Below are 57,671 nucleotides of genomic sequence, written 5' to 3'. Positions count from 1 at the left end.
GCGCACCGGGGCCATCGCTCCGGACCAGGCGGAAAGAAGGTCTGCCTCCGAGTAGAGACGCTCGGGGGCGATGACGATGTCGTCGGCCACGAAGTAGAATACGGCGTCGACACGGCTTGGATCGACGTCCTTCCAGCGGGCGTAGGCCAGCCGGTAAAGCGCGAGCTGGGTCTGCTTCAGCTCGAGATCAGCGTCGTTCTTGGGTGCCCGCCCGGTTTTCCAGTCGACGACCTGATACCCGGTCTCGGTGCGGTAGACGGCGTCGAGCTTGCAGACGAAGACCTGGCCGCCGAGCACGTGGTGAATTTCAATCTCGACGTCGACGGGCCGTCGCTCGGCCCACTCGGAACGTTCGAAGGTGGCCTGCAGTACCGCGAACTGCTCCCGCTCGGGCACGGCGAGGTCGCTGAGTGTGCCGGTACCCCCGTCGTCATCGCCGAAGTCCAGCTCGTTCAGGCCCGCATCGACGCGGTCTGTGCCGGTGGCGCCGCCGGCGCGCCGTTCGACCCAGGAGTGGAACAGGGTGCCGAGCCGGGTGGCCCGATAGGGGCGCTGCGGCATAGGCCGGCGCAGTTCGGCGGCGACAGCGGCCGGGTCGTCGACGTAGTCCTTGAAGCGAGAGGCCGGGATGCGGGTGGGAACGGGGGCAACCGCGCCGCCGGCCAGCCGCAGGGCACGTTCCTCGAGCAGCAGGGTGACCGCGTGGGACCAGCGGGTGGGGGCATCCGCTTCGCTGCCCCGCACCCGGGTCGCGGCGGCCTCGACCAGCGCCCGGCGGGTGCCGAGCGGGTCGAACGGCCACAGTTCGGTGCCATCGTCGGCGGAGTCGGGTTTGTCGGCCTCAGCGCTCGTGTCGGGCAGGTTCGGCAGGAGCCCGGCCGCGGCGAGTTCCACGAGGTAGCGGCTGGGCCGCCGAACGGTTAGTCCCGGGCCCCAGAACGAGCCGGTCAGCAGCAGTTCACGCTTGGCGCGGGTGGTGGCCACGTAAATGAGGCGACGTTCTTCGTCGTCGTGCCGCGTCGCCAATTCAGCTTTATAGGTCTGGTACGCGGTGTCGTAGTCGAGCTGGGTGTCGTGCCCGCCGACGTAGAGCTCGGGCAGCTCAGACCGGTCGCCGCGAAAACCGTAGGGCAGTTCGCCGAAGCGCAGCCAACCGCTGGTATCGCGGGAGGCCGCGGGCAGGCTCTTCTCTTCGAGGTTGGGAATGGCGACGAAGTCCCATTCGAGGCCCTTGGCGCCGTGGATAGTGAGCAACTGCACGGTGCCCTGTTCGGACAGTTCGGCGCGCGGGCCGAGGTCGTCTTGTAGCTCCGCGCGCTTGAGCCAGCGCAGAAAGCTGGCCAGGGTGCCCTGCTCGTCGCTGTCAAGGAAGGCGGCCACCGTGTCGTGGAAGGAATACAGGTTGGCGAGGCCGAGATCGTTGGCCTCATTCGCGGTCAGTTCGATGTCGAGCCGAAATTCCTGCTCGATCAGGCGCACGAAGTCAAGCAGCGGCAGGCCGGCACGAGACCGCAGCCAGGCCAGTTGCCGGCCGGCCGACTGCACACGGGCGCGTCCGAGCTCGCTGAACCCGGCGAATTGGCCGTGGGAGTCGGGTGCCGTGCCGAGAAAGTCGAGTGCATCGACGAGCGAGCTGCCCTCTTCACCTGCGACGGATGCCCGCAGCTTGCCCCGCAGGTCGGCCGAGATGGCCTTGTGCGCCCAGTCGTGCGCGGCCAGCCACCGGGCTACGTCGGCGAGCGCCTGCAGGTCGCGTGCGCCCACACGATATCGGGCGCCGCTGAGCAGGCGCACCAGTTCGCTGCCAGCGGCGGGGTCGTGCACGACGCGCAGCACGCTCACGACGTCGGTGACCTCCGGTGTGGAGAGCAACCCGCCGAGGCCGAGCACGTGGGCGCGCACGCCGTGTGCCCGCAGCACCTCGGCGAAGTAGTCCATCTCACGACGCGCACGAAACAGCATGGCGCCGGTGTGGTCACCGATCAACCGGGCGGCGAACCAGTCGGCGACGGCGCCGGCCTCCTCGGAAATGGTTTCCGCCATGAGCGCGTCGACAGCGCCGGCTCGGGTTTCGGCCGGGACTTTGAGCGTTTCGACCTGGATTCCGCCCGGTTTGGCGCGCAGCGCCTCGCTCAGCGGGGCGACGAGGGCGTTGGCGGCGTCGAGTACGCGGGCGGGGTTACGCCAGGTGAAGGACAGCGACATGGTCGGGACAGTTACTGCCGGGCTGAAATCGCGCGCAAAGCCGAGCAGGTTTGCGGAGCTGGCGCCGCGCCATCCGTAAATGGACTGGTGCGGATCGCCGACGGCCATCACCGGGTGGTTGCGAAACAGGGTGTGCAACAGTTCGGTCTGCAACACCGAAGTGTCCTGGTATTCGTCGAGGAGGACGACCCGGTACTGGTCGCGGTAGCGGCCAACGACCGCATCGACCTTCTGGCACACCTGCAGCGCCAGGGCAACCTGGTCGGAGAATTCGATCAGCCCGAGACGGCGTTTCTCGCTGCCGTAGTGGGCGGCGAGTTCGGCGAGTACCGGCAGCGGTGCGACCGCGGCCAGGGAATCAAGTACCGAGCCGTACGGGATCTTCTTGCGCGGGTTGCCGTAGGGCAGATCGGCCAGGTAGGTGAAACTCTCGGCCACGCCGGCGAGATCGTGCGGGGCTCCCGGCGCGCCGTTGTACCAGGCCGGTGGGTTCTCGGCGAGGGCTCGACTGAGCTGTAGCACGGCATCGGTGACGAGGTCGAGGCTCTTGCCGAACGGTACGAGGCGACCATCGCCGTGATCGATGACGACGCGCCGGGCGAGCAGCCAGGCGCTCGTTTCGCTCAGCAGCACCGACTCCGGTTCGCGGCCGAGCAGCAGGGCATTGTCGGTGAAGAGCCGGCTGGCGAAGGAGTTATAGGTGGAGACGCTCGGGGTGTTGAACAGGTCGGAGGACGCGGCGAACGTGCCGTCATCGGGTCCGGCCGTGATCGGCATGAGGCCGACCCGTTCGAGTTCGGAGATGCGTTTGTTGATGCGCTCCCCCAGTTCGCCGGCGGCCTTGCGGGTGAAGGTGAGGCCGAGAATCTGGTCAGGGCGGACGTGGTCGTTCGCGAGCAGCCAGAGCACCCGGTTGGCCATGGTCTCGGTTTTGCCGCTGCCGGCACCGGCGACCACCAGGGTGGGGGTGAGCGGCGCCTCGATGACCGCCTGCTGTTCCGCCGTGGGCGGCGGCAGTTCGAGCTGGACGGCAATGTCGAGGGCCGAGACCGTGGTACCCGTCGGATTCAGACTCATGAGCTGACCTGCTTGATGACGTGGATGCGGCAGAACCCGTGGGACCGCGGGTCGAGACAGTGCGAGGTGATCTCGGCGATGAAAGTGGCGCCGCCCATGCCAGCCGCGTCCGAACCGACCCGGGTACGAAAAGCATCGAGCTGCTCCGGGGTGAAGGCGGGCTGGGTGGGATTGCGATAGTTCTGCTTGACCGTGCCGGACGAGACGATGACCAGGCGGGCACCGGCCAGGGTCATGTCCCCGGGAACGCCCTCGATAACACCCTCCTGGAACGCAAGCTGGTAGGCGCCGAGTTGCGGATGCTCGGCGACGCCATCATCGCTCGTTGCGTCGCCCCTGCCGGTTTTCAGGTCGACGATCACGGCCCGGCCGTCGGCCTGGCGTTCGACCCGGTCGATAGTGCCCGACAGCACGGCGCCGCTCACTTCCAGCTGAAAGGTGCCCTCGGCGCTCAGTAGCTCACCCCCGCCGTGCTCAAAATCGAGCAGGTAGGAGGCGAGCCGATCGGTGAGCGCCCTGGCAGCGACCTTCTGCACGCGCGACTGCCAGTCGGCGTCGAAGTCGAGTTCGTTCCAGCGGGCCTCCACCGCCTGCCAGAGGGTGTCGGGCCGATGCTCGGTCGCGTCCTCCATGACTTTGTGGATGATCGTTCCGAGGTTCGCGGCGGTGTTCGAGCTGCCGCCGCTGACCTGGCCGATCAGCCAGTGCAGCGGGCAGGTTTCGAACGCCGCCATTCGCGACGGTGAGACGCGCACCGGCTGATCTCCAGCCTCCGGGTCGTTGAGCGGCCGTAAGGTGCTCGGATCGGTCAGTCCATACCACTGATCGGGCGCGGCGCCGGGCACGTTTTCGTGGGCCAGGCGGGCCAGCGTGGCCGCGGCATCCGCTGCCCGGGCGGCGGTCTCGGAATCGGCGCGGGCCGGCGAGCGGATGGCGCGGGTCAGGTCGCGGCGCAGGCGACCGGCCAGGCCGCGCAGCGACAGGGGGTAGCGGGCCAGATCGTCGACACCGCGCTCGGGGTCGGGCTGCGGCAGCAAGCGCAGGAACGCCGACGGCTCGTTTTCTTCATTGCTGACGGAGGTGATGAGCAGTTCGGTCGTGGCGCGGCTGGCGGCCTGGGCGAACATGCGCAGTTCGTCATGGAGCACCGCGGTACGGGCGTCGATGCCGATGGCGTGTTGCCCGGAGGCGATCAGGGCGAGGTCGCCGGCGCCGAGCAGGGAGCCACGAATGCGCAGGTCAGGCCAGACGTTGGCCTGCACGCCGGCGAGCACGACAATGTCGAAGTCGCGCCCGATGGTGCCGCTCGGGGTGGACACGGTGACGGCCGCACCGAGGGCGCGCGGGGCAAGGGTGTCTTCGGGTACGTCGGTGTCGACGAGGTGTTCGAGGAACAACACCGGCGGGGCCGACGGGGTGCGTTCGACGTACCGTTGCGCGGCCGAGAACAGGGCGACGACGGCGTCGAGGTTGTGGTTGGCCTCGTCGGCGACGATTCCGGTGCCGGTGGATTGTTCTTTCCATTCGCGGTCGAGACCGCTGCGCTGCCACAGGCCAAAGAGCAGCTCTTCGATGGTGGCGCCGGCCTCGTATTCGATCGCGGCCTGACGCAGGCTGGCACCAAAGCCGGCCGCGCGGCGGGCGGTGCGGTTGTCGATGGCGGCGAGCAGCTCGGGGTCGTGCAGGGCGGCGACGAGCAGTTCGTCCGCGCTGCGCGGGGTGGGGATGTCGTGGCCCAGCTCCTGTTGGCGGAGCGCGGCCCGCAGCCGGCGCAGGGTGATCGGGTCGAGCCCGCCAAACGGGCCGCGCAGCAACTCGATGGCCGCACCGGGGTCGAGCGCTTTGCGACCGAGGGTCACCTCGAGGGCCAGAATGAACGCCTTCACCGCGTACTCGTCGCGTAGTGCCGAGCTCGGGGTCGAGACCTGGGTCGGCACCTCGAGCGCGGCGAGCCCCTTGGAGATCGACGGCACGAGCGATCCGGTGCGCACGATCACGGCCATGCGTGACCACGGTGTTTCGTTGATCACGTGGCGTTCTCGCAGCAGCCGGGCGATCACCGCGAGCTGATCGGCCGGGCTGGTTGCGACAACGGTGCGCACGGACTGGTTACGCAGGCCATCGGCCACGCTGTCGGTGGCATCGTCGGTGGCATCGGCGGCGGCGGCATCGTTGGCGGCATCGGCGGCGGCATCGGCGGCGGCGGCATCCGAACCGACCGGTTCGACGCTGGTAGCTGCGCGCTGGGTTCCCGCCGCGGCCGCACCGATCCGGCTGGTGATCTCCTGAATAACCCGACGGATATCTGCCCCGTGCCGGTAGACGGTCTGCAGCACGATCGGCGCAGCCACGCGGGAATCGTCGGCGGCGAGGTACGAGCCGAGGCGACCAAGGGCATCCGGGTGCGCACCGTGGAATGAGCCGGTGCTGATGTCGGGGTCGCCGAGTGCGATGATCGCCACCCCGCGAGACCGAAACTGTGCCAGGAGGGTGAGGGTGGCCTGGGTGACTTCCTGAGCGTCGTCGAGCACGATCACGCGCAGACCGGCGAGCGAGCCGAGCGTTGCCACACCGGCCGGTCCGGCCGCCGCGCCGGCCACGATGGCGGCGGCGTAGCGGGCCAGTTCGGTGGAGTCGTACTGGCCGGGGCGAGCCTGGTCCTTGGCCTCCTCATAGCCGCGAATGAACTCGGCCGCGGCGATCCACTCCGGCCGACCGAGGCCGAAACGCTGCAGTTGGTCGGGGGTCACACCGTATTCCACGGCGCGCATCATGAGGTCGCGCAGTTCGGTGCGAAAACCGCGCAGGCGGCGTACGTCGGGGCCGAGAGTGGTCGGCCACGCCGGGCCGGCCTGTTCTCCATCATCGAGGTGGCCCTGAAGCAGCTCGGCGATGATCTGATCTTGTTCGCCACCGGTGAGCAGCGTCGGCGTCGGCCCGCCGTTCTGGGCGACAGCCGAACGCACAATCTGAAAGGCCACCGAGTTCGCGCTGCGAGCGAGCGGCCCGTTCGTCGGTACCGCGAGGCGCAGCGCGATCCGGTCGCGCAGGGCGGTAGCACCGGTACGGGTCGGCACGATCACCAGCACCTCGCTCGGTGAATAACCCCGGTTCAGCACCCGGTCGGCCACGAGTGCGACGAGCGTGGTCGTCTTGCCGGAGCCGGGCGCGCCGATCACCGCGGCACTCACCCCGTCGGCGAGGTCGAGAACGGCCTGCTGGGCGGCGTCGAGGCTGTGGTTAGTCACAATTCAACGGTATCGGGTTGCGCCGACAGTGAACTGGTCAGGGCACTGGTGTGTTCTGTCGTACTCTGGGCGCAAGGCTACGAAAGGCAGTTCGATGGATATTCGCATTGGTATTTTCAACTCTCCCCGGGAGATCGGTTTTGAGACTTCGCAGCCAGCGACCGAGATCGAGGAGACCGTTGCAGCGGCCCTCTCCGGCCAGACCGGTTATCTGAAGCTCAGCGACAGCAAGGGTCGCGTGTACATCGTTCCGACGGTGGGACTCGCCTACGTCGAACTCGGCAGCGAAGAATCGCGCCGCGTCGGTTTCGTCGCGTAACCAGCCATGGAGCTTCTGTTCGTCGCTCTGTTCGGGGCGGTCATTGGTCTCGCCGCGCGGTATTTTCTGCCCGGTCGAGCCACCCAGGGTTCGGTGCTGGTTCCGGCGATCGGAACGGTCGCGGCATCCGCGGTGTGGGTCGGATTGACCTGGCTCGGCTGGAATTGGGCCGGCGGGTGGATCTGGTGGGTGTCCCTCGGGGCGGCCGCCGCTTCAGGCGTAACGCTGAATCTCGTGATCAGTCGGCGACGTATTCACGCCGACCAGCGAATGCTGCAGGCACTGGCCAAAACCGGATCCCCCAACACCGCGTAGGTGTTCGGCGGCTTTGCCAGGCCGTACGACTATGCGGTGAGCCCGAGGCCGTCCATGCGGCGGGTGTGCGCGGCGATGATCTCGGTGAAGACCGGTTCGATGCGCGCCTCGGCCCCGCCAGCAGGGTCGGCGGCCGGCATGGCCGACCGCGCCACGAGCAGGGTGTCACCGACGAGCCGTCGGCCCCACATGGCCAGCCGGGAGCCGAGTGCCACGTCGTTTTCGATGGCGGTCTGCAGCTCGTGCACGAGCACGTCGGTACCGGAACCTTCGCCGAGCAACTGCGCCACCCGGGGCCCGATGTCGCGCGGCAGGCCGTCCGACAGTCGAATGAAGAAATCATCGAGCAGGCCACCGGCGAGGTAACAGCTCAGCAGCAGCTCGTGCCAGTCGGCGCCGCCCGTCTTGCGGCGAAACTCATCGAGGCCCGCGACGAACGGGGCCATCTCGGTGGCCGGCTCGTGCCCGCGACGGCGAATTTCGGTGATCAGTCCGTGATGCTTGCTCAGGGCTCGACCAGCGGCGGCGCTGAGGCCCTCCTTCACGGCGAGGTTCGGCGCGGTCGCGACGGCGCGGGCCAGGCTTTCGAACTCTCCCAGCTCGCTGTACGCGGCTTGGCCGAGAAAGTGCCGCACGCTCGGCGCAAGCGAACTGATGTCCACTTTTTCGGTTGGCTGGAGCGCCCCGCGGGCGGAAAGCCGCGGAGCTTCATTGCGCTGCGGGCGCCGACCGAACCACGTGACCACTGGCTTAGCTTAGGACAGCGCGCCTGTGGCCGCGGTACAGACGGGGCAGTAAGGTGGAATCACGTCGTCGACAAGGATCGGCGGCCGCTGCCCGAGTCGCAAAAACGGGCGCACGTCGCTTCCAGTTAATGACAGGCATACATTCGTGACTTTCTCGGAACTCAATATTGACCAGGACATGGTCGACTCCCTCGCCGCCAAGGGCATCCTCGAACCGTTTCCCATCCAGACCCAGACCATCCCCCTCGCCCTGGGCGGCCAAGACATCATCGGTCAGGCCAAAACCGGCACCGGCAAAACCTTCGGCTTCGGCCTTCCCGTCATTCAGCGCCTCGGCCTCGACCCCGAGCCCGGTGTACAGGCGCTCATCGTCGTTCCGACCCGCGAACTGTGCGTGCAGGTCTCCGAAGACCTCGAACTCGCTGCTGCGGGCCGCAACACCAAGATCGTCTCCATTTACGGCGGCAAGGCCTACGAGGGTCAGATCGAACAGCTCAAGGCCGGCGCGCAGATCGTCGTCGGTACCCCCGGCCGCCTGCTCGACCTCGCCAGCCAGCGTCTGCTCACTCTCGCCAACGTGCGCGAAATGGTGCTCGACGAAGCCGACAAGATGCTCGACCTCGGTTTTCTCTCCGACATCGAAAAACTCTTCGCGCAGACCCCGTCGACCCGCCACACCATGTTGTTCTCGGCGACGATGCCCGGACCGATCGTGGCCCTGGCACGCCGCTTCATGAATCGTCCGATTCACATTCGCGCGACCGACCCAGACGAAGGCCTCATGCAGGCCAACATCGAGCACCTCGTCTACCGCGCCCACAACATGGACAAGGACGAGGTCATCGGCCGCATCCTCATGGCCGAGGGCCGCGGCAAAACCATCATCTTCACCCGCACCAAGCGCGCCGCCGCGAAGCTCGTCGAAGAGCTCGGCGATCGCGGCTTCAACGCCACGGCCGTGCACGGCGACCTGAACCAGGAACAGCGCGAACGCGCCATGGCCAGCTTCAAGTCCGGCAAAAAAGAAATTCTCATCGCAACGGATGTCGCCGCTCGCGGCATCGACGTTGAAGACGTCACTCACGTGATCAACCACACCATTCCCGAAGACGAGAAGGCGTACCTGCACCGTGTCGGCCGCACCGGCCGCGCCGGTAAGACCGGTATCGCCGTAACTTTCGTCGACTGGGATGACCTGCACAAGTGGTCGCTCATCAACAAGGCACTCGACTTCGGCCAGCCGGAACCGATGGAAACCTACTCGTCGTCGCCGCACCTATACACCGACCTGAACATTCCGGCCGGATCCAAGGGCCGTCTGCGCGCAACCCCGGTGAAGGATGTCGTCGCTGGCGAGGGTCGCACCGGCGGCGCCGGCCGTTCCGGCGCGGCACGCTCCGGCGCCGGCAGCCGTTCTGAATTGAGTCGGTCCGGTGCTTCGCGGTCCGGACACTCCGAGGGCGGCCGCTCTGAGCGGGGCCGCTCCGAGGGGGGCCGTTCTGAGGGCAGCCGCGGTTCCGGCCGTGGAGATTCTGCGCGCGGCTCCGACCGCACGGCAACGAGCCCGGTAGCCACCGGGGCCGACGACGCTGGTCGGCCCACCCGCTCACGCACCCGCGTCGGTTCCAGCACCAACCCGGATGCCCCAGCCGCAACACCCGCAGCCGGCACACACGATGGTGGCGGAGCCGAGCACCACGACGGCAACAATGCCCCGCTTCGTCGTAGCCGCACCCGTCGTCGCTCGCCGCAGGCCGGCAGCGCCATCTGATAGCTGATCAGAACCATCCGCGCCCGGCACCCGGGCTGCCGCCGTTTCGGCCGCGGCGGTCTCGGGGCGGGCGCCGTTGTTTTCCCCGCGCAGTTCCCCGCGCAGTTCCCCGCGCAGTTCCCCGCGCAGTTCCCCGCGCAGTTCCCCGCGCAGTTCCCCGCGCAGTGCCGCGTGCGGCGCCGCGGCATCCACTGCCGAAAGAGTCAGCCATAGACGGGTTCCGAGCCGCGGCCCTCGATAATGATGCGCTCGAGCACCTCGGGGGCGGTCGTGTTCTCGCCGAGCCGGTTGGGTTTGCCGGTGCCGTGGTAGTCGCTTGAGCCGGTGACGAACAGGCCGAATTTGGCGGCGAGTTCGGAGAGTCGCGCGGTGGGTTCCGGCCGGTTCTCGCGGTGGCCCAGTTCGAGACCGAACAGTCCGGCCTCAACCAGGGTCTTCAGCCGGGATTCCGCGACGACGTCCCGGACACCGCGCGTGGCGGGATGGGCGATGACCGACACTCCCCCGGCGGCCCGCACGAGCTCGATCGCCCGCAACGGGTCGGGCGCGTAGTGCGGCTGAAAGTAGCCGGCCTTCCAGTGCAGGATGTCGGCGAAGGCCGCACTGCGATTGAGGGCATGGCCGCGCGCCACGAGAGCGTCGGCGATGTGCGGCCGCCCCACGGTCGAATCGCGGGTGGTCTGGGCGAGCACGTCGTCCCAGCTGAGGTCATAGTCGGCGCCGATGCGGGCGACCATCTGCTCGGCCCGGGTGAGGCGTGCGGCGCGTACCCGGGTCATCTCCGCCAGCAGGGCCGAATCGGTCGGATCAAAGAGATATGCCAAAAGATGCACACTGGCATACTGCACCCGGGTGCTAAATTCCATTCCAGGAATAAGTGTGAGGTGTTCGGTGCGCGCGGCAGCGGATGCCTCGGCCCAACCGGCCGTCGAGTCGTGGTCGGTCAGGGCGATGGTGCCGAGCTTCGCCGCGGCCGCAGCGCGCACGAGTTCCGCGGGAGTCTCGGTACCATCCGACACGCTCGAGTGTGCATGCAGGTCGATCGGACCATGGAATTGCCGCGAGACTGCCATGTCCCCATGCTAGTTGGCCACCATCTGGCCGTTGGCCGCGGTGCCGATACCCGAGCGACTGGTCATTCCCCAGAATTCTGATCTAGGGTTCAGCACAATGTTCACACGACTTATCCGAGCGCTGATTCTGATCGGTGCGGCTGGTCTTCTGCTGGTCCTGACCTGGCCGCAGGCGTTCGGTCTGCACAACACCTGGGTCGTCGCCCACCTCGTGTCGTTCCGTGCGATCGCCGTGATCGGCGCGGTCGTGGGCATCGTTCTGCTCGGGCTACTGATGTTCATTCGCCCGTTGCGCCGAACCCTCGGCATGGCCATGGTGTTGCTCGTTTTGTTCGGTGTGGCCAATGTCGGCATTCTGGCCACCCGCGGTTTCACCGCCAGCACCGCGCAGGTGAGCACCGCGCAGGTGAGTACCGCGCAGGTCGGCAATGAAGCGAATACCGACTCCGTCACCGTGCTCAGCTGGAACACGCTCGGCGACGCTCCCGGCGCCGCGATCATCGCCGACCTCGCGGTGGCCCAGAACGTCGACGTCGTGACCCTGCCCGAGACCACGGAAGAGGCCGGCATTCTGATCGCCAAGGCGATGCGCGACGCCGGCCGCCCGATGTGGGTGCACACGCTCGCCTTCGATCTGGTGTCGAAGGCGCGGTCCACGACGCTGCTGATCAGCCCCGACCTCGGCGACTATGTCGTGAGCAATGCGGCGGGGTCCGGCCCTCCCGGCAATACCAACGTGCTGCCGACCGTCGTGGCCGAACCGGTGGATGGCCGCGGCCCGACCATTGTGGCCGTACACGCCGTTGCCCCGATTCAGTTTGAGATGTCGAACTGGCGCAGCGACCTCGACTGGCTCGCCACAAAGTGCCAGGGCGATAATGTGATCATGGCGGGTGATTTCAATTCCACGCTCGACCACATGGCCGGCCGCGCGGGCGGCGGCTCGAATGGCGGCTCGAATGGGGGCGCGGGCGCTGTGCTCGGTAACTGTGCGGATACCGCGTTGTCGGCCGGTGCGGCAGCCGTCGGCACCTGGCCCACCAGCATTCCCGCACCGCTCGGCAGCCCGATCGATCATGTCATGGCCACCCCGAACTGGCAGGTGACCGCGCTGCAGGTCATTGAGACGCTCGATGGCGCCGGCAGCGACCACCGCCCGATCGTGGCCACGCTCACCCCAGTCGCCTAGCATCCGCTGGTCGCAGCATCTGCACGAACCCGATCGGCCAGTGCCCAGAGTGCGGTGCGAGAATGGGGGAATGGCTGATAGCACTGCTCCCGCTCGTACTCCCGCCGCGCGCTCGAACGAGAACCGTTCGACGACACCGGGATCCACCGGTTTCAAATCGTTCATCTCGAGCGGATGGGCCGACCGTACCGACGTTCTGCCTCCGGCCCGCGACCAGGCGCCCTTCGCCGCCGCACGCCGCGCACGCCTCTCGGCGCAGTATCCGGGACAGCGCCTGATCATTCCGGCCGGCCGGTTGAAGCAGCGCTCCAACGACACCGATTACGCCTTCCGCGCCCACTCCGCCTTCGCCCACCTCTCCGGCTGGGGCAGCGACAGCGAACCCGGCGCCGTGCTCGTGCTCGAACCGATTGCCGCCGGCGGCCACGACGCGACCCTATACTTTCGAGAGCGTGCCGGCCGCGATTCCGACGAGTTCTACGCCAACCCCGACATCGGCGAATTCTGGATCGGCTCACGCCCCTCGGTCGCGCAGGTCGCCAGCGACCTCGCCCTCGACGTACGCGGTATCGCCGACCTCGCGGCCGTGCTGCGCGCCGTCGACAGTGAAACGCTCGTGCTGCGTGAAGCCGACCCGACGTTCACCGAGCAAGTGGACGAAGCCCGCCTGCGTTTCGCCGCCGAACGCGTACTCGGCACTAACGCCACCGACTCTCCGTTCAGCATTGAGATCAACACCGAGCATGAGCCCGACGCGGCGTTGGCCCGCGACCTCTCCGAACTGCGCCTCGTGAAGGATGTCTGGGAGATTGCGCAGATGCGCCTGGCCGTCGCGGCCACTGCCCGCGGTTTCGACGATGTGATCTCTGATTTGCCCCGTTCGAGCGTGCACGCCCGCGGCGAACGCCTCGTTGAGGGAGTCTTCAACACCCGGGCCCGCAGCGACGGCAACACGGTCGGCTACGACACCATTGCGGCTTCCGGTCCGCACGCCTGCATTCTGCACTGGACTCGCAACGACGGCGTTGTCGCCCCCGGCGACCTTATTCTCATCGACGCCGGCGTGGAACTCGACAGCTACTACACCGCCGACATCACCCGCACCCTGCCTGTCAACGGCGTCTACGGCGAGGTGCAGCGTCTGGTCTACGAAACCGTACGCGAAGCAGCGGATGCCGCCCTCGCCGTCGTTCGTCCCGGCGCGGTCTTTCGCGACGTGCACGCCGCGGCGATGACCGTCATAGCCCGGCGCACCGCTGAATGGGGCATGCTCCCGGTCACCGCTGAGGAAGCCCTGCAGCCGGAAAATGGTCAGCACCGCCGCTACATGGTGCACGGCACCAGCCACCACCTCGGCATTGACGTGCACGACTGCGCTCAAGCACGACGTGACATGTACATGGACGGGGTGCTCAAACCGGGCATGGTCTTCACCATCGAACCGGGGCTGTACTTTCAGCCAGACGACCTCACCGTTCCCGCCGAGTTCCGTGGCATCGGCGTGCGCATCGAAGACGATATCCTGGTGACGGAAACCGGTGCCGAGAACCTCTCCGCCGCCATACCGCGTACCGCCACCGAGGTCGAGGCCTGGATAGCCGCCGCCCAGCGCTAACGGGGCCGTTAGTCGGGGGCGGGAGGAACAACGCGGGGCTCAGCTTCGTTCAGACCGCCGAGCAGGTTACGGGCACGGTTCGCCAGTTCGGCGTCGACGATGAGCTGGTAGTTGCTCGCAATGACCTGCATGGTCGACGTGAAGTCACGCCGGCGCCGGTTGATGGCGTAGCTCGCGATGCCCAGCAGCATGCCGAACCCGGCACCCATGATGAGGGCTGCAGCCACGAACGGCAGGCTTGACCCGGTCGGTGAGAACAGAAAAAACAGAATTCCAAAAAAGATTCCGAGCCAGGCGCCGGATGCTGCCCCCGCGAGTGCGACCCGGCCGTAGGTGAGTTTGCCGGTCACCCGCTCAACACTCTTGAGGTCGTTGCCCACGATCGAGAGCTGCTTCACTGGAAAATCGGCCTTCGCGAGAATGTCGACCGCGGCCTGCGCGTCGGCATACGTGCTGTAGGTGGCGAGCACCTCCCCACGCGGCAACACGGGGGGCAACACCGGGCGGCGACGGGAGAAAAGGCTCTGGTTGCTCATAGCGCCATTCTTTCACGTCGACCCGGCTGCGCAGCTGATGGCTGTCTGGCGAAAATGACGAACCGTTCGTGCTGGGGAAGTATTATCAGGCCAGTGGCCTACATTTGTCTTGTGAGTGCCACCAGAGTTTTTGTTGCCCGACTGGCCGGGTGCACCGTTTTCGACCCCGCGGGCGACCGCGTGGGCAAGGTGCGCGATGTTCTCGTGGTGTATCGAAAAAACGACCCGCCCAACGTCGTCGGTCTGATCGTGGAGATCCCGGGTAAACGACGCGTTTTTGTGTCGATCAACCGGGTCACCAGCATCGGTAGTGGCCAGATCATCACGACCGGTCTGATCAACGTGCGCCGTTACGAACAGCGCGGCGGCGAAGTGCGCGTCATCGCCGAATTGCTCGGCCGCAAGGTGCTCTTCACTGACGGCTCCGGTGAAGCGACCATCGAGGATGTCGCGATCAAGGAAGGCACCGAGGCCGACTGGGCGATCAGCCAGCTGTTTGTGCGCCGCCCCAAGACCAGCGCCTCGCCGTTCGTCAAGGGCGTCACGACTTTCGCCACCTGGGCTGAGGTGCGCGAGAAAGAAACCAAGGGGCAGGCTCAGTCCGCCGAGCACCTCATCGCGACCTATTCCGACCTCAAACCGGCTGACCTCGCCAATACCCTGCTGGACCTGCCGCGCGAGCGCATGTTCGAGGTGGCCGGTGAGCTGCCCGATGATCGTCTCGCCGATGTGCTCGAGGAAATGCCCGAAATCGACCAGGTCGGCATTCTGACCAGTCTCGGCGACGCCCGCGCCGCCGATGTGCTCGACCAGATGCAGCCCGATGACGCGGCCGACCTCATCGCCCAGCTACCCGAGGAGCGCGGCGAGCAGCTGCTCGATTTGATGGAGCCCGAAGAGGCCGAAGACGTGCGGTTTCTTCTCTCCTACGCCCCCGATACCGCCGGTGGGCTCATGACGACCGAGCCGATCATCGTCTCGGCCGATGCCACCGTCGCAGAGGGGCTTGCGCGCATCCGTCGTCACGACCTGGCGCCGGCCCTCGGCGCAGCGATCTGCGTCACCCTACCGCCCTACGAAGCGCCCACCGGTCGCTTTCTGGGTATGGTGCATTTTCAGCGGATGCTGCGCTACCCGCCCCACGAACGCCTCGGCACGTTGCTCGACGCCGGGCTGGACCCGGTGACCGCCGACACCTCGGCGGCTGAGGTCAGCCGCATTCTCGCGAGCTACGACCTCGTCTCGGTGCCCGTGGTCGACGAGAACTACCGACTGGTCGGGGTGGTGACGATTGATGACGTGCTCGACTACCTGCTGCCCGACGACTGGCGCAGCCACGACGGCAACGATGATGTGCGCCGCCGTGCCGCCGCCCGCAGCGAACTGAGAACCGGCAGCATTCCGCTGCCCGGAGCGCAAAGGACGTCTCGTGGCCCGCAATAACCGCGCCGACCTGCGCCTGGACGCGCCCAAGGGGCTGCGCACCAGCAACATCGTGGGTCTCGGCCGCAACGGCCACAGCCGTGACCAGTTCGGCCGTTTCACCGAGGCCATCGCCCGCGGCATGGGCACCCCGTGGTTTCTGCTCGGGCTCACCCTGTTCGCCGTCGCCTGGATCTCGTGGAACACGCTCGCCCCGGAGGCGTGGCGATTCGACTCCGTCGCGCTCGGGTTCATCGCGCTGACCCTCGTGCTGTCGATGCAGGCGTCTTATGCCGCGCCGATGATTCTGCTCGCGCAGAACCGGCAGGACGACCGCGACCGGGTGCAGTTCGAACAGGACCGGCAGCGGGCCGAACGTACCCTCGCCGACACCGAATATCTCGCCCGCGAGGTCGTGGCCCTGCGTATAGCAATCAAGGATATGGCCTCGAAGGATTTCATTCGCGCGGAACTGCGCGCGTTGCTCGAGCATTTAGACGAGCGCAGTCCGTCCGATGACGACCCTGAACAAAGCACCACGGAAAGCCGCCCACACGTATGAGTCCTGCTCCCCTGACCGACAGCATCCGCTCGAGAGTATTCACCGCTTTGGCCGGGGTGACCGATCCGGAGATTCGCAAGCCCATCACTGATCTCGACATGGTGTCGGGCGTGACGGTGACCGAGACGGGGCAGGTGACCGTCGGAATCCGCTTGACCATTGCCGGTTGTCCGGCCGCCCAGCGCATTGAGAGCGACGTTCTGGCCGCCGCCGAGTCGGTGTCGGGCGCAGGTCGCGCAAGCGTCGAGGTCGCGATCATGACGCGGGAGCAGCGCACCGCGCTCACCGAGAAGCTGCGCGGCGGCCAGGTGGAACGCAGCGTGCAGTTCGGTCCGGAATCCCTCACCCGGGTGTACGCGATCACGAGCGGCAAGGGCGGCGTGGGCAAGTCCACCGTCACCGCAAATCTGGCGGTCGCACTGGCCGGCGAGGGCCTCCGAGTGGGCATCGTCGACGCCGACGTACACGGCTTCAGCATTCCAGGCCTGCTCGGCCTCGTGCACGACGGGCTCGCGGTGAAGCCGACCCAGGTCGGAGACATGATCTTGCCGCCGATCGCGCACGACGTAAAGATCATCTCGATCGGCATGTTCATCGACGATGCGTCGGCCGCGGTCGCCTGGCGCGGACCGATGCTGCACCGCACCATCAAACAGTTTCTCACCGACGTGTATTTCGGCGACCTGGACGTTCTGCTGCTCGACCTGCCACCGGGCACCGGCGACGTCGCCATCACGGTCGGCCAGCTGCTGCCGCACGCCGAGGTCATCGTCGTGACCACCCCGCAGGCGGCGGCGGCGGATGTCGCTGAACGCAGCGGAATCGTGGCCCGGCAGACCGGGCAGAGCGTCTACGGCGTGATCGAGAACATGTCGGCGATGGTACAGCCCGACGGCAGCCTGCTCGAACTGTTCGGCTCGGGTGGCGGCGCTGAGGTGGCTCGGCGCTTGTCGCTGGGTCAGCCCGTCCCGGTGCCGGTGCTCGCACAGGTACCGCTGAGCGTACCGCTGCGCACAGGAGGAGATGCCGGGCTGCCCGTTGTGCTCGGCGCGCCCGACGACCCCGCCGCCCGCGCCATTCTGCGCCTGGCTCACAGCATGAAGACACGCGCCCGGGGCCTGGCCGGCCTCAGCCTCGGGCTCAGGCCTCGCTGACGCCTAATCCTTGGGCTTGATCAGCGTCGCCGCGTGGTCGGGAATCTGGTGGTTCTCTTCGCGCGGCGGCCGCTCATAGTCGGAGGCCGGCGGTCGCGGCGGAATGCGCACCTTGGGCGGGTCGAACTTCTCGTACGGCACGAGCGAGAGCAGATGGCTGATCACGTTCAGGCGAGATGCCCGCTTGTCTTCGCTCTCCACCACCCACCAGGGTGCTTCGGCGATGTCGGTGTGCACGAACATCTCATCTTTCGCCTTGGAATAGTCAACCCATTTGGTGATCGACAGCACATCCGTTTCGGAGAGCTTCCAGCGCCGCATCGGGTCGTTCAGGCGGGAACGAAAACGTCGTTCCTGCTCCAGGTCCGACACCGAGAACCAGTACTTGACCAACAGAATTCCGTCTTCGACGAGCATCCGTTCGAATAGTGGCGCCTGGTGCAGAAAGCGGCGGTATTCATCGGAGGTGCAATAGCCCATGACCCGTTCGACGCCGGCCCGGTTGTACCAGGAGCGATCCATCAGGACGATCTCCCCGGTCGACGGCAGATGCTCGACGTAGCGTTGAAAATACCACTGGCCGCGCTGGCGTTCGGTGGGCATCGGCAGAGCCACGATGCGCGCAACGCGCGGGTTGAGGTACTCGGTGATGCGTTTGATCGTCGAGCCCTTGCCTGCGGCATCGCGGCCCTCGAAGATCACCACGACCCGGGTACCGGATGCCTTCACCCACTGTTGCATCGTGACCAGTTCGGCCTGCAGGCGGGCCAGTTCGGCCTCGTAGACCTTCTTCTTGACGCGCCGAAGCGTTGGCGGGCTTTGAGACATCGAGACTCCTTTGCGAACGAATGGTGTGCCTTACGTGGCCTCAGAATCGAACGGGGCCGGCTCGAGCGCGGCCAGAGCCGCTTCCCGGGCACGTTTGCGTTTCAGATAGGCGCCGTCGGGGTTGGGTTCGGCGCGGGAAATCGTCGCGGACTGTTCCTTGAATGGGTCTTCGTCGGCGAGGGCTTCCCGAATGATGCGGCGCGGGTCATACTGGCGCGGGTCCAGTTTTTTCCAGTCCAGATCGTCGAATTCCGGACCCATTTCGTCGCGCATGCGGTCTTTGGCACCGTTGGCCATATCGCGCAGCTGGCGCACAAGTCGAGCGAGTTGGGCGGCATAGTGCGGTAGCTTGTCGGGGCCGAGCAAGAAGACAGCGATGATCCCGATCAGAAGTATCTTCTCGAACGTCAGCCCAAACATGTCCTTAGAGTAACTGCCCGGCGAGGCATCCACAGACCACACGCGCCCCGGCCCTAGTCTTGACCTAATCATCTACTGGAGTTATTTGTGTCTGACATTGAATTGAACTGGAAATTTTCCGACGACTGTGTCGTGGAGTCCGAAGCCATCGCCCGAGCGCGCCAGCAATCCCTCGAGTTGGGAATCGATGCGATCGCCCCCTCCGTCGGGGCGCAGTCGGCCGTTGTGGCGGCCGCGACCGGGGCGCGCAGCATCTTGGAGGTGGGTACGGGTGCCGGAGTATCGGGCATCTGGCTGCTGACCGGAGCGCCCGGCGCAACCCTCACCTCGATCGATACCGAGGTCGACCACCTGCAGCACGCCAAGGCGAATTTCACCGAGGCAAAGATTCCGGCCAACCGGGTGCGCCTCATCACCGGCAAGGCCGGCGAAGTGCTCCCGCGCATGAATGAGAATTCTTACGACATTGTATTCATTGACGCCGACCCGCAGTCGGTCATCGAATACGTCGAGCACGGGCTGCGCCTGGCCCGTCCGGGCGGAACCGTGCTGGTCGCGCACGCCCTCTGGCGCGGCCGCGTGGCCGACCCGGCCCAGCGCGACGATGTCGCGACCGGGTTTCGTACGCTGCTGACCGAGATCGCCGCATCGAGCGCCGTGATCAGCGCCCTCTCGCCCGTCGGCGATGGTCTGCTGCAGATCACCAAGCTGCGCGCCTGAGGCGCCGTCACACACAAGAACGGCCGCGCAGTCACTGCGCGGCCGTTCCGCGTCTCACACGTCGTTCACGCCATCACGAGTTCACGCCATCACGAGTTCACGCCACCACGAGTTCACGCCAGCACGAGTTCACGCCGGCACGAGGCTATTTCACGGCCGCGACAACCCCGGCGAGTGCATCGTGAAGTTCCTTGGCCTCGGCGTCATTGACTGAGACCACGAGCCGACCCCCACCTTCGAGCGGTACACGCACGATGATCAGGCGCCCCTCTTTTACAGCCTCCATTGGACCGTCTCCGGTCCGTGGTTTCATGGCCGCCATGAACTCCCCTTCCATTCGTCTTTGTATCCCTATTATCGACTATCTCGGCCCGAGACGTAAATTCGGATCGGACTGGGTGTCAGATCTGGGGTTTGTGGCGGCTCTTTACGGCGGAGTCCAGTCGTACCCGTCCACGCCCCAGCAGATCAGCAGCCAGCCCCACTGGCCGGCCACGAAGAGCAGCACGATCGATACCCGGTAGATTCGGCTGCGCGGCAGCGCGGCCGCGCCGAGCAGCGGAAACAGCGGCATGAGCAGCCGAAACGTGCTGGACTGCGGAAAGAACACGGCGAGCAGGTACAGCCCGTAGCTGGTCAGCCACAGCCGAAGGTCGATGCCGAGCCGCCGCACCGCCGGCGTGAACAGCAGGAGCGCGAAGGCCAGAATAAGGGCGGTGACCACGACGACGCCCCACGGGTTGCCCAGCCACCAGACACCGCTCTGAAACCAGGCAGTGAAGGGCACGAGCTCCTGGTAGCCGATGTACGGTGCCCGCCAGGCCAGCTCTGTGTCGGTGTAGGCCCACAGGTCGCCGGTCGCCACCCAGGCGGCGACCGGCCAGGCAAGTCCCATCAGCGCGCTGAACAGGGCGACGGATGCCGCCAGCATCCGCTCTCGAACGGGAAACGGGTCGCGGGATCGCGTGACGAAGCGGTGGATCACGTGCAGCCCGAGTGCGAGGGCGAAAGCGAGCCCGCTCGGCCGGGTCAGCGCCATCACCGCGATGACGGGGTAGAGCAGCCAGTAGCGGCGTTGGAGCAGCAGATAGAGCGCGAGGGTCAGAAAAAATAGGTACATCGATTCGGCGTAGGCGAACTGCAGAATCGGCGACAGCGGGGCAACGCAAAACAGCACGACCGCGAACAGGGCCGTGGCCGGTGACTGCACCCGCGCCATCAGGCGGTAGAACAGTAACGCGGTGCCGAGGCTGAACGCGACCGACACGAACACGGCCACCGGTGCCCACAAAGAGTCGGTCAGCTCCATGAGCAGCCGGACAACAACCGGGTAGCCCGGCATAAACGCCCAGGCGTTCTCGCCGATCTGCCCGGTATCGGTGATCGGCAGCACGCTCGGGTAGCCGCCGACGGCGACGATGTTGTACCAGCGGCCATCCCACATGGTCGCGAAATCGGTGTATTTCGGGCTCGCGCCGGTCCAGGCGTTGGGCCCTTGCACGCTCGCCAACACCAGCACGAGGCTCGTGGTGACCAGGCGCGACAGTGCCCAGACCACAAAGACCTTGCCCCACCACGGGGCCAGCCGGTAGCGCGCGTGCCAGGAGGCTGGCAGCCGGCGGGGCGGCGGTGTGCGGAGCATCCGCTCAGTCATCGGGCGTGTGAGTGTGGTTAGCGAACGGAAGGGCTCAGCCAGGCGCGCAGGCCGTTTTCGCAGGCCGTGATCTCGGCTACGGCCACGCGTTCGTCGTCGGCGTGCGCCTTGAGCGGGTCGCCGGGGCCATAGTTGACGGCCGGAACACCGAGGGCGGAGAAGCGGGCGACGTCGGTCCAGCCGTATTTGGGCGTGGCGACGCCGCCGACGGCGTTCAAAAAGTCTCGGGCGAGGGGGGCGTCGAGGCCGGGGCGGGCGCCCTCGGCGCGGTCCACGACGGTGAGCTCGTAGCCGGCGAACAGCTCGCGCAGGTGGATGACGGCGTCGTCGCCGCTGCGGCTCGGGGCGAATCGGTAGTTGACGTGCACCATGCATTCGTCGGGGATGATGTTGCCGGCGACGCCGCCGGTGATGCCGACCGCGTTCAGTCCTTCCCGGTAGACGAGGCCTTCGACCTCGACCTCGCGAGCCTGGTACTGGGCCAGAATGTTGAGTATCGGGGCGGCCTTGTGGATGGCGTTGTCGCCGACCCAGCTGCGCGCGGAGTGCGAGCGCAGGCCAAAGGTTCGAATTTCCACGCGCAGGTTGCCGTTGCAGCCGCCCTCGACCTGGCTCTTGGTCGGCTCGCCGAGAATGGCGAAATCGCCCGCGAACAGGTCGGGACGGTTGCGGGCCAGACGGCCAAGGCCGTTGAGGTCGTCGGAGACCTCTTCGTGGTCGTACCACATCCAGGTCACGTCGACTCCGGGGCTGCTCAGTTCGGCGGCGAGCTTCAGCTGCACAGCCACGCCGGCCTTCATATCGACGGTGCCGCGGCCCCAGAGGTACTCGGTGCCATCGATGGTCTCGTAGCGGGTGGGCAGGTTGCCGTTGAGCGGCACGGTGTCGATATGCCCGGCGATGACGACGCGCTGCGCGCGGCCCAGGTTCGTGCGGGCGACGACGGTGTCGCCGTCGCGAATGATCTCGAGATGGTCGAACCCGTCAAGGGCGGCGACGATCGCGTCGGCGAGGGCGGTCTCATTGCCCGAGACCGACTCCATGTCGCAGATTTGCCTGGTCAGTTCGATTGACGTGGCCGTGAGGTCAAGCACGGTGAGTTTCGCGGGAGTGGACGGAGCCGGAGTCGTAGAAGTCACCCTACTAATCTAGAGGTATGCCCCCCGTTGTTTCCGAAAACGCCCTTGCTGACGCGACACCGACCCAGGCCTGGGGGTATGGTCTAGCGACCGTTGCCACCGCCGACGGCACCGTGCTCGACACCTGGTTTCCGTCCCCGGCGCTCGGCGCGCTGCCGACCGGCCGCGATCGCTGGATTGTTCCGGCCGAGCTCAGCGAAGCGACCGGCGATGATGCCCGCCGTGCGGTGCGCCTCGAGGCCGTCACTGTGGAGATCAGGCTCGACACCGCACCGGCGAGCACGTCGGATGCCTACCTGCGGCTGCACCTGCTGTCCCACCTGCTCGTTCTGCCAAACAGCATCAACCTCGACGCCATCTTCGCGCACCTGCCGACGGTGGTCTGGACCAACGCCGGCCCCATCCGGCCAGTCGACTTCGCGCGCCTGCGTGCGACCCTACAGCGCGCCGGCATTCAGGCCAGCGGCGTCGACAAGTTTCCGCCACTGCTCGACTACGTCGTGCCGGCCGGCGTGAGAATAGCGGATGCCTCCCGGGTACGGCTTGGCGCCCACCTCGCCCCCGGCACCACCGTGATGCACGAAGGCTTCGTCAATTTCAACGCCGGAACCCTCGGCTCCTCGATGGTCGAGGGCCGTATCTCGCAGGGTGTCGTGGTCGGTGACGGCGCCGATATCGGTGGCGGTGCATCCATTATGGGCACTCTGTCTGGGGGCGGCACCCAGCGCATCTCGATCGGCGCCCGCGCCCTGCTCGGCGCTAACTCCGGTGTGGGTATCGCCATCGGTGAGGACAGCGTTGTGGAGGCCGGGCTCTACGTCACGGCCGGCACCAAGGTTGTTCTGGTCGGCGAACCGGTCACAGCAGACGGCACCCGGCCCACGGTGAAAGCGGTCGAACTCTCGGGCGTGCCGAACCTGCTGTTCCGACGCAACTCCATCTCGGGCGCTGTCGAGGTGCTCGCACGCACGGGCAGCGGCATCACCCTGAACGCCGCGCTGCACGTGTAGTACCTCGTGCCCAGCGGATGTCGGCGGGTTCCGCTAGCATCCGAGAAGCGGCATCCACTCGGGTAGCCCACCACACGAGGGAGTGCTGTGGGCACCGACGCACCACGCAGTACGGGCCACCGTCGCGTTCGGCGCGTGATGATTGCGCTCGGAGTCGTGGCCAGCCTCGTCCTGGTCGCTGCCGGGCTCGGCGTCTGGACGGTCACGCGGTCGTTTCCCACTCTGTCGGGCACCGTCGACATCACGGGTCTGTCGAGCGCGGTGACCGTGACCCGCGACGAGGCCGGAATTCCTCAGATCACGGCGAAGACCGCGGCCGACCTGTTTCTGGCCGAGGGCTACGTGCACGCCCAGGACCGCTTCTGGGAGATGGACTTTCGCCGTCACGTCACGAGCGGCCGCCTATCGGAACTGTTCGGAGAAAGCCAGGTCGGCACCGACACATTCGTGCGCACGCTGGGCTGGCGGGCCGTCGCCGAGCAAGAAGTAGCCCTGCTCGACCCGGTAACCCTCGGCTATTACCAGTCCTACGCCGACGGTGTGAACGCCTATCTCGACACCCATCAGGGCGCGGACCTGTCTCTCGAATATGCCGTACTCGGCTTCCAGAACTCAGGCTATGAGGTCGCACCGTGGACCCCGGCCGACTCGGTTGCGTGGTTGAAGGCCATGGCCTGGGACCTGCGTTCCAACCTTGACGACGAGATTGACCGGGCGCTGCTCTCGACCACTCTCACCCCCGCCGAGGTGAACCAGCTGCACCCCGACTTTCCGGTCGGCCAGCACCCCACCATCACCGGCAGCCAGGCCGTGACCGTGCCGTCGGCCGGGGCGCCGGCCGATGCCGAGCCGGGCACAGATTCGACGGATGTCCCTGCTGCGCAGGAGCCCGCTGATGTCAGCTCCTACGCTGGAGCCCTCTCGGAACTGCGCGCACACCTCGGGTCGGTGCCGGAGCTTCTCGGGCCGGCGGGCGGCGAGATCGGCTCCAATTCCTGGGTGGTCTCCGGCGCATTGACCGACACCGGCATGCCCCTGCTGGCCAATGACCCGCACCTCGGGCCAGCGCTACCGTCGGTCTGGTATCAGGTGGGGCTGCGCTGCCAGTCGATCACCGTGGACTGTCCGTTCGACGTCGCCGGGTACAGCTTCTCGGGTATGCCCGGCATCATCATTGGTCACAACGAGCGCATCGCCTGGGGCTTGACCAACCTCGGGCCCGACGTCGCTGACCTCTACATCGAGAAGGTCACCGGCGACAGCTACGAATTCGACGGTGTGGCCAAGCCCCTGCTGCTGCGGGACGAAAAGATTTCCGTCGCTGGCGGTGACGACGTGAAAATCGAGATTCGTGCCACCGAACGTGGTCCGCTCCTGAGCGGTTTCGAAGGCACCGCATACCCCCAGATCGCGAGCGACTTTCCCACAGCGGCCGGGCTACCAACTCCCGCTCCGCCCATCGACGGCGCTGAACCGACCACCTATGAGCTGTCGTTGCAGTGGACGGCGCTGACCCCGGGGCGAACAGCATCCGCTATTTTCGCTCTGAACCAGGCGACCGACTGGACCAGTTTTCGGGCCGCGGCCGCCCTGTTCGAGGTGCCGGCGCAGAATCTGACCTATGCCGACATCGACGGAAATATCGGCTATCAGGCGCCCGGCCTCATTCCTATTCGGGCCAGCGGCAACGGAACGCTCCCTGTGCCGGGCTGGACCAGCCAGTACGGCTGGACGGGGTACATTCCCTTTGACGCCCTGCCGAGCACGTTCAATCCGCCGAGCGGGTACATCGTCACGGCCAATAACGCGGCCGCCGACGCAAGTTATCCCTATCTGCTGACCACGGATTGGGATCTGGGCTACCGGGCGAACCAGATCACGGCTCGGCTGCAAGAACTCATCGCCGCGAAAACCCCGTTGACCAGCCGGTTGATGAGTGAGATTCAGGGGGACAATTACAGTGCCATTGCCGCATCTCTCGTTCCTGCCTTGCAGCAGGTGAGGCTCAGCGGCAACGCCGCCCAGGCTCAGAGGCTGCTCGACGGGTGGGACTACCACGTCGATGCGGACAGTGCGGCGGCTGCGTACTTCAACGTGATCTGGCGCACGCTGCTCACAGACATGTTCACCGGCAAGATCGATGCGGGCGCAGCCCTCACCGGCGGTGACCGCGCGTTCTCCGTGGTCACCAGCCTGCTCGATCAGCCGAACTCCCCGTGGTGGTCGAACCCCGCCTACGGCACAGTCGGCGAGGACAGCATGTTGCGACGGGTGATGACGGACGCCGCAGCGGAGGCCGCCGACCTGATGGGCTCAAACCCCACAGACTGGCGGTGGGGCGGCATCCACACGCTCGAGCTCAAGAATGCCAGCTTCGGCGAGTCGGGGATCGCGCCGCTGGAGTGGCTGTTCAACCGGGGGCCCTATGAGCTCGCCGGAGGCTCGGCCGTCGTGAACGCGGTCGGCTGGGATGCCACGCGGGGCTACCAGGTGGACTGGGTACCGTCGATGCGGCAGGTGGTCAGCCTCGACAACTTCGACGACTCCACCTGGATCAACCTCACCGGGGCATCCGGTCACGCCTTCCACACCAACTACACCGACCAGGCCCCGCTCTGGCGGGACCACGAGAGTCGCCCGTGGCTCTTCACTCCGGCCGCCATCAACGCAGACGCGAGCAACACGCTGACCCTCGATCCTTCCTCGTAGGTCATGAGGAGGGTTTGCTGGGAGGGGACCGTCTAGCGGAGCGGGTAGTCGCGGGCCGGGGAGCCCACGTAGAGCTGCTGCGGGCGGCCGATCTTGGTGGCCGGATCCTCGTTCATCTCACGCCAGTGCGCGACCCAGCCGGGTAGACGGCCGATCGCGAACAAGACGGTGAACATACGCGTCGGAAAGCCCATCGCCTTGTAGATGACGCCGGTATAGAAGTCGACGTTGGGGTACAGTCGACGTTCCTTGAAGTAATCGTCGCTCAGCGCGATGTGCTCGAGCTCCTGAGCGATGTCGAGTAGGTCGTCCTTGACGCCGAGAGCGGCGAGCACCTCGTGGGCGCTCTCCTTGACCAGGGTGGCGCGCGGGTCGTAGTTCTTGTAGACCCGGTGGCCAAAGCCCATGAGCTTCACACCCTGCTCTTTGTTCTTGACGCGTTCGACGTACTTTTCGACGCCCTGACCGGATGCCTGAATCTCGCCGAGCATCGACAGCACGGCTTCGTTGGCACCGCCATGCAGCGGGCCGAACAGGGCGTTGATGCCGGACGAGACCGACGCGAACAGGTTGGCCTCGGTCGAACCGACCAGACGCACGGTTGAGGTGGACGCGTTCTGCTCGTGGTCTTCGTGCAGCATGAGAAGGCGCTCAAGGGCCCTGCTGACGACCGGGTTGACCTCGTAGGGCTCGGCCATGTTGCCGAAGTTGAGCATAAGAAAGTTGTCGACGAAGCTCAAGGAGTTGTCGGGGTAGAGAAAAGCCTGACCGATGCTTTTCTTGTGCGCGTAGGCGGCCATGACCGGCAACTTGGCCAGCAGGCGAATGGTCGAAATCTCGACCTGCTCCGGGTCTTTCGGGTCGAGCGAGTCCTGGTAGAACGTCGACAGGGCCGAGACGCCGGAGGCGAGCACGCTCATCGGGTGTGCCTTGTGCGGCAGGGAATCAAAGAATCGGCGCATGTCTTCGTGCAACAGCGTGTGGTGGCGGATGCGATCGTCAAAGTTGGCGAGTTCACTCGCGCTGGGCAGCTCGCCGTAGATGAGCAGCCAGGCCGTCTCAAGAAAGTTAGAGTTCTGGGCGATCTGCTCGATCGGATACCCGCGATAGCGCAGGATGCCGGCATCGCCGTCGATGTAGGTGATCGCGGAGCGTGTCGCCGCCGTGTTCACGAAACCGTAGTCCAACGTGGTGAGGCCGGTCTTCTTGGTCAGGGTGGAGATGTCGATGCTCGACACGCCGTCCACGCTGGTCAGGATCGGGAACTCTGCGCTCCCGCCGGGGAAAGTCACGGTGACCTTGTTGGGGTCAGCGCTCATCGGTTCGCCGGATGTTGTGTGCTGCGCGACGTCGGTCACGGAGCCTCCTCGGGTATCACTGCTGGATGAAATGTGGCGACGCGTCACCGAGACGGCCAGTGGTGAAACCGCTGTGGTCGACTCTGTCGCGACTACAGCCTAATCCGCCCGAACGCCTACTGTTGCATCAGCCAAGACTTCGGGCGGTTCGTTGGTGATAGTCCACAGGGCCTATTCCGCACTCGGGGAAACCGTCAGGAACGCAGGCGTGCAGCGGCCGCAGCGATGCGCTCATCGGTCGCGGTGAGCGAGAAGCGCACATGCTCCGGGTAGATATCGCCGTAGAACTGCCCCGGACCGGCCAGAATACCCAGGGCGGCCAGTCGTTCAATGGATTCCCACGCGGGTCGCCCCTCGGTCGCCCAGAGGTAGAGCCCGGCCTCGCTGCGATCGATCCGAAAGCCGGCCCGTTCCAGAGCCGGTCGCAGTGTCTCACGGCGGGCCCGGTAGCGCTCCTTCTGCACGGCCACGTGCTCGTCGTCTTCGAGGGCGGCTATCATGGCCGCCTGAAGCGGTGCCGGGAGCATGAGCCCGGCGTGCTTGCGCACGGTCAGCAGTCGCTCGAGCACGCCGCTGCAGCCGGCGGCAAAGGCCGACCGGTACCCCGCCATGTTGGATTGTTTGCTGAGCGAGTAGATCGCCACGATCTTGCGTCGGTCTCCCTCAATCACCCGGGGGTCGAGGATGCTCGGGATCGGCTCAGCATTCCACGGGGCGTCCCAACCGAGCTCGGCGTAGCATTCGTCGCCGACGATGACCGCATCGAGTTCTCGAGCGCGGGCAACGGCGGCGCGCAGCTCGTCAACGGACAGCACCCGGCCATCCGGGTTGCCCGGGCTGTTGAGCCAGATCAGTTTGGTCGAATCGGGCCAGGCCGCCGGATCATCGGAGGCCACGGCCGTGGCGCCGGCGATAGCGGCGCCGATCGCGTAGGTCGGGTATGCGGCGCGCGGGTGCACGACCACGTCACCCTCGCCGAGGCCGAGCATGAACGGCATGAGCGCGACGAGTTCCTTGGAACCGATCGTGGGCAACACGTTCTTGGGTTGCAGGCCGGTGACACCGCGGCGCCGGGCATACCAGGCGATGATCGCCAGCTGCAGGGCGGGCGTACCGACGGTTTGCGGGTAGGCGTGGGCATCCGTTGCCGCGCGGAGCGCTTGCTGCACCACGTCGGGCGTGGCATCGACCGGCGAACCGATCGACAGGTCGACGATGCCGTCGGCGTGCTGCCGGGCCTGCGTGGCAAAGGGGACCATCTGGTCCCAGGGGTAGTCCGGAAGCGGCTTCAGCACGAAAATCGCTTAGTACTGAACCTGCGGCGGTAGCACGGAGATGACGGGGTGGTCTTTGGCGAGTACGCCGATCTTGGCGGCGCCGCCCGGGGATCCGAGGTCGTCGAAGAATTCGACGTTGGCCTTGTAGTAGTCGGCCCACTGTTCGGGCAGGTCGTCTTCGTAGTAGATGGCCTCGACCGGGCAGACCGGTTCGCAGGCGCCACAGTCGACGCACTCGTCGGGGTGAATGTAGAGGGAACGTTCGCCCTCATAAATGCAGTCCACCGGGCATTCGTCGATGCAGGCACGATCTTTCACATCGACGCACGGAAGAGCGATCACATACGTCACGGGCTGGGGGTTCCCTTCGAGAGCGGACACTTGAGTCTACGCCCCCTCCGTCGACCCCCAACCCGTGCGCGGTTATCGGCGGCGCGGCGGCAGTTTCGGCCAGGCCAGCACGAGCGCCGCGATGAGCGCCGGAACAACGGTCCACAGGGTTCCCGGCAGCCCGGCCGGCACGAGCACCGACCCGCCGGATCCGCGCAGAGAGAGCACAAAAATGGTCAGGAGCAGCCCCACCGCGGCCAAGCCGACCACAAACCGGTCCCCCACGACGAGGCGCAGTCCGAGCAGCAGGGCACCGATACCCACGAACGCGATCGACAGGCCGATCGGAAGCGCCACGCCGTACAACGTCAGCGTGGCCTGATGCGCAATGGTTCCCAGCACACCAAAGAGGATGCCCAGCAGCAGGCCGCCGAGGCCCGCCAGCGACCGGTTCGGCAGGGTCAGGCGAGCGGGTTGGGGGTTCGGCGGCGCGGGGGCCGGGCGCGGGGCATCCGCTCGCAGGAACGTTTCGGTGTCGGTGATCACGTCGGTGGTGCCGTCGGCGAGGGTGCGGGTGCACTCCGTCAGACTCCAACGCGCGGAAAACTGGCGCAGCGCGCGCAGCTTCTGGTCGAGGTGATCGCCGACGTCGATTGCGATGAGACGCTGGCCGGATGCCTGCCGCACCGACCGGGCCAGAAACACCGGCAGTCCGACGTCGTGTGCCGCCGCCGTCGCACGCTCGCGCAGAGCATCATCGACGGCGCCGACGACGACGGCGGTCGCGTCGAGTTCGTCGATGGCGCTCTGCACAGCCCCGACGAGTTCAGCCCCACCCGGTTCAGCTCCGCCAAGTTCAGCTCCGCCAACAGAGGTCTGCGGCAAGCGATGCCAGCTGCGCGCCCCCAGTTCGGCCAGCGCGGCGGACACCGCCGCGGCATCCGCTTCGGTCATGGCCGCGGAGTAGAGCACGACGACCCTTGACCCGTCGGCACGCAACCGGGCGATCGTGCCGCCGGTCAGCGCGGATTCGTCGCCAGGCCTGGCATGCACGAACACGATGCGCTCGCCGCTGCCGGACATGACCATGGGCGTAGGCTCCGTTTCTTCGCTGCTGACTGTTGGACTTACTGGGTAATAGCTGTGACCGAATCAAATCATAGCTAGACACGATCGCGGCGTTCGGGCTAGAGTCGACCTTGGTAAGGTTAGCCTTACCAAATTTTTTGCTCGAAACTTAGAAGGAAACCCGTGCTCGCAAACTACCTGATCGGCCTGCGGGAAGGCCTTGAGGCCGCACTGATCGTGACGATCCTCATTGCCTACGTTGTGAAAATCAACCGGCGTGACGTGCTGCCGCGCATCTGGCTCGGTGTCGGCCTGGCCGTGCTGCTCGCCCTCGGCATCGGCGCCCTGCTCACCTACGGCACCTACGGTCTGTCGTTCACCGCGCAGGAAACGATTGGCGGTGTGCTGTCGATCGTTGCGACCGGGCTGGTGACCTGGATGGTGTTCTGGATGCTGCGCACCGCACGCGATCTCAAGGGCCACCTGCAGGGCAACATCGACAAGCACCTTGTCGGCGCCGGCCTGGGGCTCGTGCTCGTCGCGTTTCTCGCCGTGGGCCGCGAAGGCATCGAGACCGCGCTATTTCTCTGGGCCGCCGTGCAGGCGACCGGCGCCACGACCATGCCCCTATTCGGCGCGGCACTCGGCCTCGTCACGGCGATCGGGCTCGGCTGGCTGATTTACGCCGGCATGCTCAAGATCAACCTGTCGAAGTTCTTCACCTTCACCGGCGCCATTCTCATCATCGTCGCTGCCGGGGTGCTCTCCTATGGCGTGCACGACCTGCAGGAGGCCGGCATCCTGCCCGGACTGAATGCCCTCGCCTTCAACGTGAGCGCGGCCGTGCCGCCGGATAGCTGGTACGGCACTCTGCTCAAGGGCACCCTGAACTTCTCCGCCGCCACGACCTGGCTGCAAATGTTCACGTGGCTGGCCTATGCCGCGCCGACCCTGGCCCTCTTCATCACGAAGAGCCGTCAGGGCCGCCCGAGTGCTCGCCCCGTTCAGGCCGCACCGTACGCGCCGGCGCCCACGCCTGTCGCCGCGCACTAATTTTCCTGTAACCCTGTCAAAGGATCTCCATGCCTCGTGCTTTTCGTTCTGCCTGCGTGCTCGGTACCAGCCTGCTCGGAGTGACCCTCCTCAGCGGGTGTGTCGCCAACAACCCGGCGGCTACACACGCGGCGCTCACCGTCGAGAGCAGCCAGTCCGAATGCGCGGTATCCACGAACGAGGCGCCGGCCGGCAGCATCCGCTTCTCGGTCACCAATTCCGGTGACCAGGTGACCGAGTTCTACCTGTTGGCCGCAGACGGTCTGCGCATCGTCGGCGAAGCGGAGAACATCGGCCCGGGTCTCCGCCGCGACCTCGTCGTGCAGCTCGACGCCGGCAGCTACTTCACCGCCTGCAAGCCGGGAATGTCCGGTGACGGCGTCGGCAAGGCCGAGTTCACCGCCACCAAAACGGATGCCGCGGCCACCGTCAACGTCGATCTCGCGGCCCAGATCGACCAGCTCGTCACCGGCACCGACTCGTTCGCCGCGGCCTATGTGGGCGGCGATTTCGACCGGGCCCGCAGCGTGTACGCCTCCACCCGGGTGCACTGGGAGCGGGTGGAGACGATCGCCGAATCGTTCGGCGACCTCGACCCGAAGCTTGATCTGCGCGAGGCCGACGTCGAAGAGGGCCAGAACTGGACCGGTTGGCATGCGATCGAGAAGGCCCTGTGGCCGGCTGAGGCCGAGGCCGGCTTCGAGGCGTACAGCACCGAGAAGCGTGCTGCGCTCACCGAGCAGCTCGTCGCCGACACCGCGACCCTGGACGACAAGGTGCAGGGTCTGACTTTTACGCTGTCGCAGCAGACCAATGGTGCCATCGGCCTGCTCGACGAGGTCGCCACCGGTAAGGTCACCGGCGAGGAAGAAGCCTGGTCACACACCGACCTCTGGGATTTCCAGGCCAATGTCGACGGCGCCAAGGTGCTCTACGACGGAGTGCGCGACATTCTCCTGCAACAAGACCCCGACCTTGCAGCCAGCCTCGACACCGAGTTCGCCGCGCTGCAGACGCTACTCGACGCCCAACGGGTCGGTGACGGCTTCACAATTTACACCGACCTCACGCCGGCTGAGATTCGCACCCTCGCCGATCAGGTCAACGCGCTCGGCGAGCCGTTGAACCAGCTCACCGCAGCGCTCGTGTTGTGACAGTGCTGAGGCTGGCGCTGTGACTCGCGCTGCGCCCCGCGCGAAGCGGGCCGAGTCCACCGATCCGTCTGCTCCTTCCACGCCAACCCGCGGCCTTTCGCGGCGTGGGCTGCTCGGCCTCGCCGGGGCCAGCGTCGCCGGGATCGGCCTCGGTGTGGCCGGAGACCGGGTCGCGCTGGCCGCGGCGGCAATGCCGGGCGCGGCTTCCGCTTCGGCCGTCTACCCCTTCTATGGCAGCCACCAGGCCGGCATCGTCACGCCGGCGCAGGATCGCCTGCACTTCGCCGTATTCGATGTTTCGGTCGGCACCACGCGGGCCGAGCTGATCGAGCTGCTGCAGGACTGGACTATCGCCGCCGCAGCTCTGACCGCCGGCCACGATATCGGCGAGTACGGCGCGGTCAGCGGCCCCTACGATGCACCGCCCGAAGACACCGGCGAGGCGCGGGGACTACCAACAGCCGGCCTCACAATCACCTTCGGCTTTGGCCCAACCCTGTTTGAAACAGCGGATGGCGTCGATCGCTTCGGCATTGCAGGCCGCCGGCCGGCCGAGCTGGCAGCGCTTCCGCACTTTCCGGGCGATGACCTCGATGTCGGCCGCAGCGACGGTGACGTGTGCATCCAGGCCTGCTCCAACGACCCCCAGGTCGCCGTGCACGCCATTCGCAACCTGTCTCGCATCGCGTTCGGACGGGCCGCCCTGCGCTGGTCCCAGCTCGGATTCGGGCGCACCTCGTCCACCTCAACATCCCAGTCCACCCCGCGCAACCTCTTCGGTTTCAAAGACGGCACCGCCAACATCAAGGCGGAAGAGCCCAACGTGGTCACCGACCAAGTCTGGGTTTCAGCGGATGACGAGCCGGCCTGGCTGGCCGGCGGCTCCTACCTGGTGGCGCGGCGTATTCGCATGACCATTGAGACGTGGGATCGCTCCATTCTGCGGGAGCAGGAGGCGGTCTTCGGCCGCACCAAGGGGGCCGGAGCGCCACTCTCGGGCGGCACCGAGTTTACTGAGCCAGATTTCACCTTGGCCGGGCGGGAAGACCAGCCACTCATCGGTGCTGCAGCGCACGTTCGGCTGGCACATCCAACCCAGAATAAGGGCACCAAGCTGTTGCGCCGCGGCTACAACTTTGTCGATGGCAACGATGACCTGGGTCGCCTCGAGGCCGGCCTGTTCTTCATCAGCTTTCAGCGCTCGCCCGCCCAGTTCACTTCCGTGCAGCTGAACCTCGCCAAGCATGATGCACTCAACGAGTACATTCGGCACGTCGGTAGCGCCCTGTTCGCCGTTCCCGCCGGGGCTCGAGAGAACAGCTTCGTAGGCGCCCCTCTATTCGCGTAGTGGGCCAGCATCCGCTTGTCGCCGAGCCGTGAGTTTTGACCCATTTTCGTCCAAAAAACCACTCTGAACTCACGGTTCGGGGGCGTGTGGTCGGTTAGAGCCGCCGCTTCCACACACAACAATGCCCCCTCGGCGAACCGAAGGGGCATTGTGTTACCGGTGGCTAGTTGGCGTCCATCTTCTTCACGCGCGACACCTGGCGCGAGCGAGCGGATGCCGTGAGCTCAACCTTGCGAATACGCACTGCGGCCGGGGTGACCTCAACGCACTCGTCTTCACGAGCGAACTCGAGGCACTGCTCCAGTGAGAGCTGCTTGGGTGGCGTCATCGACTCGAACGTGTCGGAGCTGGACTGACGCATGTTGGTCAGTTTCTTTTCCTTGGTGATATTCACGTCCATGTCGTCGGCGCGCGAGTTCTCGCCGATAACCATGCCCTCGTAAACCTCGCTGGTCGGCTGCACGAAGAACGACATGCGCTCCTGCAGGTTGATGATCGCGAACGGGGTGACAGCACCCGACCGGTCCGCGACAATCGACCCGTTGGTGCGAGTGTTGATGGTTCCAGCCCAGGGCTCGTAACCGTGCAGAATCGCGTTGGCGATACCGGTACCTCGCGTGTCGGTGAGGAACTGCGTGCGGAAGCCGATCAGGCCACGCGACGGAACGATGAATTCCATGCGAACCCAGCCGGTGCCGTGGTTCGCCATGTTCTCCATGCGACCCTTACGAGCGGCGAGCAGTTGTGTGATCGCGCCGAGGTATTCTTCGGGAGCGTCGATGGTGAGGTGTTCGTAGGGCTCGTGAATCTTGCCGTCAACACGCTTAACGACTACCTGCGGCTTGCCGACGGTGAGTTCGAAGCCTTCACGACGCATCTGCTCGACGAGGATGGCGAGGGCCAGTTCTCCACGACCCTGCACCTCCCACGCGTCGGGGCGTCCGATGTCAACGACCTTGAGCGAGACGTTACCGACGAGCTCACGGTCGAGGCGGTCCTTGACCATGCGAGCGGTGAGCTTGTGGCCCTTGACCTTGCCCATGAGCGGCGAGGTGTTGGTGCCGATAGTCATCGAGATGGCCGGGTCGTCGACCGTGATGGTCGGCAACGGGCGCACGTCGTCGGGGTCGGCGAGGGTCTCACCAATGGTGATGTTGTCGATGCCGGCCACGGCCACGATGTCGCCGGGGCCGGCGCTCTCGGTCGGGTAGCGGTCAAGAGCCTTGGTGATGAGCAGCTCGGTGATCTTCACGTTGCTGACGGTACCGTCCTGCTGAACCCAGGCGACGGTCTGGCCCTTCTTGATGGTGCCCTGGAAGATGCGCAGCAGCGCAAGTCGGCCGAGGAACGGCGAGGCGTCGAGGTTGGTGACGTGCGCCTGAAGGGGGTGCTGGTCATCGTAGGTCGGTGCCGGGATGTGCTTGAGAATGGCGTCGAACAACGGCTCGAGGTCGTCGTTGTCGGGCAGGGTGCCGTCTTCGGGCTTGTTCCAGCTCGCGGCGCCGTTGCGGCCCGAGGCGTAGACGACGGGCACGTCGAGAACGGCGTCGAGGTCGAGGTCGGGAAAGTCATCGGCCATGTCGCTCGCGAGGCCGATGAGCAGGTCCTGGCTCTCGGCCACGACCTCGTCGATGCGCGCGTCGGGACGGTCGGTCTTGTTGACCAGGAGAATAACGGGCAGCTTGGCCTCGAGTGCCTTGCGCAGCACGAAGCGGGTCTGCGGCAGCGGGCCCTCACTCGCGTCAACGAGCAGAACGACGCCGTCAACCATGGACAGACCGCGCTCGACCTCGCCACCGAAGTCGGCGTGGCCCGGGGTGTCGATCACGTTGATGGTGATGGGACCGTCGGTGGCGTGAACGCCCTTGTACGAAACGGCCGTGTTCTTGGCGAGAATCGTGATGCCCTTTTCGCGCTCGAGCTCGTTCGAGTCCATCGCGCGCTCTTCAACGTGTGAGTGGTCCGCGAAGGAGTCGGTCTGCTTGAGCATCGCGTCAACCAGCGTCGTCTTACCGTGGTCAACGTGAGCAACGATTGCAACATTTCGGAGGTTATTGCGTGTAGCAATCGCCATAAAAATAGATCCTTACGAAGAATGAGTGCCGCAGAGTCTCGCGCGCGACGAAGGGTGGATAGCAGGGGTCATAATGTGGCCCAAAGTACTATCCTACCGTATGATTCGGCGGTCAGTCCGGCGGCCAACTCGGGGGGTCGACCCCGCGGCCCACGCTCTACAGGTCGGCGCCGGCCTCGAGCATCTCCTGACGCAGTTCCCGACGGGCTCGCTGCTTACTCGGATCGGGCAACGGCACGGCAGCGAGCAGACGCTGCGTGTACGGATCCTTCGGGTAGCGCAGAATCTCATCACGCGTGCCGGTCTCGACAATGCGACCGTGGTGCATGACCGCGATCCGATCGGCGAGCACGTCGATCACGGCGAGGTCGTGGGTAATGAAGAGGCAGGCGAAGTTCATTTCTTTCTGCAACGCCTGGATCAATTCGAGTACACGGGACTGTACCGACACGTCCAATGCGCTGGTCGGCTCGTCGGCAATGAGCACACGCGGCTCGAGCGACAGTGCCCTGGCAATACCGACACGCTGTTTTTGACCACCGGACAATTCGTGTGGAAACCGCGTGCGATAGTTGCGCGGCAGTTCGACGCTGTCGAGCAGACGCTCCACCTCGGCGCTCAACGCGGCACCCTTGAGACCCTTGGCGAGCTTGAGCGGTTCGCCGATGCTGTCACCGATGGGCATCCGCGGGTTCAACGACGATGACGGATCTTGGAACACGATTCCGACGCTCTTGTGCAGCGTGTGGATCTCGTCGCGGGTGGCACGCGAGATGTCCTGGCCGGCGACGGTGAGTGTACCCGCGGTGATCGGCAACAAAGCGATTGCGGCCCGTCCGAGGGTGGTCTTGCCCGAACCCGACTCCCCCACGAGCCCGAGCACCTCGCCCTGGCGCACGAACAGGTTGACCTTGTCAACCGCCCGAAAAGCGGCAACACGGCCGTGTTTGGGGTATTCGATGACCACATCCTCGAACTTCACGACGACTTCACGACTGTCACTACGGGCAGCGGATGCCGCCTCGTTCGCGAGCCGCTCGTTCACCTGAATGCGAGCGCCCAAGCTGTCATCGACCGCGAAGTTGGTGCCGACCGCGAGCGCCGCGGTCATATCGATGACCTCGTCGCCGCGCTGGCCGAGGTGTGGAACAGCGGCCAGCAGCGCAATCGTGTACGGGTGCTGGGGGGCGTTGAAGATCTGGTCGACGGTACCCCGCTCAACAATGACTCCGCGGCGCATCACGGCAATATCGTCGGCGAGGTCGGCGACGACGCCCATGTCGTGGGTGATCAGCAGAATGGCACTGTCGAGGCGGTCCCGCAGGCTGCGCAGCAGGTCGAGAATTTCGGCCTGCACCGTCACGTCGAGCGCGGTCGTCGGCTCGTCGGCGATGAGCAGAAGCGGGTCGCACGAGATGGACTGGGCGATCATCGCGCGTTGACGCTGGCCGCCGGAGAGTTGGTGCGGAAAGGAGTTGAAAGCCTTGAGCGGGTCGGGCAGCTCGACCATTTCGAGCAGTTCGAGAGCGCGCACTTTCGCCTGTGAGGGCGACATGCCGAAGTGCGCCCGAAGTGTCTCGATGATCTGAAATCCGATCGTGTAGACCGGGTTGAGTGCGGTCATCGGCTCCTGAAAGATCATTGCGATCTGCCCGCCGCGCACGCGGTGCATCTGCGCCGGTTTGAGGCCCATCAGTTCGCGGCCCGACAGCTTGACGCTGCCGGTGGTGCGGCTGTTCTCGGCGAGCAGGTCGAGAATCGCCATGGAGCTGGCACTCTTGCCTGAGCCGGACTCACCGACGATCGCGAGCACTTTTCCGCGTTCGATGGAATAGTTCAGGTTGAGGGCGGCGGGCACCCAGACGTTGTCGACACCGAAATGTACGGTGAGGTCGGTGACCTCGAGTACTGGGCCGGTCCACTGGGGCGTGACGCGATCGGTCATGAGATCCTGATTTCTGAGATTGCCACTCCGCGCGCGGGGGTTGGGAGTGGTGAGGGTGCGTGCTCGGCGGTGTCGTGGTGCCCGATCGGGTCAAAAGCTGTCAGCATTGCAGCATGCCTCATAGTCCCGACCCAGACCAGTCCAGCCTGAGCAGTGCCGCTCCGGTGGTCTTCTTCTCGCGATTCAACCGAATCGTCGCCGCAACTTTCTGGATGCTCTGCGCCCTGTCGGTGCTGAGCTTGTTCCTGCTGCCGAGCGGCACCCAGTTGTACTATTTGGTTGGGCTCGCCTTCATTGCCCTGTTCGTCTGGGAGGTACTCTGGGCGCCCCTCGTGCGGGTGAGCGATGACGCTGTCACGCTGGCGAACCCGCTGCGTACGGTCGTCATTCCGTGGGCGGCACTCATCAACGTTGATACCAAGTTCGCGCTGACCCTGTTCACACCCGGCCGCAAGTTCGCGGCGTTCGCCGCTCCAGCGCCCGGCCGCAACCTGATCCACGCTTCGAACAACCAGATCGCCGACCCGGTTCCTTTTATGACCGGCCAGCCTCGGCCCGGCGATCTGCTCAGCAGCGAATCCGGTGAGGCGGCGCACCTGGTGCGCAGCCGGTGGGACCGCCTGCTGGCAGCCAACCTGATCGAAGCGGGCGTGGCCGAGCAGACGCCCATTCTGGTGCGCTGGCACTGGGGTCGCGGCGCGATCCTCGTATTCCTGGGCGCAGCATCCATCGCCGCCGTGGTGTTGGCGTGATCGGCCCATCATGCGGGTAATCACGCGTTCAGCTCCGGCTCCGAGCGGGTCTCACGCATTTTGCTCAGCTTGAAGCGGCGGTGCCTCGGGTCGAAGGCATCACGCAGCCCGTCACCGACAAAGTTGACCAGCAGCGCGAGCGAGACGATGAACACACCGGGCCACCAGAACAGCCACGGCCGCGTCTGAAACGCAGACTGGTTCGCGCTGATCAGTAGGCCCAGCGACACGTCGGGTGAACGGATGCCGTAGCCCAGATAGCTCAACGCCGTTTCGAGCAGGATCGCCGACGCCATGATCAGCGTCGCGGAGACGATGACGACGCCGATGGCGTTGGGCAGGATGTGTTTGAAAATGATGCGGGCGTCTGAAGCACCGGCGACGCGGGCGGCCTCGACGAATTCTCGCTCCCGTAGCGACAGGAATTCGCCGCGGACCAGTCGGGCGATGCCCATCCACGAGAAGAAGGCGAGCATGATCGCCAGGACGGGTGCGCCGAGGGAACCGAGCCAGTGGCCGACGACAGCGCCGATCACGAGGGCGGGGATCACGATGAAGACGTCGGTGACACGCATGAGCACGGCGTCGACCCAGCCGCGGTAGTAGCCGGCGACGGCGCCGACAACAACACCGATGAAGGTTGCAATGAAGCCGAAAACGACCATGAACAGTACGGAGTTCTGAATGCCGCGCATGGTCATGGCGAAATAGTCCTTGCCGATGCGGTCCTGGCCGAACGGATGCTCGCCGAGGCTCACCCCGTTGCCGCCGAGCCACACGGGCACGAGCGACAGCGTCGGGTCGCCGCGGTTCACTTGGGGGTTCAGCTCTTTATAACTGAACTTCCACCAGCCGGGGATGAGCCCGTTGCCGATGGCAGCGATCGCGAAGACGATGATCACCACGATGAGAATCACCGACGCGACGGCCACCTTGTTGCCGACGAAACGGCGCCAGATGAGGCGCCCCTGGCTTTCAGGAACGTGGGTGGGAATGACCGTTTCGTCAAGTCCGGTCGGTTGAATCTGATTGGACACTAGCGGATCCTCACCCTCGGATCGAGACCGGCATACGCCATATCGGCGAGAAAGTTGAAGGTAATGGCCATGGCGGCGACGATCAGAAAGTACCCCATGACCGGGTTGAGGTCACCGCGCCCGAGCCCCTGGTTGAAGAGGTTTCCCATGCCCGGAATCGCAAAGACCTTTTCGGTGATGATCGCCCCACCAAGAAGTGCGCCCACGTCGAATGCGACGAGGGTGGTGAGTGGGATCAGCATGTTGCGGAAGGCGTGGCGCATGATCACCGTGCGCTCGGGGAGCCCTTTGGCCCGCGCGGTGCGGATGTAGTCAAGACTGAGCACCTCGAGCATGCCGGCCCGGGAATACCGGGTGTACCCGGCGAACGAGATCAGAAGAAGCGCGATCGTCGGCAACGTCAGGTGCGCGAATGCATCGAGTCCACTGAGCCAGACATCGCCCGAGGCGCCCGGTGTTTTCGATCCGACGGTGGCGATCGGGCGGCCGTTGGTGGCCTCGAGAAGATCACCCCAGGACTGCATAAACCGGTCGAGCAGAACGATCGCGCCACACAAACCAGCCGTGACCATGCCAACCCGAATGTTCTGGCCGCGGTCGTACCCGCCCATCAGATAGCCACTGATCGCTCCGACGGCGAGGGTGACCAGGGCCAGAATGGCCAGCGTTCCAGCCGACGACACATCGAACAGAGGCTGCAACAGAAAGTACCCGGCGATCGCGATGCCCGCGTTGATACCGCCGGTGATGAACGCCCGACGGTTGCGAAGCCCGGCCAACACAAGCGTGACGGCAAAGGCAATCGCGGCCGAAACCAGAATGATCACGATCGGCCCGAGGCCAGGGTTCATAAACCAGTTCGTCGCGCTCATCAGGAGCAGCACACTCGCGGTTGCGGCACCCGAAACCAGAAAGACGACCAATCGTCTCTTTGCGTCGCCACCAAGCAGGGACTGCCAGATGGCACCCATGACGAGACCGATCACCAGGGCCACGATGGCACCGATGACCGGGTCGCGCAGAAAGTTGTTGAAGCCGATGGCGACGAATTCCTTGAGCAGTACGGCCACGAGAAATGCCGGAAGTGAATAGAGGAAGAAGCTGATGAACGTCACGGTGTTGTCGAGGCCGCTGTACTGGCGAAGCGCCGTGACGATACCGATCATGACGCCGAGGAGGATGGCGAGCACGAGGGCGAGCGTGACGAGTTGAACGGTGGCCGCTAGGGCGCCCGGCAGAATGTCGACGACCTGCGCGTTCGAGACGGTGGAGCCGAGATCACAGGCGTTGGCGAAGGGAATGGCACACTTCGCGACCCCACCGAGCCAGAGCACCCAGCGGAGCGGAGGCGGAACGTCAAGGTCGAGAAGTTGCACTCGAGCGTTGATCAGCTGCTCTTTGTTGGGTGAGTTGCTACTGGTGAGGTCCTGAAGCGGATCTGCCGAGTAAGCGACCAACACGTACATCAGGAATGAAGCGGCGACGAGGATGAGCACCGAAACGAGAAGGCGTCTCAGGATGAAACTCACCATATGTTATTTACCTCACTGGGACGGGCGCCGTTGGCTGCGACATTGCGTTCAACGTCTCGATTGTAAGCGCGTTCACGGCGAACCACGCAATCAACTCACAAGTTGGGTTCCTGGGGCGAACCCCAAGAACCCAACGGGTGATGTTTCTCTACTGCGTTGGTGCTACTTACTTAGAGACGGACCATTCCCAGAAGTTCCAGAACGGGCCGGTCTGGTTGCCCATGTACTCCACGCCGCTCACGCGCTTGGAGACACCGAACACACCGGGGAGCTGGAACAGGGGCAAACCGTACGCGTCGGCGAACATCTGCTTGTCAATCTTCTTCTGGAGCACGATCAGCTCTTTCGGGTCCAGGGTGGTCTGGGTCGCGATGGCGTCATCGTTGGTGCCCGTGTAACGGTTGTAGTTTCCACCACCGCCGGTCGAGAAGATCTGCGGGATTCCGGCAGAGCCGACACCGGGGCTGATCCAGCCGAAGATGGAGGCGTCATAGTCGCCACCGGCAAGCAGCGAGCTCCAGTCGGGCGAACCGGCATCGACCACGTTGAAGCCGGCCTTGGTGGCCGATTCCTGAATGGCCTGGAACTCATCCACGCGGTTCGGGTTGTTCGTGTTGTACAGAATTCGGACAGTCGGTGTCGCTCCGGCCAGAAGCGCCTTGGCACCTTCGATGTCAACCTCGGCGTAATCGGAAGAACCGTTGTTCTTGACCGAGTCTGCGTACGGCTCGTTGGCCGGAACCCAGATCTGCGAGTCGAGAACCTTGGCGTCCGGGTTCACCGGGGTGACGATGGAGTCAAGGATCTGCTGGCGCGGGACTGTTTTGAGGAATGCCTGACGGACGTTGCTGTCGGCGAACACGGTCGAGGTCTGTGAACCGAAGTTCAGGTCGAGGTGGTCGTACGAGACCTGGTCGCCGGTGAGCACATCGGCTCCCGTGTTCTCAAGGGCCGTCAGCGTGTCAGCGGATGCCTGCGGGTTGATGATGTCAACCTCACCGTTCTGAAGAGCGGTCACCTGGGCGTTGGCGTCGGGAATGACGCGCATGATGATCTTGTCGACGTTGGGAACCATGGTTCCCACGTAGAACTTGTTGCGCTCCATGGTGAAGGACTGCCCTGGGGTCCAGCCGGTCGGCACGAAGGCACCGCTCGAGACCAGCAGGTCAGGATCGGTCGGGAACGCGGTCACGTCGTAGCCGGTGTTGACGAAGTCGGCGGCAGCCTTCAGGGTCGGGTCGGCGGCGACCGGGGCAGCAGGGTCGCCCTTGGCCAAACCCTTGAGCAGTGCGGTCAGTTCGGCGGCGGAGCCGAGTCCGGCCTTCTTGGCAACAATGTGGGCGGGCTGGGCGATCGGGTTGACGAGTTCCCAGTCCACGTAGGGAGTGTCGTAGACGAGCGTGATCGACCTGTTGTCGTCACCGATTTCGGGAAAAGCCGTCGCGTCGAGGCCGGCGGTGCTGCCTGCGATCTCGAAGTAACGGTTGCCGGCTGTGACGGCGCCTTCTTCGTCGGTGGTTGCGCTGTCATAGTAGCCGGATCCGACGGCCCAGGCGAGAATCATGTCGTCAGCGGTGACGGGCTCGCCGTCAGACCACTTGTTTTCCTTGTTCAGCGTGTATTTGACGGTCTGCGGGTCATCGCTGGTCTTCTCGAAGGTGCCGAACTTCTCGTCGTGCACGATCTTGAAGTTTTTGTCAATATACGAGAAGGCTGAGCCGTAGTTGCCCATGAGGTAACCGACCTGGCCGTTGGTGTCCAGGTTGCTCTGCGGGGTCTGGTTGTTGAACGATGTGAAGTCATTGACGACGGCAACCGTCACGGTACCACCGCTGGCGCTGGTCTCTTTCGGCGTACTACCTGTCGTAGTGCAGGCGGTCAACGCGAGGGCGGCGACGCCCAGAACGGCAACCCCCGTCAGCGTCTTCCTGAAGAGTTTTCCTCTGATTGGCAATTTTCCTCCTGTGCGAAATGTGCACCGACTCAGGTTTTTGACCCCAGCGTCGAGCGTGGATAATTACGACCCTAGGGAGAGAAGTGGTCGGTTACCTAGCAAATGTCCGAAACGTTACACAGCGGTAACCGAGATGCACAGCGAGTCGTGCGATTTGCAAGAATATTGCGCCGATGCCCGAGAACGGCAAGATTGTGCCTGTCAGGGGGGCGGGATGCGCTATGTCGTGCGCGACCGCCCAACGGCGTCACGGCCCGAAACGCCCTGAAACACACGTTCACCGGGCTGTGCCGCACACAGGTATGGACAGGTCGACCGGGTCACTCGGACTGCCTGGCCACACCCGTCGGTTCAGCGACCGAACTCGAAATTGCCTCCGGGGATGGCGCTGAAAAGCTCTTGCGTGTACGTCTCCCGCGGGTTGTCAAAGACATGCGCCCGTCTTTGGGCATGAGCTACCAGCCTAATTTGAGGGGCATCCGCACACGTGACAAATCGCGCATATCGTTACGCGCACGCAACCTTTGGCGCCATAAAAGAGCGTACAGTCTTGCAACCATACACATTTTCGCCACGGCGACCGAGTCCCGAGTCGGCCCGTGCACTGGCAAGATAGTGCCATGGCTTTTGAACCTGTCACAGTGCGGCCGATCCTTATTTTCGACGGTGACTGCGGCTTCTGCACGACCGGCGTTGCCTGGTTGGGCCAGGCCCTGGCCGTCATGCCGATGGCCACGCCCTCCCAGGGGGCCGACCTGGCCAGCCTGGGCCTGACCGGGGCCGACGGCTTCGCCCGGGGGTGGCTCGTTGTCGCCGGGCGTCCGTTCGGCAGGGCAGCCACCGTCGCTGCGCTGCTCCGCCAGCAGCCGCGCGCCGTGCTTGGCCTGCTCGGCTGGCCGGGCACGGTTTCTCCTTTGTCCTGGGCCGCCGAAGGCTGTGACCGGCTCGTCGGCCGTTACCGTTTTGAACTGCTCGGCGGCACGCCTGTCTGCAGGGCCGGGTTCTTGGGCACGGCCGGGTTCACCTCATGACGCTCGGTTTTCGTCGGCGCCCTCGTGTCACGCCAGCGGATGCCATGCCGGCCGGTCAGCAGACCCGGCTGCGCTGGGAACTGTCGATTGTACTCGGGCTGTCGCTCGGCGCATCCGCTGTGTATTCGATCGTGTCGATCATTGCCCGTCTGACCGACGTGACGCCGCTGGCCGATCAGTCGGCGAGCCTGAACACGTCACAGTCGCCGCGCGAGTGGCTCGACTTCACCTATCAGTTTCTGAGCATAGCGTTCGGGCTCGTGGTCGTGGGCCTCGTGCTTTACCTGCTCTGGAAGCCGGGGCAGAGCCCGTTTATACGCCTCGGCTTCGATTTCACGAGACCGGGCCGGGACCTGCTCGGCGGAGTTGGTCTGCTAGCACTGATCGGCATTCCGGGCCTCGCTCTGTACCTGGCCGGGCGCGCGTTCGGCTTCACGGTGGCCGTGGTGCCTGCGCCGCTCGACAGCTTCTGGTGGACGATACCGATTCTCGTCTTCGCTGCCCTCAAGGCCGCGCTGGTCGAAGAGATCATCGTGGTCGGCTACTTGTTCACCCGGCTGCGCGAACTCGGCTGGTCAACCTGGACCATTATTCTGACCGCGGCCGTGCTGCGCGGCAGCTACCACCTGTATCAGGGCGTTGGCCCGTTTTTCGGCAACGTCGCCATGGGCGTCGTGTTCGGCTGGTGCTACACCCGCTGGGGGCGCACCATGCCGCTCGTGGTCACGCACTGGCTGCTCGACATTCTCTCGTTCGTCGGCTACCCGCTCGCGCTGACCTGGTGGCCGGGGCTGCTCGCCCCGTCGTAGATTCCGTTGGTCGTGTCTCGACGAGCTCAACAACTGCACCGTAGGTCGAGCCTGTCAGGACCATCCTTGCGGTCTCGACAAGCTCGACCAACGATGCCGAGGCTCAACCAACGATGCTGAGGCTCGACAAACGATGTTGGGGCTCGACCAACGATGTCGAGGCTCGACCAACGGGTTCCTCGAACGCCTCGGGTGACGGGCAGGCACAGACCAGGTTGCGGTCGCCGTAGGCATTGTCGATGCGTCGCACCGGCGGCCAATACTTGTTGCGCACGAGGTTCGCGAGCGGGTAGACGGCGATGGATCGGTCGTAGGGGTGCTCCCACTCCCCTTCGATCACGGACTGCGCGGTGTGTGGCGCATTGTGCAAGGGGTTGTCGTCCGCGGGCCAGCGGCCGGCGGCGACGGCATCCGCTTCGGCCTTGATCGCGATCATGGCGTCGACGAAGCGGTCGATTTCGCCGAGGTCTTCACTCTCGGTGGGTTCGACCATGAGCGTGCCGGCCACCGGAAAGCTCATGGTCGGTGAGTGGAAACCGTAATCGACGAGACGTTTGGCCACGTCGTCGACGCTGATTCCCGTGGCCGCGGTGAGCGGGCGCAGGTCAAGAATGCACTCGTGCGCGACCAGGCCGTTTTCGCCCGAGTAGAGCAGCGGGTAGCTGTTCTCAAGGCGTTTGGCCACGTAGTTGGCAGCGAGCACGGCGGCACCGGTCGCCTGCTTGAGGCCGTCGATGCCCATCATGCGCACGTAGGCCCACGAAATGGGCAGAATGCTCGGGCTACCGTAGGGCGCGCCTGAGACCGGTCCACCGGCGTGCACGACGGTCGCTGTGGTTCCCTCGCTGCCGATCAGGTAGTGCTCGTCGCTCTGCGCGAGCGGATGCCCCGGAAGGAACGAAGCGAGGTGCGCCTTGGCCGCGACCGGGCCGACGCCGGGCCCACCACCCCCGTGCGGGATGCAGAAGGTCTTATGCAGGTTCAGGTGCGAGACGTCGCCGCCGAAATCGCCGTAGCGAGCGAAACCGAGCAGTGCGTTGAGGTTGGCGCCGTCGACGTAGACCTGGCCGCCGGCCGCGTGCACGGCCGCACAGATGGTTGCGACCTCGTGCTCGTAGACGCCGTGGGTGGACGGGTAGGTGATCATGAGCGCGGCGAGGTTCTCGGCGTGCTCGGCGATCTTGGCGTGTAGGTCGTCGAGGTCGACGTTGCCGAGCTCGTCACAGGCCACAACGACGACGCGCATGCCGGCGAGGGCAGCGGATGCTGCGTTGGTGCCGTGCGCACTCGACGGGATCAGGCAGACCGTACGATCGGTGTCCCCGTTCGACTGGTGATAGCCCCGAATAGCGAGGAGGCCGGCCAGTTCGCCCTGACTGCCGGCGTTTGGCTGCAGCGACACCGAATCGTAACCGGTGACATCGCTCATCCAGGTTTCGAGCTGCCGCACGAGGTGCAGGTAGCCCTCAACGTCGGCGCGCGGCGCGAAGGGATGGATACCGGCGAATTCGGGCCAGCTGACTGCCTCCATCTCGCTCGCCGCGTTGAGCTTCATGGTGCAGGAGCCGAGTGGAATCATTCCGCGGTCCAGCGCATAGTCATAGTCGGCGAGGCGCTTGAGATAGCGCATCATGCTCGTTTCGGAGCGGTGCGTGTTGAAAACCGGGTGGGTGAGAAACTCACTCTCGCGGCCCAGGTCGGCTGGCACACCGTACTGCGACGCACCGAAGTCGACGTGGCCGAACGCGCTGCGGCCACCGAACGCCCCGACGACATACGACAAATCGACGAGCGTTGTGGTCTCATCGACCGAGATGCTGATGGTGGTCGGGTCGACCTGGTGCAGGTTGTACCCGCTCGCGGCGGCCTTCGCAACGATGTCGGCTGCATTGGTCGGCACGGAGACCCGGATGGTGTCAAAGAACGTGTCGTTGATCACGTCGACATCGATCGCGCGCAGGGCCAGGACGAGAGCGCCGGCCCGCTCGTGTACCTGTTCGGCGATCGCTTTCAGGCCCTGTGGCCCGTGATAAACCGCATACATGCCGGCCATGACGGCCAGCAGCACCTGGGCGGTACAGATATTCGACGTGGCCTTGTCACGGCGAATGTGCTGTTCGCGCACCTGCAGGGCGAGGCGGTAGGCGGGGTGACCGGTGGCATCCACGCTCACGCCCACAAGGCGGCCGGGCAGCTGACGCTCCAGGCCCGTGCGGACGGCCATGTAACCAGCGTGCGGTCCGCCAAAACCCATCGGCACACCAAAGCGCTGGCTGGTACCGACGGCGACATCCGCGCCGAGGTCGCCGGGCGACTTCACCAGGGTGAGCGCGAGCAGATCGGCGGCCACGACGGCGAGCGCCTTGTGTTCGTGTGCCAGGTCGATGACGGCCTGCGGGTTCCAGATGCGACCGGATGCTGCCGGGTACTGCACGAAGACGCCGAAGTAGTCGCCGAGATCGTCGGCCGTGGTGGACTCGTTCAGGGCCACCTGGGCCAGTTCGATGCCGAGCGCGGCCGCGCGGTTGGCGAGCAGCGCGTGGGTCTGCGGAAAGGCATCCGTGTCAACGATGAACCGACGGGACTTGGACTTGGAGGCGCGCAAGGCAAGTAGCATGCCCTCGACAACCGCCGTCGACTCATCGAGCATCGACGCGTTCGCCGTCGTCAGCCCGGTGAGGTCGGCGATCATGGTCTGAAAGTTGATGAGTGCTTCGAGGCGGCCCTGCGAGATCTCCGGCTGGTACGGCGTGTAGGCGGTGTACCAGCTGGGGTTTTCAAACACGTTGCGCTTGATCACGGCGGGTGTGAACGTGTCGTAGTAGCCGAGGCCGATCATCGAGCGTTTGACCGTGTTACGGCCGGCGAGAGCGCGAAGTTCGGCGATGGCCTCGTTCTCGCTCGCGGCGGGCGGCAGAGCGCTGTCCCCGTCTTGGCGAAACAGGTCAGCATGGATCGACGCGGGCATGGCGGCGGAGACGAGGTCTTGCACCGAGTCGTAGCCGAGCGTAGCGAGCATGTGGGACTGGGCGTCGACATCGGTTCCGATGTGACGCTGGGTGAAAGCCTGGATCATGATGTACGTTACTCTCCGATCAGGGCGGAATACTCGGCAAAGCTGAGCAGGGTGGGAAGGGTCTCGAATTCAACCTTGATCAGCCAGCCATCGCCGAACGGATCGCTGTTGACGAGTTCGGGGCTGTCGATCACGTGGTCGTTGGTGGCCGTGACGGTGCCGTTGACCGGGGCGAAAAGTTCGCCGACCGATTTCGTCGATTCGATCTCGCCGACGACCGTGCCGCCGGCGACAGTGCTGCCCACCTCGGGCAGCTCGACGAAGACGACGTCGCCAAGCTTCTCGGCGGCATAGGCGGTGATGCCGACGGTCGCGATGCTGCCGTCGACCAAAACCCACTCATGCTCGGCGGTGTACTGCAGTTTCGATGTGTCTGTCATGGTGTTGCCTTTCACAGGTTGCACGGATTCAGAGGGGACGCTGGTCTACTTGATGCGCTTATAGAAGGGAAGCGAGGTGACGGTGGCTGGAATGCGGGTTCCCCGCACGTTGACGTAGACCTCGGTGCCGAGGCGAGCGAGGTCGGGGGCGACGTAGGCCATGGCGATCGGGTAGCCGAGGGTCGGCGAGAGGGCGCCGCTCGTGATGGCACCGTCACTCTTTTCGGCATCGGGACTGCGGAAGATCTCGTAGTCGGCGCGCCCGGCACGCTTGCCGGCGGCAATCAGGCCCACCAAAACGGATGCCCCCTGCTTCGGCCCGGTCTCGCTCGCGGACCGGCCGACGAAGTCGTTCTCCTTGCCCAGGTTGACGACGCGGCCGAGGCCGGCCTGTGCCGGGAAGGTGGTGAGGGTCAGCTCGTGTCCGTAGAGCGGCATGCCGGCTTCGAGGCGGAGCGTGTCGCGACTGGCGAGTCCGGCCAAAACCAAACCCTTGTCGCCGCCAGCGACCACGAGGGCGTCCCACAATTCGCGGGCGTGAGCGGCCGCGAGGTACAGCTCGAAGCCATCTTCACCGGTGTACCCGGTTCGGGCGACGAGCAGCGGCTGGCCGCGGAAGAAGGCATCTGTAATGCGGTAGTACTTCATGAAATGCAGGTCGGCGCCCAGGTCGGTCACGCCCTCGGTGGCGTCGAGAATGGCGAGGGCATTCGGACCCTGCACGGCGATGAGTGCGTAGTCGTCGCTCTGGTCGACGACGCTCACGGCGAAATCGGCGGAGCGGGCGAGCAGCTCCTCGAAGGCGGCGAACCGGTTGCCGGCGTTGGCGACGACGAGGAACTTCTCGTCGCCGAGGCGGTAGACAACGAGGTCGTCGATGATGCCGCCGTTCTCGGCGAGGAGCAGGCTGTATTTGGCCTGCCACAGCTCGATGACCGAGAGCTTGCCGGCCAGCGCATAGTCGAGGTACGCGGCGGCATCCGCGCCCTCGACCAGAATCTCGGCCATGTGCGACAGGTCGAACAGGCCGGCCTCGTTACGAACAGCATGGTGCTCGGCGAGGTCGCTGGAGTAGCGTACCGGCATCTGCCAACCAGCGAAGTCGGTGAAGGTCGCACCATTGTCGACGTGCGCCTGGTGCAGCGGCGAGAAGCGCTCAGTGTGTGCGGAGGAAGTGGTGCTGGAATCGGCCGAGGTCATGAGTTCTCCGGGTGACAGGGCCGAAAGGTACGGCCGCGGCTGGTGCGAGGCTCGGTTGAGCCTCGTGGGAACTCCCCCTCTGTCGCTCGTGCCTGAGAGCTTCACCAGCGCGTGCGCACTGACTTTCACCGTGGGCGAGACTGTTCGTCGCGCCGGGCGCGCACCGTCTACTTTTCAGAGTGGCCAGTTCGATGCGGTACGAGTACCTGAGAGATTGTCGGGGAGGATTGCTCCTTCGGTGTTCGCACGCCTACGCGCCGAACTCTCCCGCATCGTCCATATGGCCCGATGTTCAGTTGTGGTCGATATTGCTGTCGTCGATACTGCTGCTCAGCCTAGCCCCACACCCCGCTGCTGCCGCGACGATGGCTGTCGAGCAGGTGGGTATCGATCATGCCGATCGCCTCCATCAGGGCGAACATTGTGGTGGGGCCGACGAAGACGAAACCCACTTTCTTCAGCGCCTTCGAGAGGGCAATGGATTCCGCGGAGCTCGTCGGCACGTCGGCCTGTGTGCGCGGCTCGGGGGTCGTGTCTGGCCGGAACGACCAGACAAAATCGACCAGTCCACTCTGCTCGCGCAGGGCGACCGTGGCCTGCGCGTTGGTGATCGTGGCGCGGATTTTCAGACGGTTGCGCACGATCTTCGCGTCGTTCAGCAGCCGAGCCATGTCATCGTCGTCGAAGGTGGCGACCCGGTCTGGATTGAAATCGGCAAAAGCCGCGCGAAACCCGGGGCGCTTGCGCAGAATGATGGCCCAGGACAGTCCGGACTGGAACGCCTCGAGGCTGATGCGCTCGAACAGGGCGTGTTCGCTTTGCACCGGAACGCCCCACTCGGTGTCGTAGTAGTCGCGCAGCATCGGATCGACCGAGGCCCAGAGTGGGCGAGCGAGGCCGTCGGGGCCGATGATGGCGCCGGAGACTGGTGGAATTTCTGTCATCTAGACCATTGAACACCAGCTGATGCAGCCGCCGAGCCGTGAGTTGGGGGCGATTTTCGGCATTTCTGGCATCGAGACTCACGGCTCGGCGACGCGACATCGGGGTTTAGTCCCGTCACCACGCCAAGGAGTCTGCAGCAGCCTGGGTGAGTTCGATGATGTTGTCGAGCAGGGCCGCCATGGTCTCGGAGCGCAGGAGCGCGATCTGGTCGAGCGGCCCAACCGGGGCGATCGCGGCGAGCTGCCAGGCCGCGGCAATCGGATCCTGGGACAGCTCCACGTCGGGCGACCACTGCTGGTCGGTGAACTCGCTCGCGAGCGCCAGGGTGCGCCGCACCAGTTGTTCGGCCTGTTCCCGGCGCGGCAGCAGCGAATCGTCCCACTCCAGGTCGGGCAGTTCGCGCACGGTGGCCAGCGGATGCGGGTCCTCCGGCATCCACTCGGTCACCTCGATTCTGCGCTCCCCCTGCACGACCAGTCCGAGGAAGCCCTCGGGCGCTTCCAGCTGGGTGACCCGGGCGACGGTGCCAATGCCGAAGCGACGTTCACCGCCGCCGACCTCCTGCCCACGCTCGATCAGCACGATGCCGAATTCGGCCGGTGGGGAATCAAGAACGCGCGCGAGCATGACGAGGTACCGTTCCTCAAACACCCGCAGCTGCAGCGGCATGTGGGGGAACAGCACGGATCCCAGGGGGAACATCGGTAGGGTGCGCATGTACCCAGCGAACCACGTCGGCGGCGGGTCGTAAAGTCTAAAGCGCCAATCGCTCAGCTGGATCGTGTCTTCGGTCGCCAGCCGGCCGTCATCCGCTTGCTGGAGTGAGTCATCACGTTCGCCCAAACCGACCGGGGCGCGTAGCCTGTAAGGCAACCGCACCCGCGGGTAAGGCGAAGGACTTCTCATGGATACCACCCTGCTTCGGCAGTTCATTGCCGCTGCCGAGGAGCCCGACTTTGCTCGCGCCGCCAGCAGGCTCGGCGTCGATCGCACAGTCCTCGGCGCCTCGATCAAGAAGCTCGAAGCCCAGGTTGGCTTCGCCCTGTTCGATCGCGATGCCCAGGCAACCACCCTGACCGACGCCGGCGTCGCCCTGTTGACGGATGCCCGCCGCGCGGTCTCGGCCGCACCCGGCCAGACGCAGAACACCGGCGGCAAGGCCAAAGCGTCCAAAGGCAGGGGCCGCGCGCCCGCGGTCAAGGGCCAGCCGCGCCAAGGTAAGAAGCGCCAGTCCCGCTAACCCCCAATGGTCGAGGCCTGGTCGAGCTTGTCGAGTTGAATCTCGGGCCGCGATGATCGAGGCAGGCTCGACCATCGACGTCAGAGCTCGGTGACCTGGCCTGCGTCGACGTTCCAGTGCCGATCGGTGTGCACGTTGTCGAGCATGCGCCGGTCGTGCGTGACGAGCAGCAGCGTGCCCTCGTAGGAGTCGAGCGCCTGCTCGAGTTGTTCGATGGCGGCGAGGTCGAGGTGGTTGGTGGGTTCATCGAGCACGAGCAGGTTGACGCCGCGCGCCTGCAGCAGAGCCAGACCGGCCCGGGTGCGCTCCCCCGGCGAGAGCTCGTCGACCGGGCGGTTCACATGGTCGGCTTTGAGCGCGAACTTGGCCAGCAGCGTGCGCACCTCGGCGGGAGAGAGTTCGGGAACGAGCACCTCGAAGCTCGCGCACAGGGGCCGGGCACCGGCCAGAAGAGCCCGGGCCTGGTCGATTTCACCGATCGCGACGCTGGTGCCGAGGTGAGCGCGGCCGGCATCCGCTTTCTGACGACCGAGCAGCGCACGCAACAGGGTGGATTTGCCGGCGCCGTTCGGGCCGGTGATGCCGATGCGATCGCCGCCGTTGACCTGCAACGACACCGGGCCGAGGGTGAAGTTACCCTGCCGAAACTCGGCGTTGCGCAGCGTCGCCACGACGGCGCCAGAGCGCGGGGCCGAACCGATGGTGAACTCCAGCTGCCACTCCTTACGGGGCTCCGGGGCCTCCTCGAGGCGCGCGATGCGGCTTTCCATCTGACGCACCTTCTGCGCCTGCTTCTCGCTCGACTCGACGGAGGCCTTGCGCCGGATCTTGTCGTTGTCGGGCGCCTTCTTTAGGGCGTTGCGCACACCCTGGCTCGACCATTCCCGCTGGGTTCTCGCCCGGCCAACGAGGTCGGCTTTCTTGGCCGCAAACTCGTCGTAGTTCTCGCGGTTGTGCCGTCTGGCCGTTTCGCGTTCCTCGAGGTAGGAATCATAGCCGCCGCCGAACACGCGGTTCGCACCCTGAACGAGGTCGAGTTCGAGCACTCGGGTGACGCAGCGGGCGAGAAATTCGCGGTCGTGGCTGACCAGAACGACACCGCTGCGCAAGCCCCTGACGAAGGCTTCGAGGCACTCGAGTCCGTCAAGGTCGAGGTCGTTGGTGGGCTCATCGAGCAGCACGATATCGAAGCGGGAGAGCAGCAGGGCGGCCAATCCGACGCGCGCGGCTTGGCCGCCCGAGAGCGCGGTCATCAGGCTGTCGGCCGTGAGCGACGTGCCGAGCGCGAGGCCCAGGTCGGCGAGAACGATCGGCAGCCGTTCGTCGAGGTCGGCGGCCCCGCTGGCCAGCCAACGCTCCAGGGCCGTCGTATAGGTGTCGGCCGGGTCGATTCCATCGAGGCGTGGCTGCGGGTCTCCGAGAGCGGATGCGGCGGCGTCCATTTCGCGGGTCGCCTCGGCGCAGCCCGTGCGCCGAGCAATGTAGCCGCCGATCGTTTCCCCGGGCACCCGTTCGTGCTCCTGCGGGAGCGCGCCAACGAAAGCATCCACGGGGCTGAGCGTGATCGTGCCGGCCTGCGGCTCGTCGAGCCCGGCGAGCAGGTTCAACAGCGTGGATTTACCGGCGCCGTTGGCACCGACGACACCGACGACGTCGCCGGGGGTGACCGTGAGGTCGAGAGATTCAAACAGGGTGCGGTGCGCAAAGCCGCCGGCCAGGCCCTTGGCCACGAGTGTTCCGGTCATTACCCCATATTCTCATTGCGCGAGGCGCCCGGCCGACCCTAAACCGGGCAAGCTGCTCGGTAGAGTGAGTTTCAAGCGGCTCACGAGCAGTCCAGTCACACGCCTGTCGCGGCCGCAACCAAGGGACCAGACTGTGAACAACGACACGACACACGGCGAGCCGACGACTGTGCCGCCCACTCAAGTCATGCACACCGACTTACAGAAGCGCGTCGTGCGGGTGCTCATTGCCGGGCAGATTCTTGGCGGAATCGGCATGGGAGCGACCCTGTCGCTGGGCGCGCTGCTCGCCGCCGAGCTGTCGGGATCGAGCGCGTGGTCCGGTATGGCCGCGACCATGAGCACCCTGGGTGCGGCGATCGTGGCCGTGCCGCTCGCCCGCCTGGCCCAGGCACACGGCCGTCGAGTATCGCTCGCGACCGGTTCGCTGGTGGCCGCCGCTGGCGCGATATTGGCCATCACCTCGGTTGCCGTTGATATTTTTCCTCTGCTTCTGCTCGCGCTCATGCTGCTCGGTGCCGGATCGGCCACGAATTTACAGGCCCGATTCGCGGCCACCGATCTCGCCACCGCGCGCTTTCGTGCCCGCGACCTCTCGATCGTGGTCTGGTCGACCACCATCGGCGCCGTGCTTGGCCCCAACCTCTTCGGACCGGGCGAAGCGCTCGGCGCCGCACTCGGACTCCCCGCAATGACGGGCGCGTTCGCTTTTTCGCTCACCGCGACGGTCGCCGCCGCCCTCGTCTATGCCGTCGGATTGCGACCCGACCCTCTTCTGACCGCATTGGCGGCACGCACGGCGCGAGCGGGAATTCGCCGGGCCAGTGGCGGTCTGGCCATTCTGCACGGCAATGCGGCGGCTCGCTACGCCGTGGTCGTGATCGCACTCAGCCATGCCACCATGGTCGCGCTCATGTCGATGGCGCCCGTGCACCTGCGGGACCACGGGGCCACGCTGACGATCGTCGGGCTGACAATCAGCCTGCACGTGGCCGGAATGTACGCCCTCTCCCCCGTATTCGGTGCGCTCTCCGACCGCGTTGGACGACTTCCGGTTATTCTCAGCGGGCAGGCAATGCTGTTGGTCGCGCTCACCGTCGCCTGGATGAGCGATGGCACGCAGGGCGCGATGACTGTGAGTCTGATTTTTCTGGGCCTCGGCTGGTCGGCCTCCGTTGTGGCTGGCTCGGCACTCATCTCGGAGGCCGTCGAGATTGAGGATCGTTCCTCGCTGCAGGGGTTCTCCGACCTCTCCATGAACGCGGCCGGCGCACTCGGGGGCGCACTAGCCGGGCCGATTCTGGCGCTGGCCGGGTATTCAACCGTCGGCGTCTCCGCCATGGTGCTCGTTGCCGTCGTGGTCGTTTGGTCAGTCGTGCGGCTGCGCGGCGCGCACGCGTAGACCCCTCGATCACTCGCTGCCGCCTGCGACTACGAGTCGGTGACCGTGATTCCGAAGCTTTTCAGCTTGCGATAGAGCGACGACCGGGCGATTCCCAGGGACTCGGCCGCGCGCATCCGGTTGCCTTCAGTTTTGTGCAGCGCGCCGACTATGAGGTCGCGCTCCCCCGCTTCGAGCGCCGACAACAGCCGAGGCGCACCGCCATGGCAGTAGGCGGGGAGATCTTCGGCCTGGATGGCACCGACCGGTCGAGTGAGCAGGGCGGTATCGAGCGCTTCTTCGAGCTGCCTGATATTGCCCGGCCAGGGGTAGCGGGAGATCACCCGCATCGCCGGGGCACTCACGGTGGCGGGGCGCAATCCGGCCCTCCGCGCGAGCACCCGGGTGACGATGTCGGGCAAGTCGTCGATGCGATGACGCAAGGGCGCCACCGTCACGGATGTTTCGAAATGGTGCAGCAGGGTCGTGTACGGGTGAGCAGCAGCCAGATCTTCCTGAATATCGGGCTGCGATACCGTGACCGCGACACCGTCAGCAGCACCGCTCGCCCCCCCGGTTCTCAGTTCGCGCGAGCTGAGAAAGGCGTCGAGTTCGGTGACCGCTCGCGTGTTGAGCCGATCAATATTGCGAAAGACGTAGAGCGTGGGCTGGGCCGCCGCGTTAGAGCGGTCTCGGTCAAGAGCGGGTTGCAGGCCGTGGTCATTCAGGTCGTCGGCGCAGTACACAACGCTGCGACCTGCGGGCACAATGTGGCTGAAGAGCTCGGCCACGAGCGACACCTTGCCGCCGCCCGCCTCCCCCAGAACGAGCAGCGCCGCGCCGGCGGTGAGGGCCGACACAACGCTATCCGATGCCCGCTTTCCGAGCAGCGATGACATGTCGCTGAGAATCGCCGCGACCTGCGGTTCGCTTGACCGTGGCTCGCGTTTGGGCAGCGTCAGCCGGTTCAGACCGTTCCCGCCCGTGGGCGCCATCGGCTCCGAGACGATCTCAACGACCACGACGATGCCTGCGACGTCGAGGCCCACCACGACGCGCTTGCCCCGAATATGCACGACCTTGCCCGATGACAATTCGATCTGATCCACCGGATGCCCCGGCGAGATCATGAGGTAGCGAGCGTGCTCGTGAATGGTCCACTGTTCATCGGGGGCGAACAGGGTCTGCGCCACGGCGTTGCCCATCACGACGGTGCCGCCGATCGCCATGACCGCGCCGCGACTGCGGGCGTCCACCCGCACGTACGCCTCAAACAGGGCCTGTTGCCGCTGGCTGCGATCGACGAGCAGGTTGCGCTCAATCTCGTGGGCGGCCGACTGCACGAGGGAATGCATGAGCGGGTTGGCGTACTCGCTGAGACAGCTGATGTCGAGCACCCCCTCGACCCGGCCCGTGAGCGGGTCGCGAATAGGGCTACCGGCACACGCGAACGGCTGCAAATGCTCGAGAAAATGCTCGGGTCCCACGATATAGAGCGATTGACCCGACTCGAGCACGGTGCCGATGCCGTTGGTTCCCACGCTCGCCTCGGCGTAGTTGAAACCCGGAGCCAGCGATACGTCATCGAGCAAGGTTCCGATCCTTGTATCGGTTTCGGAGCGACTCAGAATTCTCGCCTTGTAGTCGGTGAGCACGATCGACAGCGGCATTTGGGCCATCTCATCGCTCAGCCGGGCAATGACCGGCTCCGAGCAGCGCATGAGCCGACCGGTGAGATCCAGATCGCTGTGAAACACCGCCTGAGACGAGCCCGCGTCTACGCCGGCGGACAAGGATCGCTGCCAGGAAGCCGCAACCGGCCCGGGAACTGACTGCGTCTCAGCGGTCCCGAAGCGGAGGAAATCGGCGCGGGCAGCGGCGATTTTAACGCGCCGCTCGGCGATTCTGTGCATATCTACTCCCTTGTGGACTCTCTAAGCATGCCCTCTGAGACCCGGCGACCGCTAGCCGAGGTGTGTCCCAATGTGGGACACACCCCGCCTCGACAGCGGGGCCACTGTTGGTGGAGAGGCTCCCCAGGGAGCATCGATCACTCACCACAAACCGCAAAGGAGCGCTCATGGAACGATTGATCAACATCGACAACGGTGGAACTCTCACCGATATTGTCGTCGCCAGCGGAACGGAATTCACGTTCACCAAAACCCTCACCACGCCGGTCGACCTGTCCCAGTGTCTGTTCGATGCAATGACGAAGGCATCGGCGCAGATCTACGGCGAGGCCAATCTGGCCGGCCTGCTGCACTCGACCCAGCACATCCGCTATTCATCGACGCAGGGCACGAACGCACTGGTTCAGCGCAAGGGCCCGCTGATCGGGCTCATCACCGACGATCCCGCTTTGCCCGACGCGCTCGGCACTTCGAACGACACGGCCGCACTCTTTAGCGATCTGATCGGAGCCCGTGTTGGCATTGTTTCGGTCGAGGGTACATCCCAAGAACTCTCGCAGCAGCTGGTCGCCGAGATCAACCGGCTGACCACCGCCGGAGCGGAACGTTTGGTCGTGGCTGGCATTAGCCCTGAACGCGAGCACCTGTTCAAGCGCACCATGCTCAAGAACTTTCCCCGTCACCTGCTCGGCTCGGTGCCGATTCTGTTCTCGCGCGAGTTCGCCTCGGACACGTCGAGGCAGCGCCAGGTCTGGTCGGGCATTCTCAATTCCTTTCTGCACCCCACCGTGGAGCGCTTTCTCTACAGCGCTGAACACCGACTGCGCGCCTATAAGGTCAAAAACCCCCTGTTGATCTACCGCAACGACGGAGCATCCTCCCGCGTCGCCAAGTCGGTTGCACTCAAGACCTATTCCTCGGGGCCGCGCGGCGGGCTCGAGGGCACGCGGGCCCTCGCCGAGGCCTATGGGCTCGACAACGTGCTCATGATCGATGTTGGCGGTACCACAACCGACGTCGGAACCGTCTCCAACCGCACTATTGCCGTGGACCGGCGCGGATCGATCCAGGGTGTCGACATCTCCTATGAAATGAGCGACGTGCGTTCGACCGGAGTTGGTGGCAGCTCAATCATCGCCGTGCGCGATGGCGAGATCACGGTCGGACCGGAAAGTGTCGGTGCCGCGCCCGGTCCGGCGTGCTTCGGTTTCGGTGGCACCTCAGCCACGATCACCGACGTCAATCTGCTGCTCGGAGTGCTCGACCCCGCCACCTACCTGAACGGCGAGATGGCCCTCGATGCTGAGCGGTCACGCCAGGTCATCACGAAAACCGTCGCCGACCCTCTGGGCATCAG

General features: G+C 65.4%; 46 protein-coding genes, 1 pseudogene and 1 riboswitch (2 of these 48 running past the window's edge). Of the genes and pseudogenes, 21 read left to right on the top strand and 26 right to left on the bottom strand.

All coding sequences use genetic code 11. The annotated features are described in order from the left end of the window. A protein-coding gene (locus IWX77_RS17410; RefSeq protein WP_297412655.1) for a phosphotransferase crosses the window boundary here: on the top strand, positions 1–55 show its 3' portion. The gene continues 1,115 nt to the left of window position 1, outside the view; 55 of the gene's 1,170 nt are visible here — the last part of the coding sequence; the start codon falls outside the window, past its left edge; the stop codon is at positions 53–55. Between the two features lie 50 nt (positions 56–105). Here IWX77_RS17410 and IWX77_RS04455 read toward each other — a convergent pair. Together IWX77_RS04455 and IWX77_RS04450 are read right to left on the bottom strand one after the other, a co-directional pair. Then, a pseudogene (locus IWX77_RS04455) lies at positions 106–3,282 on the bottom strand (UvrD-helicase domain-containing protein); the annotation flags it as partial. Then, complete coding sequence (locus IWX77_RS04450; RefSeq protein WP_327012050.1) at positions 3,279–6,530, bottom strand: ATP-dependent helicase; 3,252 nt, start codon at positions 6,528–6,530, stop codon at positions 3,279–3,281. The gene IWX77_RS04450 and the pseudogene IWX77_RS04455, both read right to left, overlap by 4 nt. Before the next feature lie 94 nt (positions 6,531–6,624). Here IWX77_RS04450 and IWX77_RS04445 point away from each other — a divergent pair, with 94 nt between their 5' ends. Both IWX77_RS04445 and IWX77_RS04440 read left to right on the top strand, forming a co-directional pair. Further along, a complete protein-coding gene (locus tag IWX77_RS04445; RefSeq protein ID WP_092108379.1) occupies positions 6,625–6,849 on the top strand; it encodes a DUF3107 domain-containing protein in 225 nt (74 codons plus the stop codon). A 6-nt stretch (positions 6,850–6,855) separates the two neighbouring features. Further along, a complete protein-coding gene (locus IWX77_RS04440) occupies positions 6,856–7,164 on the top strand; it encodes a hypothetical protein (RefSeq protein ID WP_196843301.1) in 309 nt (102 codons plus the stop codon). A gap of 29 nt (positions 7,165–7,193) precedes the next feature. On the opposite strand, the gene IWX77_RS04435 is transcribed toward IWX77_RS04440, so the two are convergent. After that, the gene (locus IWX77_RS04435; protein WP_297412653.1) at positions 7,194–7,826 is read right to left on the bottom strand and encodes a ferritin-like fold-containing protein; all 633 of its coding nucleotides are present in this window, start codon (positions 7,824–7,826) and stop codon (positions 7,194–7,196) included. Between the two features lie 229 nt (positions 7,827–8,055). Between IWX77_RS04435 and IWX77_RS04430 the strand changes: the two genes are divergently transcribed. Continuing rightward, on the top strand, positions 8,056–9,681 hold the full coding sequence (locus IWX77_RS04430; protein ID WP_196843299.1) for a DEAD/DEAH box helicase: 1,626 nt from the start codon (positions 8,056–8,058) through the stop codon (positions 9,679–9,681). 203 nt (positions 9,682–9,884) lie between these two features. On the opposite strand, the gene IWX77_RS04425 is transcribed toward IWX77_RS04430, so the two are convergent. Then, complete coding sequence (locus IWX77_RS04425) at positions 9,885–10,754, bottom strand: PHP domain-containing protein (protein ID WP_196843298.1); 870 nt, start codon at positions 10,752–10,754, stop codon at positions 9,885–9,887. Between the two features lie 97 nt (positions 10,755–10,851). Between IWX77_RS04425 and IWX77_RS04420 the strand changes: the two genes are divergently transcribed. Continuing rightward, entirely contained in the window at positions 10,852–11,943 is a 1,092-nt protein-coding gene (locus IWX77_RS04420; RefSeq protein WP_196843297.1) for an endonuclease/exonuclease/phosphatase family protein, read from the top strand. Between the two features lie 70 nt (positions 11,944–12,013). After that, positions 12,014–13,558, top strand: coding sequence for an aminopeptidase P family protein (locus tag IWX77_RS04415; protein ID WP_196843296.1), 1,545 nt, complete (start codon positions 12,014–12,016; stop codon positions 13,556–13,558). 8 nt (positions 13,559–13,566) lie between these two features. Here the strand turns inward: IWX77_RS04415 and IWX77_RS04410 are convergent, their stop codons facing one another. Beyond that, positions 13,567–14,094, bottom strand: coding sequence for a general stress protein (locus IWX77_RS04410; RefSeq protein ID WP_196843295.1), 528 nt, complete (start codon positions 14,092–14,094; stop codon positions 13,567–13,569). Between the two features lie 111 nt (positions 14,095–14,205). Here IWX77_RS04410 and IWX77_RS04405 point away from each other — a divergent pair, with 111 nt between their 5' ends. From IWX77_RS04405 to IWX77_RS04395, 3 genes are read left to right on the top strand one after another with little or no spacing between them, the layout of a single operon-like run. Further along, positions 14,206–15,537, top strand: coding sequence for a magnesium transporter MgtE N-terminal domain-containing protein (locus IWX77_RS04405; RefSeq protein ID WP_196843294.1), 1,332 nt, complete (start codon positions 14,206–14,208; stop codon positions 15,535–15,537). Then, complete coding sequence (locus IWX77_RS04400; RefSeq protein WP_196843293.1) at positions 15,524–16,078, top strand: DUF1003 domain-containing protein; 555 nt, start codon at positions 15,524–15,526, stop codon at positions 16,076–16,078. Before IWX77_RS04405 ends, IWX77_RS04400 begins: the two co-directional genes overlap by 14 nt. Beyond that, positions 16,075–17,232, top strand: coding sequence for an Mrp/NBP35 family ATP-binding protein (locus tag IWX77_RS04395; RefSeq protein WP_196843292.1), 1,158 nt, complete (start codon positions 16,075–16,077; stop codon positions 17,230–17,232). Before IWX77_RS04400 ends, IWX77_RS04395 begins: the two co-directional genes overlap by 4 nt. 3 nt (positions 17,233–17,235) lie before the next feature. Here the strand turns inward: IWX77_RS04395 and ppk2 are convergent, their stop codons facing one another. Together ppk2 and IWX77_RS04385 are read right to left on the bottom strand one after the other, a co-directional pair. Next, entirely contained in the window at positions 17,236–18,060 is an 825-nt protein-coding gene (gene ppk2, locus IWX77_RS04390; protein WP_196843291.1) for a polyphosphate kinase 2, read from the bottom strand. Between the two features lie 30 nt (positions 18,061–18,090). Then, entirely contained in the window at positions 18,091–18,480 is a 390-nt protein-coding gene (locus IWX77_RS04385) for a sec-independent translocase (protein WP_196843290.1), read from the bottom strand. Positions 18,481–18,567: 87 nt separating this feature from the next. Here IWX77_RS04385 and IWX77_RS04380 point away from each other — a divergent pair, with 87 nt between their 5' ends. Further along, positions 18,568–19,200 carry an O-methyltransferase gene (locus IWX77_RS04380; RefSeq protein WP_196843289.1) on the top strand — a complete coding sequence of 211 codons (633 nt, stop codon included), beginning with the start codon at positions 18,568–18,570 and terminating at the stop codon, positions 19,198–19,200. 145 nt (positions 19,201–19,345) lie between these two features. Here IWX77_RS04380 and IWX77_RS04375 read toward each other — a convergent pair whose 3' ends face one another. From IWX77_RS04375 to dapE, 3 genes are all read right to left on the bottom strand, one after another. Further along, positions 19,346–19,522 carry a DUF3117 domain-containing protein gene (locus IWX77_RS04375; RefSeq protein WP_104084115.1) on the bottom strand — a complete coding sequence of 59 codons (177 nt, stop codon included), beginning with the start codon at positions 19,520–19,522 and terminating at the stop codon, positions 19,346–19,348. 105 nt (positions 19,523–19,627) lie between these two features. After that, positions 19,628–20,842: a mannosyltransferase family protein gene (locus IWX77_RS04370; RefSeq protein ID WP_297412648.1), complete on the bottom strand. Its 1,215-nt coding sequence runs from the start codon at positions 20,840–20,842 to the stop codon at positions 19,628–19,630. 29 nt (positions 20,843–20,871) lie between these two features. Then, entirely contained in the window at positions 20,872–21,993 is a 1,122-nt protein-coding gene (dapE, locus tag IWX77_RS04365) for a succinyl-diaminopimelate desuccinylase (protein ID WP_327012051.1), read from the bottom strand. A gap of 17 nt (positions 21,994–22,010) precedes the next feature. Here dapE and dapD point away from each other — a divergent pair, with 17 nt between their 5' ends. Together dapD and IWX77_RS04355 are read left to right on the top strand one after the other, a co-directional pair. Further along, positions 22,011–23,003 (top strand): 2,3,4,5-tetrahydropyridine-2,6-dicarboxylate N-succinyltransferase, encoded by a 993-nt coding sequence (gene dapD / locus IWX77_RS04360; RefSeq protein WP_196843287.1) that lies wholly within the window; start codon positions 22,011–22,013, stop codon positions 23,001–23,003. Positions 23,004–23,141: 138 nt separating this feature from the next. After that, complete coding sequence (locus IWX77_RS04355; RefSeq protein WP_196843331.1) at positions 23,142–25,712, top strand: penicillin acylase family protein; 2,571 nt, start codon at positions 23,142–23,144, stop codon at positions 25,710–25,712. Positions 25,713–25,744: 32 nt separating this feature from the next. On the opposite strand, the gene IWX77_RS04350 is transcribed toward IWX77_RS04355, so the two are convergent. The 4 genes from IWX77_RS04350 to IWX77_RS04335 form a co-directional block, all read right to left on the bottom strand. Continuing rightward, positions 25,745–27,031 carry a citrate synthase gene (locus tag IWX77_RS04350; protein WP_196843330.1) on the bottom strand — a complete coding sequence of 429 codons (1,287 nt, stop codon included), beginning with the start codon at positions 27,029–27,031 and terminating at the stop codon, positions 25,745–25,747. Between the two features lie 233 nt (positions 27,032–27,264). After that, a complete protein-coding gene (gene dapC / locus IWX77_RS04345; protein ID WP_442784416.1) occupies positions 27,265–28,365 on the bottom strand; it encodes a succinyldiaminopimelate transaminase in 1,101 nt (366 codons plus the stop codon). Between the two features lie 9 nt (positions 28,366–28,374). After that, positions 28,375–28,698: a ferredoxin gene (gene fdxA, locus IWX77_RS04340; RefSeq protein ID WP_196843286.1), complete on the bottom strand. Its 324-nt coding sequence runs from the start codon at positions 28,696–28,698 to the stop codon at positions 28,375–28,377. Between the two features lie 72 nt (positions 28,699–28,770). Beyond that, positions 28,771–29,766, bottom strand: a complete 996-nt coding sequence (locus IWX77_RS04335; RefSeq protein ID WP_196843285.1) for a PIG-L deacetylase family protein — start codon at positions 29,764–29,766, stop codon at positions 28,771–28,773. A 162-nt stretch (positions 29,767–29,928) separates the two neighbouring features. Between IWX77_RS04335 and efeU the strand changes: the two genes are divergently transcribed. The 3 genes from efeU to efeB are packed head-to-tail and all read left to right on the top strand — an operon-like array spanning position 29,929 to position 33,300. Next, a complete protein-coding gene (gene efeU, locus IWX77_RS04330; protein ID WP_196843284.1) occupies positions 29,929–30,798 on the top strand; it encodes an iron uptake transporter permease EfeU in 870 nt (289 codons plus the stop codon). A gap of 29 nt (positions 30,799–30,827) precedes the next feature. Continuing rightward, positions 30,828–31,952 (top strand): iron uptake system protein EfeO, encoded by a 1,125-nt coding sequence (gene efeO / locus IWX77_RS04325; RefSeq protein ID WP_196843283.1) that lies wholly within the window; start codon positions 30,828–30,830, stop codon positions 31,950–31,952. A gap of 19 nt (positions 31,953–31,971) precedes the next feature. Then, entirely contained in the window at positions 31,972–33,300 is a 1,329-nt protein-coding gene (efeB, locus tag IWX77_RS04320) for an iron uptake transporter deferrochelatase/peroxidase subunit (RefSeq protein ID WP_196843282.1), read from the top strand. A gap of 163 nt (positions 33,301–33,463) precedes the next feature. Here efeB and typA read toward each other — a convergent pair whose 3' ends face one another. Beyond that, on the bottom strand, positions 33,464–35,374 hold the full coding sequence (typA, locus tag IWX77_RS04315; RefSeq protein WP_196843281.1) for a translational GTPase TypA: 1,911 nt from the start codon (positions 35,372–35,374) through the stop codon (positions 33,464–33,466). A gap of 157 nt (positions 35,375–35,531) precedes the next feature. Continuing rightward, positions 35,532–37,319 carry a dipeptide ABC transporter ATP-binding protein gene (locus IWX77_RS04310; protein WP_196843280.1) on the bottom strand — a complete coding sequence of 596 codons (1,788 nt, stop codon included), beginning with the start codon at positions 37,317–37,319 and terminating at the stop codon, positions 35,532–35,534. A gap of 113 nt (positions 37,320–37,432) precedes the next feature. Between IWX77_RS04310 and IWX77_RS04305 the strand changes: the two genes are divergently transcribed. Then, a complete protein-coding gene (locus IWX77_RS04305; protein ID WP_196843279.1) occupies positions 37,433–38,071 on the top strand; it encodes a PH domain-containing protein in 639 nt (212 codons plus the stop codon). A 20-nt stretch (positions 38,072–38,091) separates the two neighbouring features. Here the strand turns inward: IWX77_RS04305 and IWX77_RS04300 are convergent, their stop codons facing one another. The 3 genes from IWX77_RS04300 to IWX77_RS04290 form a co-directional block, all read right to left on the bottom strand. Next, a complete protein-coding gene (locus IWX77_RS04300; RefSeq protein ID WP_196843328.1) occupies positions 38,092–39,096 on the bottom strand; it encodes an ABC transporter permease in 1,005 nt (334 codons plus the stop codon). Between the two features lie 11 nt (positions 39,097–39,107). After that, positions 39,108–40,640 (bottom strand): ABC transporter permease, encoded by a 1,533-nt coding sequence (locus IWX77_RS04295; RefSeq protein ID WP_196843278.1) that lies wholly within the window; start codon positions 40,638–40,640, stop codon positions 39,108–39,110. A gap of 166 nt (positions 40,641–40,806) precedes the next feature. Next, a complete protein-coding gene (locus IWX77_RS04290) occupies positions 40,807–42,594 on the bottom strand; it encodes an ABC transporter family substrate-binding protein (protein ID WP_196843277.1) in 1,788 nt (595 codons plus the stop codon). A 620-nt stretch (positions 42,595–43,214) separates the two neighbouring features. Between IWX77_RS04290 and IWX77_RS04285 the strand changes: the two genes are divergently transcribed. Together IWX77_RS04285 and IWX77_RS04280 are read left to right on the top strand one after the other, a co-directional pair. After that, complete coding sequence (locus IWX77_RS04285; RefSeq protein ID WP_196843276.1) at positions 43,215–43,625, top strand: thiol-disulfide oxidoreductase DCC family protein; 411 nt, start codon at positions 43,215–43,217, stop codon at positions 43,623–43,625. Further along, positions 43,622–44,434 carry a CPBP family intramembrane glutamic endopeptidase gene (locus IWX77_RS04280; RefSeq protein ID WP_442784417.1) on the top strand — a complete coding sequence of 271 codons (813 nt, stop codon included), beginning with the start codon at positions 43,622–43,624 and terminating at the stop codon, positions 44,432–44,434. The genes IWX77_RS04285 and IWX77_RS04280 overlap by 4 nt, the downstream gene beginning before the upstream one ends. A gap of 103 nt (positions 44,435–44,537) precedes the next feature. On the opposite strand, the gene gcvP is transcribed toward IWX77_RS04280, so the two are convergent. The 5 genes from gcvP to IWX77_RS04255 all read right to left on the bottom strand — a co-directional run bounded on the left by gcvP (position 44,538) and on the right by IWX77_RS04255 (position 50,752). Then, positions 44,538–47,510, bottom strand: coding sequence for an aminomethyl-transferring glycine dehydrogenase (gene gcvP, locus IWX77_RS04275; RefSeq protein ID WP_196843275.1), 2,973 nt, complete (start codon positions 47,508–47,510; stop codon positions 44,538–44,540). 8 nt (positions 47,511–47,518) lie between these two features. After that, the gene (gene gcvH, locus IWX77_RS04270; protein ID WP_196843274.1) at positions 47,519–47,890 is read right to left on the bottom strand and encodes a glycine cleavage system protein GcvH; all 372 of its coding nucleotides are present in this window, start codon (positions 47,888–47,890) and stop codon (positions 47,519–47,521) included. A 45-nt stretch (positions 47,891–47,935) separates the two neighbouring features. Beyond that, a complete protein-coding gene (gene gcvT, locus IWX77_RS04265) occupies positions 47,936–49,090 on the bottom strand; it encodes a glycine cleavage system aminomethyltransferase GcvT (protein ID WP_196843273.1) in 1,155 nt (384 codons plus the stop codon). Between the two features lie 184 nt (positions 49,091–49,274). Beyond that, positions 49,275–49,370, bottom strand: a riboswitch (glycine riboswitch). Between the two features lie 55 nt (positions 49,371–49,425). Continuing rightward, a complete protein-coding gene (locus IWX77_RS04260; protein ID WP_196843272.1) occupies positions 49,426–50,034 on the bottom strand; it encodes a DNA-3-methyladenine glycosylase I in 609 nt (202 codons plus the stop codon). Positions 50,035–50,149: 115 nt separating this feature from the next. Next, positions 50,150–50,752 carry an LON peptidase substrate-binding domain-containing protein gene (locus tag IWX77_RS04255; RefSeq protein WP_196843271.1) on the bottom strand — a complete coding sequence of 201 codons (603 nt, stop codon included), beginning with the start codon at positions 50,750–50,752 and terminating at the stop codon, positions 50,150–50,152. A gap of 187 nt (positions 50,753–50,939) precedes the next feature. Between IWX77_RS04255 and IWX77_RS04250 the strand changes: the two genes are divergently transcribed. Next, positions 50,940–51,275 carry a LysR family transcriptional regulator gene (locus IWX77_RS04250; protein WP_196843270.1) on the top strand — a complete coding sequence of 112 codons (336 nt, stop codon included), beginning with the start codon at positions 50,940–50,942 and terminating at the stop codon, positions 51,273–51,275. 80 nt (positions 51,276–51,355) lie between these two features. Here IWX77_RS04250 and IWX77_RS04245 read toward each other — a convergent pair whose 3' ends face one another. Continuing rightward, positions 51,356–53,020, bottom strand: coding sequence for an ABC-F family ATP-binding cassette domain-containing protein (locus tag IWX77_RS04245; RefSeq protein WP_196843269.1), 1,665 nt, complete (start codon positions 53,018–53,020; stop codon positions 51,356–51,358). Positions 53,021–53,207: 187 nt separating this feature from the next. Here IWX77_RS04245 and IWX77_RS04240 point away from each other — a divergent pair, with 187 nt between their 5' ends. After that, the gene (locus tag IWX77_RS04240) at positions 53,208–54,422 is read left to right on the top strand and encodes an MFS transporter (RefSeq protein WP_196843268.1); all 1,215 of its coding nucleotides are present in this window, start codon (positions 53,208–53,210) and stop codon (positions 54,420–54,422) included. 29 nt (positions 54,423–54,451) lie between these two features. On the opposite strand, the gene IWX77_RS04235 is transcribed toward IWX77_RS04240, so the two are convergent. Further along, positions 54,452–56,158, bottom strand: coding sequence for a sigma-54-dependent Fis family transcriptional regulator (locus IWX77_RS04235; RefSeq protein ID WP_196843267.1), 1,707 nt, complete (start codon positions 56,156–56,158; stop codon positions 54,452–54,454). A gap of 323 nt (positions 56,159–56,481) precedes the next feature. Here IWX77_RS04235 and IWX77_RS04230 point away from each other — a divergent pair, with 323 nt between their 5' ends. Beyond that, positions 56,482–57,671, top strand: partial view of a hydantoinase/oxoprolinase family protein gene (locus IWX77_RS04230; protein ID WP_196843266.1) — the 5' portion only. Its footprint extends 667 nt past the window's final position; the window shows 1,190 of its 1,857 coding nt (coding positions 1–1,190); the start codon lies at positions 56,482–56,484; the stop codon falls past the right edge of the window.

The organism is Cryobacterium sp. CAN_C2 (assembly GCF_015751745.1).
In the GTDB taxonomy this organism is placed as follows: Bacteria; Actinomycetota; Actinomycetes; order Actinomycetales; family Microbacteriaceae; genus Cryobacterium.
Note: the sequence above shows the minus strand (reverse complement) of the source record. Positions and strands in the feature narration are given on the sequence as shown.

Excerpts from the sequence above, each read along its gene's own strand:
- efeO (WP_196843283.1), top strand. The coding sequence starts at position 30,828 with ATGCCTCGTGCTTTTCGTTCTGCCTGCGTGCTCGGTACCAGCCTGCTC.
- IWX77_RS04420 (WP_196843297.1), top strand. The coding sequence starts at position 10,852 with ATGTTCACACGACTTATCCGAGCGCTGATTCTGATCGGTGCGGCTGGT.
- IWX77_RS04375 (WP_104084115.1), bottom strand. The coding sequence starts at position 19,522 with ATGGCGGCCATGAAACCACGGACCGGAGACGGTCCAATGGAGGCTGTA.
- IWX77_RS04295 (WP_196843278.1), bottom strand. The coding sequence starts at position 40,640 with ATGGTGAGTTTCATCCTGAGACGCCTTCTCGTTTCGGTGCTCATCCTC.
- IWX77_RS04395 (WP_196843292.1), top strand. The coding sequence starts at position 16,075 with ATGAGTCCTGCTCCCCTGACCGACAGCATCCGCTCGAGAGTATTCACC.
- IWX77_RS04310 (WP_196843280.1), bottom strand. The coding sequence starts at position 37,319 with ATGACCGATCGCGTCACGCCCCAGTGGACCGGCCCAGTACTCGAGGTC.
- IWX77_RS04335 (WP_196843285.1), bottom strand. The coding sequence starts at position 29,766 with ATGGTCATGTCCGGCAGCGGCGAGCGCATCGTGTTCGTGCATGCCAGG.
- IWX77_RS04445 (WP_092108379.1), top strand. The coding sequence starts at position 6,625 with ATGGATATTCGCATTGGTATTTTCAACTCTCCCCGGGAGATCGGTTTT.
- IWX77_RS04410 (WP_196843295.1), bottom strand. The coding sequence starts at position 14,094 with ATGAGCAACCAGAGCCTTTTCTCCCGTCGCCGCCCGGTGTTGCCCCCC.
- IWX77_RS04385 (WP_196843290.1), bottom strand. The coding sequence starts at position 18,480 with ATGTTTGGGCTGACGTTCGAGAAGATACTTCTGATCGGGATCATCGCT.
- IWX77_RS04415 (WP_196843296.1), top strand. The coding sequence starts at position 12,014 with ATGGCTGATAGCACTGCTCCCGCTCGTACTCCCGCCGCGCGCTCGAAC.
- IWX77_RS04425 (WP_196843298.1), bottom strand. The coding sequence starts at position 10,754 with ATGGCAGTCTCGCGGCAATTCCATGGTCCGATCGACCTGCATGCACAC.
- IWX77_RS04255 (WP_196843271.1), bottom strand. The coding sequence starts at position 50,752 with ATGCGCACCCTACCGATGTTCCCCCTGGGATCCGTGCTGTTCCCCCAC.
- IWX77_RS04250 (WP_196843270.1), top strand. The coding sequence starts at position 50,940 with ATGGATACCACCCTGCTTCGGCAGTTCATTGCCGCTGCCGAGGAGCCC.
- IWX77_RS04370 (WP_297412648.1), bottom strand. The coding sequence starts at position 20,842 with ATGCTCCGCACACCGCCGCCCCGCCGGCTGCCAGCCTCCTGGCACGCG.
- IWX77_RS04240 (WP_196843268.1), top strand. The coding sequence starts at position 53,208 with ATGCACACCGACTTACAGAAGCGCGTCGTGCGGGTGCTCATTGCCGGG.
- gcvP (WP_196843275.1), bottom strand. The coding sequence starts at position 47,510 with ATGATCCAGGCTTTCACCCAGCGTCACATCGGAACCGATGTCGACGCC.
- IWX77_RS04285 (WP_196843276.1), top strand. The coding sequence starts at position 43,215 with ATGGCTTTTGAACCTGTCACAGTGCGGCCGATCCTTATTTTCGACGGT.
- gcvH (WP_196843274.1), bottom strand. The coding sequence starts at position 47,890 with ATGACAGACACATCGAAACTGCAGTACACCGCCGAGCATGAGTGGGTT.
- IWX77_RS04350 (WP_196843330.1), bottom strand. The coding sequence starts at position 27,031 with ATGAGCGCTGACCCCAACAAGGTCACCGTGACTTTCCCCGGCGGGAGC.
- gcvT (WP_196843273.1), bottom strand. The coding sequence starts at position 49,090 with ATGACCTCGGCCGATTCCAGCACCACTTCCTCCGCACACACTGAGCGC.
- IWX77_RS04440 (WP_196843301.1), top strand. The coding sequence starts at position 6,856 with ATGGAGCTTCTGTTCGTCGCTCTGTTCGGGGCGGTCATTGGTCTCGCC.
- typA (WP_196843281.1), bottom strand. The coding sequence starts at position 35,374 with ATGGCGATTGCTACACGCAATAACCTCCGAAATGTTGCAATCGTTGCT.
- IWX77_RS04245 (WP_196843269.1), bottom strand. The coding sequence starts at position 53,020 with ATGACCGGAACACTCGTGGCCAAGGGCCTGGCCGGCGGCTTTGCGCAC.
- IWX77_RS04355 (WP_196843331.1), top strand. The coding sequence starts at position 23,142 with ATGATTGCGCTCGGAGTCGTGGCCAGCCTCGTCCTGGTCGCTGCCGGG.
- IWX77_RS04280 (WP_442784417.1), top strand. The coding sequence starts at position 43,622 with ATGACGCTCGGTTTTCGTCGGCGCCCTCGTGTCACGCCAGCGGATGCC.
- IWX77_RS04260 (WP_196843272.1), bottom strand. The coding sequence starts at position 50,034 with ATGACAGAAATTCCACCAGTCTCCGGCGCCATCATCGGCCCCGACGGC.
- IWX77_RS04305 (WP_196843279.1), top strand. The coding sequence starts at position 37,433 with ATGCCTCATAGTCCCGACCCAGACCAGTCCAGCCTGAGCAGTGCCGCT.
- ppk2 (WP_196843291.1), bottom strand. The coding sequence starts at position 18,060 with ATGTCTCAAAGCCCGCCAACGCTTCGGCGCGTCAAGAAGAAGGTCTAC.
- dapD (WP_196843287.1), top strand. The coding sequence starts at position 22,011 with ATGCCCCCCGTTGTTTCCGAAAACGCCCTTGCTGACGCGACACCGACC.